The organism is Sporofaciens sp. JLR.KK001, from assembly GCF_036941055.1.
In the GTDB taxonomy this organism is placed as follows: Bacteria; Bacillota; Clostridia; order Lachnospirales; family Lachnospiraceae; genus Sporofaciens.
Map to the genome: position 1 here is coordinate 1 of NZ_JAYMNO010000003.1, position 56,389 is coordinate 56,389.

Sequence of the window (56,389 nt, forward strand, 5' to 3'; positions counted from 1 at the left end):
GAGATTTATATTGGAGGGTATGGAATGAATGATATGAATGAAAAAATTATAGACATTATTATAAAAAAAGCGGATGGATGATGTTGATATAGGGTATGACCTTTACTGTACCAGTTGGGATATGCTTGAAGAAGATGCGCAGTGCAGCCACGCACATTTGTCTAAGTTGTTCGATTCGAGGATCGTTTATTGCAAAGATAAAAGTGCATTGGAAAGGTTGGATGAGATCAGAAGAAAGGCAGCAGAGCTGCTTGCGTCGGACAGGCGGTATGAGAAAGCTGACAAGGTATATAGTGATGCAAAAAAGATGCTTGCGGAGGTTTGCCTTGCACAGTCTTTATCAAAAGCCAGAAGCTGTGCAGGAGCGGCTATTGAGTTTATAGAAAATGCTCTAATGTTGTATAATGGCCAGTATTTCAGAAAAGGAACGAAAAGGGCTTTGGATGAGCTTAAACAGCTTACGCTTCCTTTTGACCTTGAAACCAGGATTCTTGCCGTCATTCAGGCAGAAACGGTGGAAAAGATACGGGAAAGACTGATGGATGTTTTCATTTTGACAGATGGGTATCTGCAGGTTCCGAAGAAAAAGGAACTTCCTTCTGCAGAAAATCTGCGAGGAACATATGAGGAAATGTATTCTAACTGGAAAAACAAAATGACCGAGGCAGCAGGCAGAGACGATGTGTATTCTTCCTTTATGAATTTACTGTCTTTACAGTGGATGTTCTATGAGATTGCAGAATGTATCGCAGTAGATGATTTTGAAATTATGGATAAATTTAGCCCCAAAAATCTGGAGGAGAATAAGGATGTCTTCGATCAGGCTCTGAATAAGTATCTTGCAGAATATGAAAAAGTGGGAATTTGCCCAAGGCATTTTGAGAGTATGACAGAATTTGTGGAGGATTACGAAAAACGGTATTTTAAGGAGGACAAGAATGATTAGACTGGTCAGACCAACAGAAGCATTGAAAGAACAGGCGCTGGAGTTTAAGCAGGAATTTTTTGATAACAGGGAATTCGTCATTAACGGAAGTGAATTGCTTGATAAAATGGATGATTACAGAGAATGGTGCAGATCCATAGACGCAAATACGAAAGAGGAAACGGTTCATCCAGACTGGGTGATAACAGACACATTCTTTGCCGTTGATGGTAATGACAGAATTGTGGGAATCATTGATTTAAGGCATACGCTCAACGACTTTCTGAAGGATCTGGGCAATTGCGGCTACAGCGTTCGTCCGTCAGAAAGACGAAAGGGCTATGCTACGGAAATGCTGCGGCAATTATTAGATATTGCGAAAAGGGCAGGGATGAACGAACTGCATCTTTCCGTGGAAAAGACGAATGAACCCTCAGTGAAGACGATCATTCGGAACGGCGGAGTCTTTGAGCGCAGCTTTGAACTGGATGGGGAACAGGCGGATATTTATAGAATTGCCCTGTAAACGTATGAAGGGAATTAATGTGCCAGGGAGAAAAGAGAGATTTTGGTATGATAGGAATATATGATTGTTTTGGATATGGTTTGGGATATGACGTATCTTGACATCTAAGGGAGAGTGTTTCGATGATAACTATAGAAACCAGTAGATTACTTTTGAGAAATTATAGAGTGACAGATTTTGAGGATATTATAAAATATTTTTCTGATGAAGAAGTCAGCAAATTTGAAGATTTTTATCCAATGTCAGAAGAACAGGTGAGAAACATGATTACTGAGTGGCAGGATATGGATAACCGTCTTGTTGCCGAATTAAAATCAAAACAGAATGTTATAGGAAGCATTGGCTATTGGATAGATGATGAAGGACATTATTGTATGGATTATGATTTTAATCCGGAATATTGTGGACAGGGTTATGCAACAGAGGCAGGCAATGCGCTTATTCGTTATCTATTTGAATCAGTCGGTATCAGTACAATTTATGGAGATTGTGATGTGCGGAATATATCATCATGGAAACTATTAGAAAGACTGGGATTTAACCGTATAAGAAGACTTGATAATCAATCATATAAAAATGATAAAAATGGTAATCCAATTTTAATCAGCACGTTTTTATATGAATTGGATAAAGCACAATTCAATCTATCTAATAATATCAAACGTTATTTAAAAACAAGCATCTATACCTATGCAGGTGCATACAGAGAGCTGCTGATATCTTTGCCGGGTGATATAGCGGCGATTGGAAAGCTGGTCTGTGACCAGATCACGCATCCGTCCATGTATTTTACAGAGCCGTTTGCGTATTTGGAGGATACCTATTATGGGAAATTCGCATCCTATCCCAGTCATCGTTTTAAAAATGAAGACGAACTATATATAACGGCTACATCCATGATTGCGGGTATTTTTTATCTGGACGAGGCAGGCTTTGGCGAAAATAAGGATGTAACAAAAAGGCTCACTGTATCATGCCGGCAGGCCTCCATCTTATTCAGTGCAATACTGAAAGCAAAGGGGATACCCTGCCGTTCAAGAGCCGGTTTTATGGATTTTGGCAATGACGGGGACAGTTATGTGGAACATTGGGTGAATGAGTATTGGGATTTTGGTGAAAACAGGTGGGTTTTGGTGGATGTAGACGGCTATTATGAATATGAGGAACGTTTTGGTTATAGTCAGTTTGATTTGCCGCGGTACAAGTTTATTACTGCGTCGGAAGCATGGCTGGGACTGAGAAGGCATACCCTGCATAAAAACTTAGACGTATATCCAACGAATCTATTGGAGGGTGTCTGTGAATATCTTCTGATGGATTTTCATGCGCTGATGAACAATGAGATTTTTTATTCTTATCAACCAATGCATCTCCGCAGCGGTATTCAGGCGCTTAGCGAGAATGAGCTATGTGAACTTGATTATTTGGCAGAATTGCTGGAAGATCCGGATGGAAATATAGAGCGGATAGAGCATATATGGAATACGAAGGAAGAATGGTTTGTGTTGACGAACAATACACAGAATATTTATCAGGATACATTCGGAGAATCTTGCAGTTCAAAAGGGAAATGATTTGGAATGGGAAGAAATACAAAATATAAATTAGATAGTTTGTGCATTGCAATATTTACGCTTTGTCTAGCTGCAAGGTTTATAGAATATTTTCTGATTGAGACAGATAGGACGGCTATTGGAGAAAATGTGTTTCATAAAGCAGCCGGAATTATCATATTAGCATTGACATTGAAAAGGGTAAATCTTACGTGGAGTGATATTGGATTTCAAAGAAACGGTTTTGTAACCAGTATGTTGAAAGGTTTGTCATTGGGAAGCGTCTGCTTTGCTATTTCGTATTGGTTGGAATTAACAATTTTAGCTTTGCAAGGCAACCCTGCACATTTAGAAATATATATCAGCAGTTTTTCTTTAACGGGTTCTCAAATAAAAAATACGGATTTTGTTTTCTTTCTGTTATGTGTAGTATTCAATGTGGTCAATGTATGGATGGAGGAAGGCATTTTTCGAGGACTGTTCATTAAAATATTTTCTGAATCGAAATCATTTATGCAGGCGAATTTTATTGCCGCATTTTTATTCGGAATCTGGCATATTGTAATGCCGGCCAGAAGCTACATGGATGGTGAAATGTCATTTGCGGCAATGGTTCTGATGGGTATCGGGTATATAATCCTTGCCGGAATTATGGGAATTAAATGGGGACTTCTTTACCATATGACAGGAAATATATGGACGGGGCTTGGCGACCATTTATTCAATAATACCGTTGCTACAAATATGCTGCATGTCATTTCTCTAAATGGTGCAGACGAATTACAAATTGTCCGGATTATGGCTGCACAGCTTATTTCCTTCACTTTTGTACTGGTAATTTATGTTTACAGGAGCAGGAAAAAGAGGGTGAATAGAAATGTATTTAACTGAAAATTACAAAGATAGCATACGATTTAACAGACAGTACGAAGAAATCAGTAAATTTCTTCAAATAGTTGCAGACAACGGCTATAATGAGCATTTCCATTAGGGGCGTTTGGATTGGAGTATGGCGCATTCATATTTGGATGTGGAAATGCTATCAAGAAATGTTCTGTTTAGGAAAGAAAACGGAGAACTTGTTGGTGCGGTAGTGTATGATACAGATTATAATGACAGGTGGTATATCATTCACTCGATTTCTGATGAAAACCTTTTAGGACAGATGATTGAATATGTGACGGAAGCGGACATCAATACAGCAATCATAAAGGCAAATCTCAACGACACAATGTTGTGCAGATTACTTGCAAATGCAGGATTTGAAAACCAGCATTTGCAGAGTGTTCTGGAAATAGACTTACCGCGTAATCTTTCTTTCCAATTACCGCAAGGATATTATCTGAATGCCCCAGATTCAAAAATTGATATCTGGCAATGGCGATTGGTAATATATCGTGGCTTTAACCATGAGGGGATTTTGCAAGAACCGAGCGAGGAGGTAGCAAAAGCCGAGAAACATCTCGAAATCCCAGAATACATCAAGGTTTTTGCAATTAAGGATGGAGAATATGCTGCTCATTGCGGAGTGTGGTACAACGGCGGAAATACAGCATATATAGAGCCTGTCGCGACAGTTCCCGAACATAGGGGAAAAGGTCTTGGCAGGGCAGTTGTCTATGAAGCTGCAAACCGCGCAAAAGAACAAGGTGCAAAAAGGGCAATCGTGCTTTCGGATCAGGATTTCTACAAACGTCTTGGCATGATAAAATCATCGGAAGTCGGCACATGGGTTAGAAATAGCAAATAAAACGCATTCGTGGAGAAATCGAAATTTCTGTAAGATTTTCGCACTGCAAGGAGAAATTGTGATGGCGAGATATACAAATAAGTTGAAACTTACGTTATGGGTTTCTGTGGTATATGTTTTATCGTTTATATGCTATGCACCTACATTGTTAGGACAGAACGGGATTACTATTCCTGATATATTATTGTACTTAAAATACTTATATGTGTGTATTCCCGCTATAGCTGCTATTTTTTTGCTGATTTGCGAGCAGAACATCAAGGTGTACTTTATGCGGATGTTTTCAGGGAAAATAACAATCAAATATATTTTAATAGGGGTTATATGTATGGCTGCAGGTATATTTGGTTCTTATTGCTATTCGTTCATTATGAAAACTGAGGTATTTAAAAATACATATTCGACAGTAATATCCCTGTTAACAAGCTGTATATACCTGCTGATAACTGCGTTTGTTGAAGAAATAGCATGGAGAGGATTTTTGTTGGAACGACTTCCTTTTAAGAAAATCAAAAGTGTTCTTTTTGTTGGCACCGTTTGGGCAGTGTGGCATATACCAATGTGGATCATCAGAAATGCATTGGGCATGGAACAAATTGTTTGTTTTTGCATATGGACATTACTTGTTTCCGTTGTTTTGGGAATAACCTATTATCAATGCAGAAATATATTGCTGATTGCCATTATGCACGCAGCTTTTAATATCTGTTATTTAGCGCCAATACAATATAACATTGTTGTATTAGCGACCATAATTTTTGTTGGTACTCTATTGTATAAAAAATCAGGCAAAAAATTATTCACTTGGTAACTTCCTGCTTGTCAGGGAGCTGCATATGAAAATGAAAATGGTGCTGATTGGAGGGCTGTATAAGGTGCAAAAAGGGCAATCGTGCTTTTGGATCAGGATTTCTACAAACATCTTGGCATGATAAAATCATCGGAAGTCGGCACATGGGTTAAAAATAGCAAATAAAACGCACTCGTGGAGAAATCGAAAGTTGACGCCGATGAAAATGAATGAAAGGAGAGAACACCTATGCTCAATGCAGGAAGCAGGATAGTAAATAATTGGATATATCCTATTGACAAAGGCTATGTACTGATTGATACAGGGTATGAAAGCGGATTTGCACATTTTAAAAAGCAATTGGCAAAGATGCAAATAGCCCCTCAACAGATACGATATATTTTTTTGACACACGCTCACGATGACCACGCAGGTTATCTGAATGAAGTACTTTCGGAATGCCCTGACCTCCAAATCGTTATGAGCGACAAAGCATTAGAAAGATTATATAGAGGGCAAAACTCTTTTCATGGCGGTTGCACAACTAAGATTGCCTTGTTCTTTTGTTATTTAATGAAGTTCGTTGGCAAAGGTAAGCATTTGTTTCCCTCAATAAAACAAGAATATCAATGTAGATGTATTCAAGTGACCGAACAAAACCGTAAGCAAGTGGAACTTTTACTGCAAGGAAAAATTATTGATACTCCCGGTCATACCTCCGATTCCATATCGCTTTTACTAAATGACGGTTCTCTATTCTGCGGTGACGCTGCTATGAACGGCTTGCCAAGTTTACATAGAATAACCATTTGGGTAGAGGACAAAACGGCTTTTCTGAAATCTTGGGAAACAATCATTGCACTTAGACCAAATCTAATATATCCGGGACATGGCAAGCCGTTTGAATATGAAGACCTTAAAATAAATCTAAAACGAGCAAAAAATATAGAATTGTTACCGATTCAATAACTTCCAGTTTGAACCAAAAGATTGGTCGTGCTGTAATCACCCTGATTAAAAAAATTTGGAGGAATACAAATGTGCAGGAAAAATTATATGAAATAAAGTCTATATCGTATCAAATCAGGATAGTGAAAGAATGTGATTTAGATAGTTTGTTATTGGTGAAAAGTGATGCTTCCATACATGCCAATAGATTTCAGCAACAGAATAACGGAAAAGCAGTTTATTTTGGCGCGTTTATCAATAACTGCGCAATTGGATATGTGTTGTTATCGCTGGATAATAAAGAAGATGTCATGCCATATACAAACCAAGAAAAATGTGCAGATATGATTGATTTGCTGGTAATAGAGTCCTTAAGAAATTATGGCATTGGAACCCGACTGTCGTTGGTATGTGAAGAATATTGCAAAGAGGCCGCAATTCCCTATTTAGGACTTGATGTAAATCCAACGGACAATTCTGCGGCAAAGAGATTGTATGAAAGATTAGGATATCATGCGGTCGGTGAACTACACTTAGACGGTGTATACGAATATACCGATGAACAGGGCAATCAAGGAAAGTATGAAGATTGGTGCATAGATATGATAAAACGATAACGTCAAAATCGGGATTTGTGGGAAAGATTGTAGTATGGAAATAATGGTATATGAAATGAAATATGTAAAAGACGGTATCGGGGAAAATAGTATTTCGTGTATTCCCTTTGAGCAAAAGTCCTTTCAACAATACATGAAAATATATAATGCATGCTTTTATGAAATGCGAAAATCACTTGATATTAGGCCATACAATTTTTTGAGTGATTATGAACAAATCCGTGAAAAAAGTAAAGATATTTTTTTACTTGTAAGCGGGGAAGAAATTATTGGTTCTGTCGCATGTTATGGAAGTGAGATAGACGATTTGATAGTTAATAAGAAATTTCAAAATAAAGGATATGGAAAGCAGCTTTTATTATGGGGAATGAACCATATTCGCCAAATTAGCAATGGGCCTATTTTGTTACATGTTGCTAAATGGAATGAAAAAGCTTTAAAACTATACGAAAAAGTCGGATTTAATATTACAAATACTGAGAGAGTGCGTTAAATTCCTGTTTGTCAGGAAGTCACATATTATATTGCAGAAACAGGAAACAGATAGAAATTTGGAGGAAGTGCTTTGAAAAAGCGGGAGTTTATTTATATAGCAGTTTTGACTTTGCTCATTGCGTTTATGGATATAACAGGTATTCCAGGCGCGTTTTTCGTCCATATTCAAGTTGCGGACATAGAGCCTGTTTACTTTACGCTTATGGTAAATTTCCTGTTCATAGGAGTGGCAGCTTATTTGTTTTTAAGAACCTTATGTCCTGCATGGGACTTGGGATTTAGGAAAAAGGGCCTGGTCGATGGGCTTAAAAAATACGGAATCATTGGAGCGCTGGTTGCGGCAGTGGGTTTTCTTGCTTTTTATGTGGGATTATCACCTTTTGATCGTCAGCCATCTATTGGGAAGGTGCTTATCGAAGGTGTTGTGTATTATATTGGCGTGGCAATCATTGAAGAACTCTATGTGCGGGGCTTATTGCTGAATCTTATTGAAAAGATGTTGATAAAAAGTAAAAACAGCACTTTGATTGCGGTTGTGTTATCGTCCGTGATTTTTGGGGCTGGACATATATTTGGTGTGCTAAACCAGACGCTGCTTGTAATCGTAAGCAAGGTTGTGTGGACGATAGGCATGGGTATGTTCTTTGGAATGGTATATAAGAAAACAAATAATTTATGGTTACCAATTATGTTCCACTTTATGATCAATGTCTGCGCTTTGCCTTATTGCTTTTCGAGTATAAACGGATATGCTGATTTGACATTATATATTGTTGTGCCCGTATATATAATTTTAGGAATATATAGTTTTATAGAACTAAAAAAAAAGCGTGAAATTTCCGGTGTAGGATAAAGGAGAGGTAGTTCCATGAAAGATTTAAAAGAATTAGGTAAACTGATGAAAGAGCACCCTGTCATGATTGTTGTAACATTGGTGGCGATGGTTGTGGGTGCAATTTTTGGGGCAGTCGCGTTTTATCAGGGATGGTTGGGTTAAAATTTTCATTTTATACCGAAATGCAGATTGAAGGATAAGGAGGCAATAGGATATGGAACTTGTAAAACTGACACACGAAAATATTGAAAAGGAGCACATCTGCTGTGCAATCTCCAATAACAAGGATATCCAGGTTATGTCCAAAAAGAACTGGCTGAAAGACAGGCTGGACGAGGGGCTTGTATTCCTAAAAGGCAACGTCCGGGGAAAATGCTTCATTGAGTATATCCCCACGGAATATGCATGGGCGCCCATTGAGGCGCAAGGGTATATGTACATTGACTGCCTGTGGGTATCCGGGCAGTTCAAGGGGCATGGATACTCGAACCTGCTGTTGGATGCATGTGTCAAGGACAGTAAAGAGAAAGGGAAAAAGGGGCTTGTGATTCTGTCCTCCAAAAAGAAAATGGGATTCCTCTCTGACCCGAAATATATGTGCTATAAGGGCTTTCAGACAGCGGATACGGCAGAGCCTTATTTTGAGTTGATGTACCTGCCCTTTGAAGGGGGCGCACCCCGTCCCCGCTTCCGGGATAGCGTGGGCAGGCATGAAGATATGCCGGAGGGATTTGTGCTGTATTACACAAACCAATGCCCTTTTACGGCAAAGTATGTACCGATACTGGAGAAGTTGGCAAAGGCCAGGAACGCTGTGTTCCAGTCCGTACATATCCAGACCAGAGAGGATGCGCAGAATGCCCCTTCGCCCTTTACCACCTTTTCCCTTTTCTATGACAGACAGCTCGTGACCCATGAAATCTTGTCGGAAAAGAAATTTGATAAAATTTTAACGGATAAAAGAGTGTAAAAAATGATTCCATTAGTCAGACCAACAAAAGCGATGAAAGAACAGGCCATAGAGTTCAGACAGGAATTTTTTGAACATGGGGAATTCGTCATAAACGGAAGCGAATTATTTGATAAAACGGATGATTACACAGAATGGTGCTGAATCATAGACGCAAACACGAAAGAAGAGACCGTTAATCCGAATTGGGTCATAACGGACGCATTCTGTGCTGTCGATGATGATAGAATTGTGGGAATCATTGAGCTTCAGACGAATAATGGGAGGAATATAGGTGTCAAAACAAAAATTGATTATTATAGCAGGCTCTCCGTGTGTGGGGAAAACAACAGTGACACAGAAACTTTTTACTTCTTATGAAAACAGTGCTCATTTTGATGGTGATTGGGCATGGTGTGTCAATCCATTTTCGACTGATGATCCGAGACTGAGAAATGGTGATAAAACAATGTCATTTGCATTATCAACATATTTAAACTCTGGTTTTGATTATGTCTTTTTTTCATCGGTGGTTGTTGTGGATAAAACAATTCGAGAAGCGATATTAAAAGATATAACAGCAAAAGATTATTCTGTTATTGGCATTACTTTGACCTGTTCAGAAGAAACTTTGCGTGAACATCATAAAAAGCGTGGAGATCAAAATGAATGCTCCTTTTTCTGGCTGCATTTAAAGCCATACAAAGACGATTATGTTATCAATACAGATAATAAAAGTGTTCAGCAAATAATTGATGAAATAAAAGCTATTGTAGATAGTGAGGTAAATGAATAGTGGAAATCAACACTTTCTGAAACGGGAGGCGAACTGGAAATGAATATATACTATATCGGCGGCTCCCCCTGCGCGGGAAAAAGCAGTGTTGCCGAGATTCTTTCAAAAAAACATGATTTATACTACTTTAAAACAGATGATTTTCTGGACAGATATATGCAGGCAGGAGCACGAAAAGGGTATCCCGTCTGCAGGAAAACAGCCGGGATGAGTGCGGAGCAGGTCTGGATGCGGGAACCGCTGCTCCAATGCAGAGAGGAATTTGATATTTACAGGGACATTTTTGAATTTGTGGCAGCAGACCTGGATCGGATTGAATGGAAAGGCGGCATTACTACAGAAGGGGCAGCATATTTCCCGGAACTGATGAAACAGTCTGGCGTTCCTGGCAGCCGTTATATCGCCATTACGCCTACGAAAGGATTTCAGGTCACCCACTATAGAAAAAGAGACTTTGTTCCTTTGGTATTGGAGGGATGCAGTGATAAGGACGCGGCTTTCTTAAACTGGATGGACAGAGATGCTCTGTTTGCGCAGGAAGTGAGGAGGCAGTGCCATAAAGAGAATTATGCTTCAGTCATCAATGACGGAAACATGGATTTGGATGAACTGGCCGGTCTGACTGCCGTACATTTTGGATTCAAATGAAATAAATAGAAGGAGCTGCCGGGGATAGATATGATAGGATTAAAAAGAGGAAGCGTGAAGCTGATATCCCACCAGGAGGAATGGAATAAAAACGCTGAAAAGGTAATTTTGAAATTGAAACAACTTTTAGGAGATGCCGCTGTTGATATTCAGCATGTCGGAAGCACTGCGATTGCTTCCATTTATGCAAAACCAATTATTGATATTGTGATTGGCGTCCGTGATTTGAACGATGTTGTATCCTATGTGGAACTGTTAAAGCAGCATGATTTTGTTTTCCGTGGCGAAGATGTTGAAGGACAACTATTATTTGTAATGGGTGATTTTGAAAAAGATACGCGTACACATCATATCCATGTAGTCAAATGGAATGGGGAAGAATGGAATAATTATATCAATTTTCGGGATTATTTGAACTGTTGTCCTGATAAAGCAATGTTATATGATGCCTGTAAGAAAAAGTTGGCATCACAATTTCCGGATGACCGAAGGAGCTATACAGCAGGCAAGCAAGAATTAATAGAATGCTTGCTGAAAGAAGCGGAAACTTTTGCTTTATATTCTTCCATGCAGGATCTGAATCGTTCGGCCATAAAATATGCGGCGGATACGATTGAAATCGGAATGAGTCTGTCGGATATCAAGGAATTGTTGGAAAATTATTTGTTGGAAAATGGTGCAGATTCCTTTTGGTATTGGGATGTGGGCGCGTTTATTTTTGCTGGAGAGGAGACCGCTCTTTCTGTTTCAGGAAAGGATTACAAAGTAGCAGACAGAGTGATACAGAGTAATGACATTATCACCATTGATCTGAGTCCCCAAAGAAATGGTATTTGGGGAGATTATGCAAGAACGCTTGTGTTTGAAGATGGTGTATTATGTGATGAAACCTCAAAAATAAAGAAAGAAGAGTGGAGAAAAGGATTGCAGATGGAAGAATATCTGCATCAGACCCTGATTGATGTGGGGACGCCGGATATGACATTTGAAGAATTATACGGCTACATGAATGAACTGATTGTAAATAAAGGATTTGTAAACCTGGATTTTCTCGGAAACCTGGGACATTCCATTGAAAAAAATAAAAATGACAGAATCTATACAGAAAAAGGGAATCGGAAAAGATTATCAGATGTTACAATATTTACCTTTGAACCGCATATCAGTATTCCGAATTCCCGGTATGGATATAAAAAAGAAGATATCTATTATTTTGCCAATGGGAAATTAGTAAGATTATAGAACGCATATGGATTTTTTATAAGTACAAAAAATCAGAATAAGATGAAGGAGGGAAAGAAAATGCGTCATATCTATATTCGTGGAATGATCGGCCTGATCTGGCTGATTGCAGCTATTGCATGCGGGGTATCGGGAAATTTCCCGATGACGGGACTTTACATCATCTTAGCAGGTGTATTCCTGTATTCTGCATACACAGCATGGAAAAATGAAAAAGATGGCAAAGGGGGAAGGTAGTATGGGACAGGCACTCCTGACTGTGGGGAACTTAAGCGCGTGGTACGGTGAAGAGAAGATGATACTTTCGGGTTTTTCTTTTTCGCTGGAAGAGCATGAAGTGGCAGGACTGATCGGGCTGAACGGAGCCGGGAAAACCACATTCTTGAAGGTTCTCTCCGGCCTGCTTCCTACTTTTCATTCAGATGGTATCTGCTTTTGCGATTCCCCTGTGGATTTCAGGGGAGAGGATTTTAAGCTCTGCCGCTATACGGTGTTTGCCGAGGACAATTCTTTTTCGTATTTTACTTTCCGGGAATACCTGGCCTATGTATGCGCCGCCTATGCCCGTAAGTTGCCGGATGTGTCGGAACTGATACGGGGGTTCCATTTTGAAGAGTATACGGATGTCCTCTTAAGAGAACTGTCAACCGGAAACCGAAAAAAGGCATTTCTGATCACGGCGTTTGCCCTGAAGCCCAGACTGCTTCTTCTGGATGAGCCGGTCAATGGTTTGGATTTCCAGAGCACGGAATACCTGTATCAGCAGATTTTGGGATATAAGAAGTATGGAACTGTCCTGTTTTCCTCTCATATCTTAGAGAGTATCACGCTGACCTCTGACCGGGTATTTGTCCTGGAGGAGGGGAAGATCCGGCAGACTTTTGAACACGGGCAGATAAGTGCCGAAGAAATCAGGGAGGCTCTGCATGATGAAAATGACAGGTAAAGCCTTTGCTAAAAAGTTGTTTGGGGCAAGATATGAGCGGCTGCCCAGGACACTTTTGATTGATGTGATTGTATTCTGGGGGCTGTATATTGCCGGTTTTCAGGTGCAGATTGCACCGTCTGTCCGGATTCTGATGATAAGCGCCTTTACTGCAGGTGTGATGTGGCAGGCCCTTTCCTCTGGAGATAATATTACTGAACTCGGGCATATGCTGATGCTGCCGCATAAGAGCCGGGAATTTGTCTTCTTCTATGTAGCCGCGCTGGGAATTTATGCGGTTCTTACAAAGACAGGGCTGCTTTTTGCGGTTGTTCTTGCTGTGTCTGTCTGGAAGCCGATAGAGATGGTGGGAATGCTGCTCTGTATGATTCATGCAGTTCTTATGGCTGCATCCGTTTATTCTCTGAGAAAATACTGGTATGCGGGCGGCATCTGGACTGTCGCCATAGTGGCTGTTATTCTATTTTTAGGAAGCAGAGCATGGTTTAGCCCCTTACTATTTGTGAATGGGATGTTCACCGTCCTGATTTTGTGGCGGGCTGACGGATATGCTTTTTATCAGTGGGAGAGTAAGAAAAGCTATGCCATTCGGAAGAGGAAGAAGGCAGCCCTTTGGCGGTATTTTTTCCGGTATCTGAACTGTCATAAGAATTATCTGCTTAATACTGCTGTGATGTGGTGCGTAGCTCTCGTATTGCCGTATTTCTTAAGAGAAATGGCGGGTATGTCCGTTGTCCCGGTGGGCTTTGCGATTCTGTCCTTAAATACGCCCATCGGCATCCTGCTGTCCTGTGACCGAGATCTGGAGCAGGCAATCCGTTTCCTGCCCGGGCAGAAACGACGCTTTTGCATCCCGTATAGCCTGTTCATTTTCTTTTGTAATATGGCCGTAGATGTGATATTTCTCTTAAGCTGGCAGATACAAAACGGCGGTGTCACTGTTCTTATGATTTCCGGAGCTGTTTTCTTTGCCCTGCAGAGTGCGGTGCTGTCTGTGCTGTTGGAATGGTTTTATCCCATCCGGGACTGGAAGATCGAAAGCGACCTGTGGCACCATCCGCGGAAATATGTGGTTCCGATGGTCATGCTTCTGCTTGCGGGAGCTGTCTCGGCGTGGCCGGTGTTATTGCCTGTCCTATTGGTTTTGCTGGCTTTAGAAACCGTAGTTTTACTTTTTATTGCCGGAGGTAAATGAAATTGGAAGTATTGAGAGCTGAGAACATTTCAAAAATATATTGTCAAAATGCGGTGTCATTGCAGGCGCTGCGCGGTGTATCGGTGACAATCCAAAAAGGGGAATTTGTCGCTGTACTTGGGAGAAGCGGTTCAGGGAAATCAACCCTTTTAAATATTCTTGCCGGTCTGGACAAACCCTCAAAGGGAAAGGTCTGCATTGACGGTACGGATATTTTTCATCTGAGTGAAGAAAAAAGGACGCTTCTTCGGCGGGAAAAAATAGGATTTGTATTCCAGGCATATGAATTACTGCACTCACTGACTGTTATTGAAAATATCCGGCTGCCGGAGCTTACGAAAGATGCCCAGTACGTAGAGGAGCTTCTTGACGCGCTTAAAATCAGGCAATATGAAAAATCATATCCGGATCAATTATCAGGAGGGGAACAGCAGAGGACGGCCATTGCAAGGGCGCTGGTCAATCATCCACCCATTCTTTTTGCAGATGAACCCACCGGAAATCTTGATTCCAGGACGGAGAGGGTTGTTATAGATTTGTTGAAAAGTCTGGCGGCAAAGTATGGTACAAGTATTCTGCTTGTCACGCATAATGAAGAGCTTGTAAGAGATGCGGATCGAGTGATCCGCTTAGAGGACGGTGAAATTGTCAATGGATAGAAGGAAAGTCTTATCTGTAGTGAGAGGGTATCTTTTCAGGGAGAAAACCAATACCGTCCTGACTGGCCTGTTTCTCTCCTTTGTTACGGTATTTCTTCTGATTGGGAATCAGCTTTTTGCAAATGTCCGGACGGCAGACAGATTGAATGCAGAAGCCCTGGAGGGACAGCAGCATGCGACATATTCTGATATTTCAGAGCCAGAGTTTCAGAAGATAAAAGACTGTGATTTCGTTGCGGATGCAGGAATGAGTTTCCATCTGGGACAGACGGAGGATGGGACGGCATTTGAATACATAGATGAAAGCTACCGGGATTTGGGGGCGGCCGTAGCAGAGGCGAATATAAAGCAGGTCATAGACGGGCGCTGGGCACAAAAAGAAGAGGAAGCCGTATTTACGAAGAATTATATGGAAAAATATGGGCTGGAATTAGGGGATACGGTTACGGTAAATCTGACAGCTACAGATGCGGATTCAGGAGATGTGACATTTCGCATACCGGATCTTACCCTTACGGTTGCCGGAGTCATTGACAATGTGACCGGGTTTACGGACCGGAAGAATGGATATGTTTCAGAGGCGCTTGCAAGAAAAATTCTCAGAGAGAAAAACGGGCGGGTAAACGCTGTGATCCGGTTTGCCGATGAGGCGAAAATCCCGGACAATATTGATAAGCTGAATTTTTATCTGGGCTATGGAGAGGAAGAGTCAGAAACCTTACATGTGCGGATGAATTATATGCTTGCAGAAGCTGTCTCGGATGGAGGAACCCTGAAAAAGCAGAATACCGTCATGAATGTTACCGTATGGCTGGTGTGTGCCCTGGTTGTGTATAACATTTTTTATAACCGTCTTTTTGAAAAGAAACGGGATTTTATTGCCCTAAGAAAAGTAGGATTTCAGACAAAGGATCTGATGAAAATTGCCGGGATGGAATTCCTGATTCTTGTCCTGATCGGATTTGTGACAGGAATCCTGGCAGGGTATTTCCTGAATCAGGCGGTATGTGGCGAGATTATGAAAGCATTCGCTCATGCTTATGACGCGGAGGGACTGGTTTCACCGAAACTGTCATGGAGCAGCGTGCGGAATACGGGAATGATGTTCCTGCTCATTATCATACCGGGTTTGGCTGGCCTTATGCTGCGGCTTCAAAATACCATGCCGACGGAGGTTATGTGCGGTAACAGAAAAAATGCAAGGAAGCAGGTACTGGCGCTTCTGATTGTATCGCTTTCCGCAATCCTGATCAGCTTATTGGGAATCCAGGATAATCACAGTGACGAAGGTATCCTTTTTGTCAAGGAATATGTTCCTGGAGATCTGCAGGTGACGGCAGGCAGCATTTATGAAAATATACAGGGTGGGGATATCCCATCCATATCTGATCCGGTTTTTCAGGAAATGAAAGCGACTCCGGGCGTGAGAGAGGTGCAGGATTATGAGATCAATTACGACAGGGGAATCTTTCTGTGCGAGGACAGGGAAAGATTAAACCCAGACAGCGCGAATTATGAGTCGATGCTCGCTATGGAGCAGGAGATTGACGGAAAGAAGCAGTGCTTATACAATCTGGTTTTGGCGACGACAGAGCAGATGAAGGTGCTGGCCCCGGGTTATGACGAAAAAAGAGACGGCCCTGTTGCAATCATGGAACCAGAGCTTGCAAAGACTTTGAATCTGGAGATTGGGGATATGTTTACCATCTATGATGAGCAGTTGATCATAGACGGATCGAAAGACGGATGTAAGTCTGTCCGTGTAAAGCTTGTGGATACCCGGAATATTATATTGTCGGAAAATCATATAGGGGGAAATCTGCTGGTTGTAGACAGGGAAACCGCTGAGGGTTTTCCGGGCGGGCTGTACCGGCAGGTTGTCAACGTGTGGACCGGGGAAGGCGGGGAGGCAATCGCCGCGTCTGATTTGGAGCGTATTTCAGACACAAACGGATATTCCTTCCGCAATGCCGGCAGGCAGATACAGAAGTATATTGATTCGGATCACTGCCAGAAGGTGATGCATTGTTTTTTTATCGTCATTCTTGCGGTAATCGGTCTTTTGGTCTATTTCAATACCGTATTTGCCAATCTTCTGAACAGGAGGAATGATTTTAAGATCATGCATAAGATCGGTATCCGAAAAAAAGAGATGTATTGGATGGTGATGAAAGAGGGGCTGTGCCAGGGCTGCATGGCAGCAGGAGTGGCAGTGGCCTCGCAGATTGCTTTGAGTGTGAACAGGCAGGAGCCGTTTCCCAGGAGGTTTGCGGTGACAGATGCAGGGGTGATGACAGTCTGCATGTTGTTCCCGGTTTTTATCCTTTGGTATATGTTTCATAAGAAGATGGCAGCTTTTTAATATGTTGGAGAAAAGTATCATGAAAGACAAAAAGATATTATATGTAGAAGATGATTTAAGCCTGATTGAAGGGCTGAGGTACGCACTGGAGAAAAATGGTTTTCTGGTAGATAATGCTCGTACTGTAAAGGAGGCGCATCAACTCTATAAGGCCGGTCAGTACGACCTCTTGCTGCTTGATGTTACATTGCCGGATGGGACTGGCTTTGATATTTGTAAGGAGGTACGGGAAATCTCTGCAGTTCCGATCATATTCCTGACTGCCTCGGATGAAGAGACCAGTATTGTAAAAGGGTTGGACATGGGCGGAGATGATTACATTACCAAACCTTTTAAATTAGGGGAAGTCCTTTCAAGAATCCATGCACTGCTACGCCGCTTTGGAGAGTTCCATAAGAATGATACAATTTTGGAATCCAACGGGATTAAGATTAACCAGACGGAGCGGACGTGCTGGAAGGGGGAAACAGAATTGCCCCTGACACTGGTGGAATATAAGCTGCTCTGCCTGTTCCTTAAGAATCCCAACCGCATATTGACAAGGGAGCTGATTTTAGACCGCCTCTGGGATGGGAACGGCAGCTATGTGGACGACAATACTCTTTCTGTTTATATACGCAGGCTGCGGAGAAAAATTGAAGATGACCCCAATTCCCCCACAAAGCTTCTGACAGAAATAGGGTTTGGCTATAGATGGGTTGGCAGACCGTCTGCCGGGGAGTAATGCAGTATGAAAAGAATGGGGAAAGAAACAAGAGGGATGCTGCGTGGGCTTCTGGCCATCTGCCTGTTTTCGGCTTGCGGCCTAGCCGTCCTTTTATCGTATATGGTAAAAGATTTCAGAGAAACAATGGTGGAGCATGATTATGGAACGGCGGGATATTTCGCCGCTCATCCAGACATAAGTGTGGCATCCGCATTTACGAAAGACAAAACAGATTCTGACCAGGAGACCGGAAGAAGAATTTTGCAGGAAGCGGGCTATCATAAAAACACAGCTTCTGACCTGATTCCTGCTGCCCACGCATATCGGAAGCGTACCGCTGTTTGGCTTGGCGGTATGCTTTTTAGCATTTTTCTGGCTGTTTTTCTGACAGTCGGGATTTATATCTGGAAACAAAACAAGGCGATAGCAAAGGCAGATACCGTGATCACCCGGTTCCTTTCAGGGGATACAGGTCAGAGGATTGACAGTGAGGAAGACGGGGACTGGTACAGCCTGTTCCACAGGATCAATGAGCTCGCCGCCATTCTCCTGGCTCAGGCAGAACATGAAAAACAGACACGTGAATTTTTGCAGGATATGATCTCCGATGTTTCCCACCAGTTAAAGACGCCTCTGGCAGCCCTTAAAATGTATGATGAGATTATGGGGCAGGACGGTACGGACAGGGAAACAATCCAGGAATTTAGCCGGAAATCCCTACGGGAAATACGCCGTGTGGAGGATGTGGTCTATACGCTCTTAAAAATTGCCAGGCTGGATGCTGGTTCGGTAAGGATGGAGAAGGCGGATGAGAATATTGAAATGCTCCTTCAGGACGTGACAGAACGCTTTGAGACTATGGCTGCCCGGCAGTCGAAGGAAATCCTGTTATCCGGAAGCAGCGATACCTGTCTTTACTGCGATGCCCTATGGATGTCGGAAGCTCTGGGGAATGTGATAAAAAATGCGCTGGAGCATACCCAGAGGGGCGGGAAGGTAGTGGTCAGCTGGGAGAGGACGCCGCTTCTTACCAACATTGTAGTGGAGGACAATGGGAAAGGGATTCATCAAGAGGATATCCATAATATCTTCAAACGGTTTTACCGGAGCCGTTTTTCCCAGGATACCCATGGAATCGGCTTGGGGCTGCCGCTGGCAAAATCCATTGTGGAAGCCCATCAGGGGACAATTTCTGTAACCAGCAGGGTCGACCAGGGCAGCAGATTTGTCTTAAGCTTTTTCCATCTTACAAAAGAGTAAGATGAAATTCATATGAAAGTAAGACGCATCGGGTATGATGTTTCCCGAAAGGCAGGTAATGGATATGAAAATTCTTGAAGTACAGGATTTATGTAAAGCCTATGGGAAAGGGGAAGCGGGGGTTCAGGCTCTTGACCATGTTTCTTTTTCTGTGGAAAAAGGGGAATTTATCGCGATTGTAGGAGAATCCGGCTCCGGTAAAAGCACGCTTTTGAATGTAGTGGGAGCCTTGGATAACCCGACTTCTGGAAAAGTACTGATTGGCGGGAAGGATCTTTTTTCTATGCCTGAAAAAAGGCTTACGGTATTCCGCCGTCGGAACATTGGGTTTATTTTTCAGTCTTTTAACCTGATCCCGGAACTGAACGTAGAGCAGAACATCACATTCCCTCTGCTGCTGGATTACCAGAGGCCGGATCAGGAGCATGTGGAGGAGCTTTTGGAAATCCTGGGTTTAAAGGAGCGCAGGAAGCATCTTCCCGGTGAACTAAGCGGAGGCCAACAGCAGAGGGTGGCAATCGGGAGGGCGCTGGCTGCCCGTCCTGCAATCATCATGGCAGACGAGCCGACCGGAAATCTGGATTCCAGAAACAGCCAAGAGGTTATCACTCTTTTAAAATCTATGTCGGCCAAGTACAGGCAGACAATCCTGATGATCACCCACAATGAGAACCATGCGGATGCAACGGATCGGGTACTGCGCATGACGGACGGCAGGCTGAAGGATTTGGGGGTGGCGGCGAGATGAAAAGCTATCTTGGACTGATACTCCAGTATGAAAGAGTTCACCGCAAAAACAACAGGATCTCCGTGCTGTGTATTACGCTTTCGGTTTGCCTTGTGACGGCGATTTTCAGTATGGCGGATATGGCGGTGCGCTCCCAGAAGAATTATTTTATTAAAACCAATGGCGAGTACCATGCGGCGCTCCATGATGTGGAAGAGGAGACGGCGGAACTGGTATCGGCAAGGGTTGACGTGGCTTTATCAGGATGGGTCTACCAGGGCAGTACGGGGATGCTGTCCGGCAAAGCCGTCAGCTTTGTGGGGGCAAAGGAAGAAACCATGGAATCCCTGACCGAAATGGATATGACAGACGGCGTATACCCCGCCCTGCCGGACGAGGCGCTGCTGAATGAAAGCGCTATGGGGCAGATGGGTCTGTCCATTGGCGACAAGGTGACGGTGACGGTTCCGGACGGCTCACAAAAACAATACCGCATTACCGGAACCCTTGCGGATATGGGCTCCATGCTGAAAGCAGATATCTGTGGGATGGCGCTCTGCGAAGAGGGGTTTCTTGCTATTGCGGATGAAAACGCAGCAGACGGAACCACCTACCGTATTCAGTTTAAGGATAGCGCCCACATCCAGGAAGCCATAAAGCAGATCAAAAACCAATATGGCCTTTCAGACGGTCAGATCTCAGAGAATACTGCCTTGTTAGGATTGATGGGACAAAGCGAAAGCAATATCATGCAGGCTCTCTATCTGATTGCTGCAATCCTTGTATTCCTTGTGTTGATTGCGGGGACGGTGATGATCTCCGCAAGTTTTAACACAAATGTATTGGAGAGAATACAATTTTATGGGCTGCTACGCTGCCTTGGGGCATCCGGGAAACAGGTAAAGTATTTTGTGGTTCTTCAGGGGCTTCGTCAGAGCGCCAGGGGTGTGCCTGTCGGCCTGCTGGCAGGACAAATCGTGACCTGGGCTGCCTGTCTGCTGTTGAAATCCATCAGCGGCGACCGGTTTTCAGAAGTTCCACTATTTGAATTCAGTATAATCGGTATACTAACGGGAATTGTGGTGGGTTTCCTGATTGTATTCCTTGCCTCTCTTTCCCCGGCAAAAAAGGCTTCCAAGGTTTCGCCTGTCACAGCGATCAGCGGCAATTCACAGCTTACACAAAATAAGCATGCGGCAAATACAAAGCTGTTCCATGTGGAAACAGGTATGGGTATTTTCCATGCACTGTCGGGGAAAAAGAATTTATTCCTGATGACCTGTTCCTTTGCCATCAGCATCATGCTGTTTCTGGCTTTCCAGGTGATGGTTGTATTCCTTGATCAGGGCATGCCCGCGTTAGCGCCCTGGGCGGGAGACGTAGCTGTGATGTCTGACTCGGAGCTTAAGCATTCTGTGATAGAAAAGATTGAAGCAGTCGAGGGTGTGAAGCGCGCCTTTGGGAGGATGGAATACGGCGGATTATCCGTTTCTTCTGGCACTGAGACCGGCACGGTTACACTGGTTTCCTATGAAGAAAACCAGTTCAGATGGGCGAAAGAGGAATTGAATAAGGGGAGTATCGATGCTGTTTCGGGAGGAACCGGGGATATCTTAGTGTCCTACCGGGGTGGCTGTCGCTGGCAGGCTGGGGACACCATGACGCTCCATACGCCTCTGGGAGAAAAACAGGTGAGGATTGCGGGAATCTTGTCTTCCACAAATGCGTCAAGTGAAGCCGGAAGCCTTGGCTATATCATATGTTCAGAACAGTTATTTACGGAGTGTATTGGCAGGTCAGGTTATACAGCTGTGGATATACAGTTTTCAGAAAGCGGGAATGACAGAACAGTGTCAGTGATACAAAGCCTGCTCCCGCCGGACTGCACCATTGCAGATAAACGGCTGTCAAATTCGGAATCTCAAAGTTCCTATTATACAGGCGCCGTGTTTATTTATGGGTTCCTGCTCATCATTGCGCTGATCACTGTGTTCAATATTTTTAATAGTATGAATGCCAGCGTGGCGGCGAGAACCAGACAGTATGGCGTGATGCGCTCCATTGGAATGGGAGCCGGGCAGCTCTATAAGATGATTGCCGCCGAAGCAGTTACTTATGCAGTACTGGGATGTGTGGCCGGGTGTGTCATGGGCCTGCCGTTAAATAAAATGATGTTCCAGTTCCTGATTGCCGGTAAATGGGGAATTGGCTGGCAGTTTCCGGCCGTATCATTGCTGCTGATCGTCATTTTGTGTTTCGGTTCTGCGGCGCTGGCTATCAGGCGGCCAATCAAAAAAATCGGGGAACTGTCAATAGTGGATACCATAAAGCTTCAGCAGTAACAAGGAGGCTGACAAAAATTTATGAAAAGACTAAGCTTTATAACAATTTGAGCCATGCATGAATCATCAAAAAACTCCGGCGCCCGGTAACATACTGAGTATCGGAGTTTTTTATACATTCCTTTATCTTGCCGGCATTTTAAAATCGACAAGCGCCTTGTTTAGATAGTCATTAAAAGGTTTCATGATTCGGAAAAGCTCCACTGCTTTTGCAAGAAATACCCCTGCATCTATTACATCTTCATCTCTTAACGGATATTCCAGATACCAGCTCTTGAATTTTAGATGGTCTGCCTGAGGGTGTTCTTTCTCATATCCTGCAGGAACCTTCTTTAATGCCGTTCCCTGCACAGTGAAATGCTTTTCAAAATCCGGTTCGTGGATGATCTTTTCCCATTCTTCACCACTTTTGGCGATATAGTCCCGTACCATTGTTGTCGCATCCTTGAACATATCCGCGAACAGGCCGCCGCCTAAAAAGGATTGATTGCCCGGCTTTATCATAAGATATCAAGTTCCGTTTCGATGGACACGAAATATAAAAATTTATTTCATCTTAGGGGAAACAGGTATATAATTGGCATTGAGAGGAAACGTATCATTCTCTGGAAATCCAGCCGGAAATCGGTGGCCGGATGAGAGATGCTTTCCGAGGATCGAAAGAAACTAGGAAACTGCATTATGGGAGCGGAACTTTACATTACGGAAACTGGGCGGTCTGGCTGTGACAGGGCAGTTCATGGGGGATAAAAAGCAGGATGGAGACAGAAGATATTATTCTTGGAAAAGCAAAATATGAGGATTGGAGATCCATATACCGTAATGTCTGGTCAAGGCCGGAGACTGCGGAATATATGATATGGAAAGTGACGGCTGATGAGGATGAGGCAAGGAAGAGGATACAACGGACAATCGCATGGCAGGAAACACATGATGCGTGGCTGGTATATGAGAGGGGGAGCGGACAGGCCATCGGATTTGCCGGAGTGGAGGAAACAGAGCCGCATATTTATCATGAGACTGGGATTGCCTTGGGACCGGAGTATGTCGGAAAGGGATATGGGAAACAGATACTGCGTTTATTGATGGAGTACTGTATTTCATTGGACGGGCAGGAATTTTATTATTCTACACGGGCAGGGAATCTTGCTTCAAAGGCGCTGGCATTATCCTGTGGATTGGCGTATCAGTATTCGGAACAGAGGACAGACCAGTGCAGCGGAAAAACTTATGAATTGGAAATTTATAAAAAGAATCTGAAATGTACTAAAAAGGGTAGTAGGCTTGCCACATTTGGAAATGAGTATCTGCAATATTAAGAAAAAAGTCTGCTGCTATATTGGTAGAAAATGTTCAATTCGAGTTTACGGGTACGAATACCGGAAAGAGATATAGACTGGTAAAATAAAAGAGTGTGGTGTGTGATATTCATCAACAATGTGGATATGAAGAAATTCCGATAGAATGAATCTGTCGAAGTTTGTTCAGATGATGTGATAATTAAGAACCATCTTGGAGTCGGAGGAACGTATGGATCTGATTGAAGAATTAAAAAATTATTGTGAAATAAACAATCCGGTTGGTGCCTTAATGCTATCTGGAGAGTGGGGATGTGGTAAAACATATCTTATTAATACCAAATTTATTCCGTTAGTAAAAGATGCATATGTTTTTGTATGTGTTAGTTTATTTGGTATAGACTCTTTAGATGCATTAAGAGTTGAGGTAAAGAAAAAATGGTTGGAGAAAATGTGCAGGATAAGAGAAATCGGGATTTCATTAGGTGAGGAAAATGGTTAGAGAAGTAAAATGGACAAAATATCTATGGCTGAGCCTGCTCTTGTTTGGAGCATTTATGCTGGAATATTTTTCAATATTTGTAATTGAATTCATGATTCTGCATGTAGATATATGGAACTATACAGTAAACCAAAGAAGTGTTCATTGTATGATAATGGTTTTAATATGGGCGGTTGTTATTGTAATGGCACTATTTTTTTCGCAGAGGTATTATCACTTTCCTTCAAGAGAAAATAAAGAGGATCATCCTTCTTTGAAAAATTGGGTCATAACATTTTCCTGCTTAATCTGCTGCAAAATCTTGACTTTTATAGATTGGCATACTCTAAAAGTATTTGGTGAAGTTCAAGGTAAAAATGCATACCAATTCTGTGCACAATATTTATACTATCTTTTTGAGGTAATGCTTGTTACTCTAATCATAATGTATGGGCAAAAAGCGATTGAAACCTTGTTGAAAAAAGAAAGTCCGATTCCTTTCGGTGGTATCATATTGGCTGTGACATGGGGAGCGTTTCATTTTGTGTCGAGAGGAGCAGGACTTGAAATATGGAATGGAATTTCTACTATGATATTTTCTGTTCTTAGCGGTGTAATGTATTTACGACTAAACAGAAAATGTTTGTATAGCTATCTTTTTATCGCTGTAGGCTATTTACTATAGATTGCAATGAATTGATTGCTGTATTGAAGTTATAAGGAAGAATAGGTGACCAATATGAAAATGAAATCCAAGAGAAAAATTCTCATTATTGTATTATCTGTAGTTATTGTGCTGTTCATTGCCGGAGATTGGGCATTATCCGTGATAATATACAACGAAAATTTTAACCAGCGTTTTGAAAGTGATGAGGCGTTTATACGGCATGTTGATGATTTTGACGGATTGCAGCGCACGAAATATGAGTTTGTTTCCAATAAGGGACAGAAATTGACGGGATATCTGTACACCACGGAGGAAAAACCGCATGGAATCGTTGTAATGTCTCACGGATTTGGCGGTGGCGGGCACAACTCTTATATGGACTGCGCAAATTATTTCGCGCATCATGGATACTGTGTTTTTTCTTATGATGCTACGGGAAATGATGAAAGCGAAGGTGAAGGAGTTGGAGGACTTCCACAGGGAGTCATAGATCTTGACTATGCAATCACATTTGTGGAAGAAAGTGGGAATTTCCCAGATCTGCCAATCGTTTTATTCGGGCATAGCTGGGGCGGTTACAGTGTTTGCAGTGTACTTACCTATCATCCTGAAGTAAAAGCAGTTATCGCGTGTTCCGGTTTTAACTCTTCATCGGATATGTTTGAAGCAGAGGGGAAAAAACAGGCAGGGAACGGTATCTATCTTATATTGCCGTTTGTGAAGCTCCACGAGAGGATGAAATACGGCGGCTATGCCTCAAATACTGCGATGGACGGATTTTCAGAGAGCGATGCCGCCATTATGATCCTGCATAGTTTGGATGATGAAGTTGTTCCAGCCAAATACGGCTACGACATTTATTATGAAAAATATAAAGATGATTCCCGGTTTCGTTTCATTCATTTCCAGGATAAGGGACATAATTATTTCAATGATGAAACCTATAGGGATGAATTTAATGCGGAATTTGACAAATGGCTTGAAACACTGGATTACGATTATAATGTCTCCGAAAACAAAGAACGGTTTTCGAAGGATAGAGCTGACTATATACATAAAAACCTTGACAGGGAAAAAAGGTTCAATTCATTAGATTTGGAGCTGTTTGGGGATTTTGTTGGTTTTTATGATGAAAAGATACACGGGGTTATCAAAAGTGAAGAGGCTTTCGAGAAATGATTAGTCCAAAATAGCGAGAGCTGTAACCAATGTGGTTACAGCTCTCGCTAAATTTTTCCCTAAATTTGCAAATATGGCACTTTATTTTGCAAAAGTGGACTGTCTCGTTGAAAGTAATGGATAAAGTAGATACAATAAAATTATCTTTGTAGCAATGAAAGAATTTTTTTATTACCGGAAAGCTATGGAGTAATAATGTATACGGAGGAAAACATAATGAAATCTATTTGTGGAATTGATTGTACGAACTGTGAATTAAGCAGCACTTGTAACGGGTGTGCGGCAACAGGAGGCCAGCCTTTTGGGGCGGAATGCCTTGTTGCACAATGCTGTAAAAAAGGCAAGACAGCGTTAAGTGAATTGAAAGAAAAGCTGATTGCGGCCTTCAATGCGCTTCACATTCCGGATATGGAAGAAGTAACAGAGCTGAATGCGCTGAAAGGTTCCTTTGCCAACATTGAATATGCCCTTCCCAACAGCCAGATTGTAAAGTTTTGGGATGACAACAGGATCTATCTGGGGAACCAGCTGCAAAAAAAGGACAGCGACAGGTGCTACGGGATCATCGCTGACGAGAAATACCTCATGGTGTCTGAGTACAGCGGCTTTGGAACTGATGCAGAGATTATTGTGTTCAAACGATGGAACTAAAATGGATCTTCTGGAAAAAACAATAAAAGAGTGGAGGGACGTCCAGTGAAGATCTCAAGAGTGACAGCACAATTTCCCTGTGATTGTAAAACGGTCTGGGATATTGTTACAGATAATGAGAATTTTGAATGGCGAAGTGATTTATCTAAAATCGAAATAATTGATGAAAATCGTTTTGACGAGTATACAAGGGATAAATTTGTAACACATTTTCGGATCACTGCAAAGGAGCCATACCGAGAATACCGCTTTGATATGGAAAATCAGAACATGAGAGGTCACTGGAGCGGCATATTTGAGAGCTGCGATGATGGTACACAGATTACTTTTACAGAACAAGTCCAGGTGAAGAACCCGATTATGAATTTGTTTGTAAAGGGGTATCTGAAAAAGCAGCAGGTCGGGTATATTGCAGATCTCAGAAAAGCGATAGCAAAATTGTAAGTTGGAGGATTAAGCAAGTAAAGAAGTGCAGCTTCCTAGGAAAAAGCGGATGAAAGTTAATGCCTTTCTAAGAGGAAATATACTGGAGACGGGAACGCTGCTGAAAAGAGTGGAGGAGACGACAAAATGAGAAATCCAGAACAAACAATAGGAAACTTAATAGATAAGCAGAAAGTTTCATTCATTGCCTCGATTTCCGCGGAAGGTTTCCCAAATATGAAAGCTATGCTGCCGCCCAGAAAACGAGTGGGAATCAAGGAATTTTGGTTTACAACTAATACATCTTCTATGCGGGTAGCTCAATACAGGGAAAATCCAAATGCCAGCATTTATTTTTATGACAAACGTTTTTTCCGTGGAGTTATGCTGATTGGCACCATGGAGGTTTTAGAGGATGCTGAAGCTAAGCAGATGATCTGGCTTGAGGGTGATACTATGTATTATCCCCAGGGCGTGACAGATCCTGATTATTGTGTTTTAAAATTTACTGCTGAAAAAGGGAGATACTATTCTAACTTTAAATCAGAAGATTTTGATGTGCTGCCCATGAGCATATGAAAGAAAATATCTGTGTGGCAGGAGATGGCTAAAGATAAGTAAAATATTATTATTAGAGGACGATGTGAGTCTGGTAGATGGACTCAAGTATTCTCTAGGGAAGAACGGATTTGATGTTACGGTTGTACGGACAGTGGAAAAAGCCCTTGAGTCCCTGTCAATTATCAGTGAGTACGATCTATTACTGCTTGATGTTACTTTACCGGATGGAACAGGATTTGATGTATGTGAAAAGGTAAGACGGCAGAATAGGCAGATACGTGGATACAATCAGTGCGCCATAGATTTTGGAAAGATAATTTGAGGTTAATCAATGATTAAAATATTATTTGTAGATGATAATTTCGATTGCTTAAAGATTCTGGAGCGTGTGTTTAGGAAAGAGTTTATCGTATATACAACGTCGGGAGTGAATGCGGCAATGGAGATTCTGAAAAATAAAAAGGTCAATTTGGTCTGTTCTGATTTGCATATGCGCGGTGAGACAGGTGTTATTCTGCTACAGGAGATGATACGGAGCGACATGAATATACCGTTTATTTTGATGTCCGGTGATATTGACAGTATGGAAATAAAGAGGGCAGAATCTTATGGGGCAGTCTTTCTGGAGAAAAACGGGGAGTTAGCCTCTCGGATTAAGAGAATTGCGGTTTCAGTAGAGAAAAAAGGAAGCCAGGCAATTGGGGAGATGCCAGCATGCGTAAAAAAATATTAATAGCGGATGATGAAGCAGATATTGTGTCAATGCTTCGTGCCTTTTTTGAAAGCAAAGGATATTTTGTCCTGTCAGCCGTAAATGGAACAGAAGCATTAAAGCAAGTGGAACAGGAACCGGATATTATCTTGCTTGATATTAATATGCCCGGACTGGATGGCCTGAAGGTTTGCGAACGTATTCGGGATTATGTGTCCTGCCCTATTCTTTTCTTGACTGCGCGAATAGAAGATACAGACAAAGTAAAAGGGTTTGCCGTCGGCGGTGATGATTATATTGTCAAGCCCTTTTCCCTTATGGAGCTTGAAGCAAGGGTGACTGCGCATTTGCGCCGGGAAGCAAGGCGTACCTTTGATGCACAGATCAAGTTCTCCGGTGACCTGACGGTTGATTATTCAGAGCGCTGCCTTTTCTTTGAGGGGCAGCGTCTTGGTCTTGCTAAAAAAGAATTTGATATTGTGGAACTGTTATCTCAAAATCCGGGACAGGTTTTTACGAAAGAACGGATTTATGAGCGCATTTGGGGTTATGACAGCATGGGGGACAGCAGTGTTGTGGCGGAGCATATCCGAAGGATACGGTCAAAGATTGCAGCATATACGGACAGGGCATATATTGAAACAGTTTGGGGGTGCGGATACAAATGGAGAAAATAAAGCACTATAGACTGAATTTATCTCTTAGGAAAAGTCTGGTGCTCTACGTGGCAGTTTTTGCGGTACTTGCTCTTATTCTCTCTATCATGACAATTTCCATATGCGATAACACAGTGGATACAATAAGGAAGTCTTACCCGTCGGCCGGTGAAAAATATTACCTGACAAATGAGCAGGGCAAACGACTGGGCGACGGCACCTATATCGGGAATGTACCTGTTATGCCTTCCGGGCAGGATGAACGTATTATCACTTTATTAGAACTGTTTTCTACGATTGCTGCACCTGTCTATTCCGCATTATGTATTATAGCGGCGGCATTTCTGTTTTACAGGGACAAGCTGAAAAAGCCGCTTGCAAACTTGCGCATTGCGGCTGAAAAAATATCAAATAATGACTTGGATTTTGCGGTAGGATACGACAGTAAGGATGAGTTGGGGGAGCTTGTGGATTCCTTTGAAATCATGCGCACGGCTCTTGTAAATAATTTTTCTGAAATGTGGAAGCAGGTCGAAGAACGGAAAGCACTTAATGCGGCATTTGCTCATGATTTGCGTACCCCGCTTACAGTATTAAAAGGCTACAATGAAATGCTGCAGGTAGATGCAGATGAACGGACAAGAAAAATCGCTGCTACTATGGGAAAACACATATCCCGTATGGAGGCTTATGTAAGCAGTATGAGCAGTCTCAGGCGTTTGGAGGACACACAGCCGAAGTACGAGGCGGTTTCTCTGCAGCCGTTTTTGTCTTCTCTACAGGAAAACGCACAAATGGTATGTACACAAAATAGAAAAGCATTGCACCTGCAAAATGAGGTGCCTGCCTGTGAACTTTTTATAGATAGAGCGTTCATTTTACAAGTATGCAATAATCTGTTAGCAAATGCCGTCCGCTATGCCCGGACGTCCATTACATTGTCTTTTTCTTTACAGAATAAAGGATTGCTGATCATGGTATTGGATGACGGAAAAGGCTTTGATAAGAATATTGTACGTAAGGTAACGAATCCATATTTCACAGAAGAAGACCGTGCGGAACACTTTGGCCTTGGATTATATATCTGCAGGCTGCTCTGCGAACATCATGGCGGATATCTGAACATTGATAATACGCCGAATGGAGCTATGGTATCTGCATTTTTCAAAAATCTTTCTTTGTAGATAAAAAGTTGAAATTTACGCGTTATACTCGTCATAAAAACATAGGAAAGGAAGTTTGACATGGTTTTAAAAACAGTCGGGCTGACCAAACAATTTGGCGGGAAGACAGCCGTAAATGATTTGAACATTACTTTATCAAATGGTGTTTATGGACTATTGGGGGCAAATGGCGCGGGGAAAACTACATTTATGAGACTGCTGTGCAATCTTCAAAAACCTACTTCTGGAAGAATATTTCTGAATGGGAAAAACATTGCAGGGCTTGGAGAAAAGTATAGGAATCTTTTGGGATATCTGCCGCAGCATTTTGCGTATTACCCCGATTTTACCGCACTTGATTTTCTGCTGTATGTTGCAGCTCTAAAGGGAGTGGGTGAAAAAGCGGCGCAGAAAAAATCAAACGAATTACTTGAAGAGGTAGGATTATCTGCAGAAAGCAGACATAAAATTAAAACCTTTTCCGGCGGTATGAAACAGCGATTGGGAATTGCACAGGCAATGTTGAATAACCCGCGTATATTAATCTTAGACGAGCCGACAGCAGGGCTTGACCCTAAAGAGCGTGTCCGTTTTCGTAATCTGATCAGTGCATTTGCAAAAGATCGTATCGTAATCTTATCTACCCACATTGTTTCTGATGTAGAGTTTATTGCAGAGGAAATTATTATGATGAAATCCGGTTCAATTATTCACTTCGGGAAACCACAGGAGATCACGTCTGAAATCAATGGGCAGGTGTGGGAGTGCATTGTCCCATCGGCAAAGGCGGAGAAATATGCAGCAGCATTTAACACCAGCAATTTGCGCAACATGAATAATAACAAAACGGTTTTACGGATCATTGCAGATCATCCGCCTATGGCAGATGCTTCGCAGGTGCAGCCTAATTTGGAAGATTTGTATCTATTTTATTTCAAAGGAGGCACAGAAGAATGAAAAAACTAATTCAATTTGAATTACGAAAAATATTTTCAAAACGCCTGACACAGATTGCTTTGCTTTTTGTACTGTTTTTTTCTGCCATTTTGGGGTTTTCCAGCTATCAAAATAAATACGCATTTGATGGAGTGAGCAAGGAAGGGACAGGAAAAACAGCCGTAGAGATTGATAAGGAGATTGCGGCGAAATATGAGGGAGTATTGACAGATGAAAAAGTTCAGCAAATGATGAATGACTTTGCTGCCCAAACGAACTTACATGGAATGAATGCTGCGTATCTCTATCATAACGCTCTGCAGTCTGCAGTTTTTACGCGGTTTTCTGATATGAATGGAAACTGGAACGGTGTTCGTGTTTCGGATGCATTTGGCGGTGAGGAAGTCAGGATTGGTTATGTTGACGGCTGGCTTACAACGAGCCAGAACATGGTTAAGATTTTTTTCATTCTTTCGCTGGTTATTGTTATTATGACCGCACCTGTTTTCTGTGGTGAATATGGCGGAGTGGATAATATTATCCTTACAAGTAGATATGGAAGGACGAAATGTGGGGCGGCGAAAGTGGGCGCTGGTTTGATTGCTGCATTTATAGTGACACTGGCAGTAGCTGCCGTCAATATTTTGTTTGCATTTGTTCTATATGGAAGAGATGGATTGAATTGCAGCGTTCTTTTTGCGCCTATGCCATTTGATAATGGGTATATTCCTTTTAATATTACCTGTGGAACTTTGCTGAAATATCAAGTTTTGCTGGCTTTTACGGGAACATTGAGTGTTGCGGGAATTACGCTGCTAATCTCAGCTATCAGCAGGAATCAGATGGTGGCTCTGGTTGCTTCAGCGGCAGTGTACTTTTTCCCTGCTGTATTACCCATTTCGGAAAGTAATCCATTGTTTCGGTTTATAGGGCTTTTACCTATGTATCATGCTCAATTTGTTTCTCTCATGTCAATAGAACAAATGGATAACGGCATATTATATGCAATATGGGTTATTCCGACAGCATTTATTTTTATAGAAACAGGTGCTTTTGCTTCCCGTAGATTTTTTGCGAATCATCAAGTCACATAAAGAACGGGAGAAATAAATGAAATCACAAATACTATAATATTTCCTGTTAGGCAAAGGAATGCCAAGCTGGTGATAATTTTTATAAATCCAAGGTTACTTTCTATTATATTTCAGGTATCTGAAATATAATAGATGCAGGAGGGATGGAAATGGATTATCTCACTGCTGCAGAGATTGCAAATAAATGGAAAGTGTCCAGCCGGATGGCTGCTTATTATTGTGAGGCCGGAAGGATAGAGGGCGCTGTAAAAAAAGGAAAGACCTGGTTTATTCCGGCCGACGCTCCAAAACCCTTGGATAAGCGTTATTCCAGAGATACTATCAAAGCAAAAGAGAGTCAGGCAGTTGGCGACATACTTGTAGATATTGCGGAATCGGCGGTTTATCATATGAAAGATATTTTTGAACATCTGGGGTTTACCCGTGAAACCCTGCGGTATTATGAGGAAATCGGACTTATCAAGCCGAAAAGAGGGCAGTATAGCAGATATCGTGAATTTGACTTGTTTGACATCTCCCGTCTGATGGCGATTGATTTCTATAAGAAACGGGGATTTTCACCAGTTGCCATCAAAGGAATACTAGAGGCAAAGCCAGAGGAATATGCCGAAAAGCTTCAGCAACAGTCAGACAGCCTGCAGGCTCAGATAGACCGGCTTTCTCAGATGCAGAAGCGTCTGAAGGAGACACAGCGTTTTTATCAGGAGTTTTCCGAGAATACCGGTAAGCTTGAGATCCGGGAACTACCGCTTTATTATGTGGCAGAGCGGTTTCCTTCCGTAGCTTCCTTTGGAGAGTACAGGAATAAAGTGCTGCGGTTTCTCAACGTGGAGAATGAGGATATTCTTTCAAGCATGGTTCGGACGCTTACTTTTGATGAAACAGGTTACAAAGGCTCAGAAATGTATGTAGTAAAACCTGCCGGAAAAATAGAACATGAGAAGCAAAATGTTTATCTGGAGCATGGAAAATGCCTGTATACCACATTGCTTGCAGATAATAATGACACTTCGGTTCCGGAAAAGATGTTTTCTCTGTGCCATGCATGGGCAAAAGAAAATCAGGCAGCGTTTCGCGGTATGGTGTATATTTTTGTCCGTATGGCGATGCCAAATGAGGATATAGACAAACACATTTACGAAGTATGGGTTCCTCTAAAATGAATTACACTTTCCTCTTGACTTGGGGGATTCCACCGGCTTTACAGTATTATTTGCAGGGCCGGTTTTTTTTGGCCCTATTGAATAGAAGGGAGAAAAAAGAATGAGGCTGTTAATTATCAATACATTGCCTAAAGAGCATCTGCTGGCAGAAAAAGCAATATGCCGCCTGGAGGAAAAGACGGCGGAGTGTAAGACATTTTATATAAAAGATATGAAGATAACACCTTGTATTGGCTGCAATGCCTGTTGGTTAAAAACACCTGGTATTTGCGCTGTCAAAGATGATTACGAACAGATCCTAAGGGCTTATTTGCAATATGATGTTACTGTTTTTATCTCTGATACGACACTAGGATTTGTTGGCTATAAAATGAAAAATATAATAGACCGGATGCTGCCCATGGCGACTATGTATACCAGAATTGAAAACGGACAGACACGCCATGTTCCTCGTTATAAAAAAGAATTCCAATTCGGGCTTCTATATGCAGGTGAAGGAAATAAGGATTATTTATCACACTGGATGAGTCGGTTTTGTTTGAATTTTCATGGAATCAGTCTGGGGGCATATCCAATTGAAGCGTGGAAGGAGATGGCTGTATGCATTTCGTAATGATCAGCGGTGCTGCCCGTACACAGTCTAAGAGCAACACTGCGAAGATCCTTGCTGCATTTGGCGCGGGTTTGAATAGCAGCGGGAATACATCGGAGACTTGGTATCTCTCAGACCGAAAACAGTGGAAGAGAGCAAAGGCTGCGTTTGAAGAGAATGAGAATGTCCTGTTTGCCCTGCCGCTTTATGTAGAGAATGTGCCAGGGATTATGCTGGAGTTTTTAGCAGGTGTATCTGCAAAGGAACAGCCGGGAACCCAAATATCCTTTCTCCTGCAGGGAGGATTCCCGGAAGTATCTCAAGGACGATGCTGCGAAGAATTCTTAAAAATGCTTCCGGCACAGCTTGGATGTGCGTATGGCGGAACGATCATCAAAGGAGATATGTTCGGTCTCAGCCTGATGGGAGGAAGACTAGGAGCAAAACTGTTGCAGCCATTTGTGGAAGCCGGACAGCAGTTTGGAAAGGATGGTTATTTCCGGCCTGAAATCATGGAGTCTTTCTCGATACCGGAATATCTTTCGGCAAAGCAGATCCGCATTGCGAATGGCCCGCTCCGATATGTTCAAAGATTCGTGATGTGCTGTATTGCAAAAAAACTTGGGTGTAAGACAAGATTGGATGCAAGGCCATTAAGCGGAATTAATTCATGTGGTATGTAGGAGGAAACGAAGATGGTACAAGTTCGTGAAGTAGTCAAGGTCTTTGATGGAAAGGAAGTGCTGCGGCATCTCAATATGAGTGTGGAACGCGGCACTATCTATGGGCTACTCGGTGCAAACGGCGCCGGAAAGTCCACTACGTTCAAATTAATCTCCGGTTTACTGCAGCCAAATGCAGGAGCCATTCAATTTGATGGAGAAGAAATTCAGGTTCAGGACAGAAAATTTCTGAAAGAGATGGGAATCTTGATTGAAACGCAGGTATTTTATGAGCATTTGTCAGCGAGAGAAAATTTGGAGATTCATTTGGCTTATATGGGATGTAAGTCAACAGCCATTGATAATAGTTTGCAGATGGTGGGGCTTGCTGATACCGGAAAGAAGCCGGTTTCTAAATTTTCTCTCGGCATGAAGCAGCGGCTGGCCATTGCCAGGGCAATCAGCCATTCACCGAAGCTTCTGGTATTGGACGAACCAGTCAACGGCCTCGACCCTATGGGTATCCGGCAAATGCGGTCAGCTATGGGAGGGGCTGTCGGACTTATGTCATTTTCAGCTTTAGCATCTGCCATGGGATACCGGTATGTGATAAGGGAGTACAGCGGTGCAAATGTAATTCTTTTGTTCACATACCCCGTTGATAGGAAAAGTATAGTATGGGCCAAAATTAAACTGTTGTTGCTGTTTGTTTCTGCTTCAATACTTGTATGTACATTTGGCAGCTTTATCGTATTTGCACTTACAGGTTATATGTTTTCACTGTTGGACGATAATCTGCAGTTTATAGATATTGCTATAGCATATCGAAATGCCTTGGTACTGGCATGTCTTGCGGATGGAATCACCCTTTGTTCTTTACGCATTGGATTTATAAAAAAATCTAATTCAATGACAATTATCAGTGCGATTCTACTCAGTATGCTGTTGGTGAATATGGCAGCGGATATCAATCAAAGCTTTGCGATTATGTTCAGCTTGTCATCTGTAATATTTGTGACGGGGCTCCTGTTGACATTTAATATGGTACGGAAAGTCGAAAGAATGGAAATATGATATAAAAAACAGAAAGAACAGTCTAAGCTATTCAGAGAAACATTGACAAACGAAAGCCTTTTCCATATAATTAAACTAATAGTTTAATTATTGGAGGGATTATGGGAAGAAGAAAAAAAGAACCGAGAGGCGTGCATCGGGAGAACATTGCCTCTGCTGCAGCCGTGCTTTTTATGGAAAAGGGAATTTCCCAGACATCTATGGATGATATTGCAAAAGCAGCAGGTTACAGTAAGGCAACGCTTTATGTGTATTTTGAAAGCAAGGAAGAAATTGTCAGCGTATTGGTATTGGGCAGCATGAAAAAGCTCTGCGCCTACATCTCATCTGCCATACAGCATCAGGAATCCACACGTTCAAAGTATGACCTTATCTGCAAGGAACTGGTACGGTACCAGGAAGAATATCCGTTCTATTTCAAAATGACGCTGGAAAAAATAAAGTTTCATTTTGAGAGCCAGGACTTCTATCCGGAGGAAAGGGAAACTTTTCAGGTGGGAGAAGAGATTAATGAAATGATAAAGACTGTTTTGATGTCCGGTATGGTAAAGGGCGACTTGCGGGCAGATTTAGACATTGCGCCTGTTTCGTTTTCCTGTTGGGGAATGTTGTCAGGGCTGATTCAGTTTACGGCAAGTAAAGCGGATTACATCAAACAGTCCATGGGATTATCCAAAGAACAATTTCTTCAATGTGGATTTGATATGATCTACCAGTCTATTGCAGGTATGGAGGTAAAACAATGATCCAGAAGCAAGCGCTTGCGATTTTAGGGAGCCCTCATTCGAGTGGAATTACAGCAACTATGTTGAAACATTCTGTTAATGTGGCAGAAAAAGCGGGATATGCCGTTACCAAAATCAATTTATATGAAAAAAATCTTGCCTATTGTACAGGATGCAGGGCATGTTTAAAGACAGAGCAATGTGTGCTGAAGGATGATATCCATGAAATTACTTCTCAGCTTGGGGCATGTCAGGTCGTGATCCTTGCTGCTCCCGTATATTGGGCAAATGTTCCGGCTCCTGTGAAAAATCTTTTTGACCGGTTGCTTGGAATTGCTATGGAAGAGACGAGAGCTTTCCCCAAACCAAGATTGTGCGGAAAGAAATATATGTTGCTGACCGCCTGTAATACCCCGGCTCCGTTTTCCTGGATATTCGGGCAAAGCAGAGGCGCAATCCGTAATATGGATGAATTTTTTAAAACTGCCGGTATGAAACCAATTGGGAAAATCGTCTGTGCCAATACAGGAAAGAGGAAGGCCGTACCAGACCACATCTTGAGAAAGATTGAGAGGCGATTCAAATGAGACAACATAATAAAAAGTTGCTTGTAGGCGTTGCTGCAGCCACGGTTTTTTTAGGACTGATTGTTCTGACAGTTTATTTGAAAAGTGTATGGGATTATAAGCAGGCAGTACAGGAAATTTCCATTGGAGATGTCCGTATCAGTGATGTTGCCGACGGAGTTTATATTGGAGAATGCAATGTCAATTTCATTTATGCGAAGGTTGAAGTTACAGTACAAAATAAAGAGATTGAGAAAATCAGGATATTAGAGCATAAAAATGAACGCGGACAGGTGGCAGAGACGATTGTGGATCAGATTGTTTCGGAACAGAAGATTGATGTGGATGCCATATCGGGTGCGACCAACTCAAGCAAGGTCATAAAGAAAGCTGTTGAAAATGCTCTGGAAAACGGTTTGCAATAAATTTTTCTGCTATCGTGAGGGAAAGCGCTGTCTAATGAGACAGGAGAACCGGATTAAAAATGCCAAAAAAAGTCGAGACTATATTCTGGAACAATGCTATAATGCGAACAGAAAATTTAAGAAAGGGGAACAGATATGCCGCATCAAGACAGCATTATCATAAAGGGATTGTGCCAGAATAACCTGAAAAATATTTCTCTTGAAATTCCAAAAGAAAAAATTATTGTATTTACCGGAGTTTCCGGTTCCGGAAAGTCCAGTATTGTATTCGATACGATTGCCGCAGAGAGCCAGCGGCAGATGAATGAAACGTATACGGCATATATTCGGAGCAGGCTCCCCAAGTTTGAGAAGCCGAAAGCAGAGAAGATTGAAAATCTGTCTGCATCGGTCATCATTGACCAGACAAGGCTTGGAGGGAATGCCCGGTCTACCGTAGGGACGATCAGCGATATGTATTCTGCCTTGCGTCTTCTCTATTCACGTATCGGGGAACCGTATGTGGGTACAGCTTCCTATTTTTCTTTCAATAATCCAAACGGGATGTGTCCGGAATGCTTTGGAATCGGTAAGGTGATGGAGCTTGATATTTTGCCGTTGATTGCAGAGGACAAGAGCTGGAATGAGGGGATGGTGGATCTCCCTACATTTCATGTGAATAACTGGTATTGGAAACAGTATATAGGAAGCGGTTTATTTGACCTTGAAAAAAAATGGCGTGATTATACGGAAGAGGAACGCAACCTCCTGCTATATGGCTCCAGGGAACAGGGCGGAGAGCGTGTGTCGAAGCAAGTAGAGGGAATCCATAATATGATGAGCCGCCTGCTTCTGAAACGTGACTATTCCGATATGAGCGAGACATCCATGAAACGTCTGGCAAATTATGTGCATCCTCTGGAATGTCCGCTCTGTCATGGGAAACGCTTAAATTCTGCAGCGCTTTCCTGCAAAGTTGCAGGTTACAGCATTAACGAGATGTGCGGGATGGAGCTTACAGAGCTTCGGAAAGTGTTGGAAACCATTACAGATCCAAGGGGCAAGTCGATTGCAGAAGGGCTGGTTACAACTCTGACCCGGATGATCGACATTGGGCTTCCTTATCTTTCCCTGAACCGGGAGTCTGCCACTTTATCAGGCGGTGAGGCGCAGCGTCTTAAGCTTGTGCGGTATATGGGAAGTGCGCTTACCGGAATGACTTATATATTTGATGAGCCGAGTACCGGAATGCATCCGCGGGATGTCCACCGTATGACAAAATTGCTCTTGTCCTTGCGGGACAAGGGGAACAGTGTTTTGGTGGTGGAGCATGACAAGGATGTGATTTCCATTGCAGATGAAGTGATTGATATCGGACCGTTGGCGGGGAGAAAAGGCGGGGAAATCCTATATCAGGGAAGCTATACCGGGCTTTTGGATTCTGGCACTCTAACAGGTAATGCCATGAAAGCGTTGATACCATTGAAAGAAACGACCAGAAAACCGGAAGGGTTTCTTCCGGTCCGAAACGCAAATATCCATAACCTGAAGAATGTTTCCGCTGATATTCCACTAAATGTATTGACCGCTGTGACCGGTGTGGCGGGTTCGGGGAAGAGTTCTCTGATTCGTGATATTTTTGCAAAGCAGTATGAGGAACGGGTGATTTTAGTGGATCAATCTCCGGTGACGGCCACAGGACGCTCTACGCCTGCAACTTTTTTAGGATTTTTCGATGATATACGTAAACTGCTGGCGAAAGAGAACGGTGTAGGTGCAGGCTTGTTTTCCTTTAACAGTAAAGGGGCATGCCCGGACTGTAAAGGACGGGGAGTGATTGTGACAGAGCTGGTTTTCATGGATCCGGTGACGACCACCTGTGAGGCCTGCGGCGGCAGCCGGTACAGTGAAGAAGCCCTTTCGTATTCCTATCATGGAAAAAATATTGTGGATATTCTGGACATGAATGCGGAAGAAGCAGAAGAGTTTTTTTCAGGCTGTCCAAAGATTCGCAAAGCTGTACATGCTATGGTGGAGGTTGGGTTATCCTATCTATCATTGGGGCAGCCTCTGTCTACGTTATCCGGCGGAGAGCGCCAGAGGGTGAAACTGGCAAAATATCTGGATAAGAGAGGCAATATCTACGTGCTGGATGAACCGACAACGGGGCTTCATGCTTCGGATGTACAGGCAGTCATGGAGCTTTTGGACAGTTTTGTAAAGCGGGGCAATACGGTAATTGTGATAGAACACAATATGGATGTGGTAAAGCTGGCAGATTATGTGATTGACATCGGTCCGGATGGCGGAACATCCGGAGGGGAAATTGTCTTTACCGGAACTCCGTCAGAGATGGCATGGCATGGGAAAACGATTACGGCTGAATATTTACGGAGGTCTTTGCAATAAATCGAGTGTTTTATCTGGCCGGAATCTAGTACAGCATTGCATAATTAACAGTGAATTCTGCGAGGTTGTACTAGATTCATTAACTGTATGGTTTTTGAATCTGGATTCTGACAGGGTGGAGCATTAGCAGTATATCAGGAGGATGGTATGAACGAACAAATGGAGGCTGTTCAGAGGATGCAGGAATATATTGAGGGACATTTGGAAGAAGAACTTACATTAACTCAACTTTCGGAAGTTTCGCTCTATTCCCCATGGCATTCCTACCGGCTGTTTAAGAATTATCTGGGGGCAACTCCGGCGGAATATATTCGGAAGTTGCGTCTTACACGTTCCGCTATGCGGCTGAAACAGGAGCAGTGTCTTGTTTCAGATGTAGCTTATGAGTGCGGCTTTGGCAGTGTGGACGGATATACACGAGCCTTTTACAAAGAATTTGGCTGTAATCCAGGAGACTATGTAAAGGACCCGGTTCCTATTGCGCTTTTTATCCCTTATGGCGTGAAATTCAAAGAATTAAGGAAGGATGTTGTTGATATGGAAAATTTGCAGAGTGTTTTTGTACAGGTAATCCGAAAGCCAGAGCGCAAGGCAATCATCAAGCGGGGTATTTGCGCAGAGGATTATTTTGATTACTGCAGCGAGGTAAACTGTGACATATGGGGAATTCTCACGAGTATGGATTCTCTCTGCGGGGAGCCCGTCTGCCTTTGGCTGCCTGAAAGATTTAAGACGCCGGGTACGTCTACTTATGTACAGGGGGTAGAAGTGGAGTCAGACTATGCAGGTGGGATCCCGGAAGGATTTGATATCATTTCCCTGCCTGCTTCGGAGTATCTGGTTTTTCAGGGTGAGCCGTTCAGGGAGGAAGATTATTCCCAGGCAATCCTTTCCGTACAGTATTCTATGAACCAATATGATCCGGCAGTGATTGGTTACGAATGGGATGACGATAGCCCACGTATCCAGCTGGAACCGCGGGGGGAACGGGGATATATAGAATTGCGTGCAATTAAGGCGCTTAATGTGCATTGTCAGAGCGATAGAATAAAGTAAATATCTAAGATTCTAATTATCATATAGGGCAACTATATTATGTACTTTATATTTTATTTTTTCACGGATATGTAAAGGTTCCAGACATTCGCACTTATCGCCAAAACTTAGAAGTATATCATAGTAGTAGTCTCTATCAATAAAGGGGAAGTCTACAATGTAATATTCATCGTCATCTGGCGTAAAGTGTTCATAAGCGCAGAAGTCAAGTACTCTGTCCATTATAGATTTATGGATACGGATTTTGATTTCTATTTGCAGTGTTTCCACAATTTCTGCGATGTCTAAAATAGGTTTTTGATAAGCCCGTGGAACAAAAGTATCTTTTTTCATTTGCAAATCTGTCATGCGAGACAATCGAAATAAGCGGTAATCATTTCTGCTATAACAGTATCCTTGAAAATACCAATGATTGCTTTTTAGTACAAGCTGATATGGTTCGACTGTTCGTGTTGTTTTATTTCCATGACGATCTATATAACTAGTGCCTGCTGATTAAACTTAAAATGCTTGATTTTACTGACTTTTCTGGCTGTTTGGTATATAATACTTGCAAGATAATAGAAATTAATCGTTCATTTTTCGTGCAGATAACCTTAAAAATATACAAGCAGGGAGTCCAATATATGTATAAATATCTTGATAAGTTACAACATTCATTCCTCGATTTTAACCAGCCATTAGGAATGCATATGAATCCTGAAAACAGATGGGTGCGTTTGGCAGAACAAATTCCATGGGATGTTTTTGAATCAAAATATGCTGATCTGTTTCCAAATGATACAGGAAACGTTGCAAAGCCTTTGCGTACGGCTCTTGGTTCATTAATTATCCAAAAGAAACTCTGTTTCTCAGACCGCGAACTTGTGGAACAGATTACAGAGAATCCATATCTGCAATACTTCATAGGGCTTCCAGGTTATCAGGAAGAACCACCGTTTGATGCAAGTACCCTTGTCCTTTTCCGGAAACGTTTGTCTTCTGAGATCATCATGGAAGCAAATGACTATATTTTGAATCATGATGATAAGAAGGATCCTCCGTCAAAAGACTCTTCTGAAAAGAGGGATTGTGAAAAGGGTCAGGAAGATGCAGTGAATCAAGGGACATTGATTATAGATGCCACCTGTGCACCGGCTAACATCCGATATCCCCAGGACGTATCCCTTTTAAATGAAGCAAGAGAAAAACTGGAGACGATCATTTATCGGTTTTGTAAATCCTATGGACTGCCGTTACCGAGACGTTACCGTAAAAAAGCCCGGAAAGAATATCTGTCTTTTGCGAAAGGGAAGAAACATTCCAAAAAGCAGGTGCGAAAGGCGGTAAAGAAACAGCTGTCCTATGTCCGGAGGGATCTTGGATATCTGGAGAAATACATGGAAGAGGGCTATGCGCCAGTAAAAAAGGAGATTCCGTTTTTGGTGACGATTATGAAACTGTATGAGCAACAGTTGTACATGTATGAGAACAAAACGCATACGGTCGAACACCGCATTGTAAGTATTAGTCAGCCGTGGCTGCGTCCGATCGTAAGGGGGAAAGCGAAAGCACCGGTAGAGTTTGGGGCGAAACTGGACTTAAGCATAGATGAAAAAGGTTATAGTCGGATTGAACAGATCTCATTTGAAGCATACAATGAAAGTGTTTACCTTCAGGAAGCGGTCATGAGATACTATAACCGGACAGGGCATTATCCAGAACGGATACTGGTAGATCAGATCTACCGGACCAGAGAAAACCGAAAGTTTTGTAAAAGCAAAGGGATTCGGATGTCTGGTCCTAAACTGGGACGGCCAGGGAAGAAAAAACAGACAAAGATAGAGAAGAAACAGGAATATCAAGATAATACGGACCGAATTGAAGTGGAACGGGAATTCAGTGTTGAAAAACATAGTTATGGATTAGGATTAATCGTAACCAAACTGGAGGAAACACAACTCACATCAATAGCGTTATCGGTACTTACAGCGAATCTCTTCAAAATGCAGAGAAGGATTCTCTGCGCCCTGTTGAGTCGCTTAAGAGGCTTCTCCGAAGAGATTTCGGGGAAGTTAATAATAGTGGCTTAATCAGCAGGCACTAACTAAAGGAAATTGCCCTGTTTTCCTGCAAAGCAGTTTTTATAATTTCCAAATACGATTGAGTATTTCTGTTGCTTACCCACGGGCTCAGATCTATACATATTTGGTTCACTTTTAGCTCTATATCTTTCGCTCTGTCGGCAGGAATAAAACTTTTGACTTTTGCCAAAGCGTGTATCAATTCATCCCCCCGAACTATATTGTAAAGGTTGGAAAGGCCCATCAAAAGTGCTGAGAGGTCATCCGCCGAAAAAACTTTTTTATCAACCTTATAATCTGGCATAATTTCAAATCCTCCGCCTACTCCTGATGTAGAACGGATAGGAATACCTGCCATGCTAATTGTGTCTATATCGCGGTATATTGTGCGGGGCGAGACTTCAAACGTATCTGCTAACTTCTGTGCGCTTACCCTCTTTTTTTCAAGGAGTATCATAATAATACTAACAAGTCTATCTACTTTCATTCGAGAGCCGCCTTTCAAATTCTTTTATTATCACATAAATGCTGACATAATGATGTCAACAATTACATGATACAATAAGGGAGCAGACTAATCAACTATGAAGATGGAGGAGATTTATGTTTACGATCTATGTCTATACTCTTGACACTATGGCAGACTGGGAAATAGGGTACGTTACCGCGGAATTAAATTCTGGTCGATTCTTCAAAAAGGATGCACCAGACGTATCGGTCAAAACGGTCGGTATTTCAAAAGAGCCCATAAAAACAATGGGCGGTCTTAACATTATTCCAGATTGTGTAATTGATAATATTGTGATGAATGATAAGAGTGTTCTACTGTTGCCAGGGGGAAACACCTGGGATGATCCGAAACATGGTGCTATTATCAAGAAAGCGACTGAGCTACTTTCTGTGGGTGCTACTGTGTGCGCTATCTGTGGCGCTACTGTTGCTCTGGCCCGCGCAGGACTGCTAGATCAGCGCCCGCACACAAGCAACGGAGCAGGGTTTCTTGAAATGTTTTGCCCCAACTATAAAGGGACAGATTGCTTTGTGGACAAGCTTTCTGTTGTGGGTGACAATCTCATTACCGCAAGTGCATCTGGAGCCTTGCTGTGGGCAAAGCAGATTATTGAGCACTTAGGCGTTTTTAGACCCGACACGCTGGAAGAATGGTATGCGTATTTTAATACTGGCGAGACACAACATTTCTTTGCGCTTATGCAAACACTACCAAAGGCTAATAAGTAACATCAATCTGCCCAGCGGCAGAAAAGAAATTTCCACCATAACTTATCTCATACAAGCTCCATCAGCTGAAAAGCGCGGCACCTCAAATATGCCAAAAAAAGTCGAGAAGATATTTCCGGGTAATGCTATACTGCAATCTGAAAACAGGAGTAAGAGAGGAGATAAAAATGAGAAAAGCGAAAGAAGCCATCAGAGTAAGCGGCCTTACAAAAATTTATAACGGGAAAAAGGTATTGGACGGCTTGAATCTTTCCGTTAAGAATGGCACAGTCTTTGGGCTGCTGGGAGCAAATGGAGCAGGGAAAAGTACAACGATTGAATGTATCTTAGGAACCAGGCGGGCCGAACAAGGGACAGCGCTTGTATTGGGACGTGACCCAGGAAAAGAACGCCGGGCACTGTTCCAAAAGGTAGGCGTCCAGTTTCAAGAAGGAGATTATCAGCCAGAGATTAAAGTTTCCGAAATATGCGAGGAAATAGCATGTTTATATGACAGCCCGTCAGACTGGAGGGAACTCTGTGAGCGGTTTGGAATTGGCGATAAGCTGAAAAATGCGGTAAAAAGTCTGTCAGGGGGTGAACGTCAGAGGTTGTTTATTGCCTTGGCGCTTATCCCGGCGCCGGAGCTGGTTTTCTTAGACGAGCTTACAACGGGGCTTGATGCGAAGGCAAGGAGGACAGTGTGGAAGATTCTGGAGGATTTAAAAGCGCAGGGGCTGACTATTTTTCTTACATCGCATTTTATGGATGAGGTGGAAGCGCTCTGTGATGAGGTCTGTATCCTGAAAAAAGGTAAGACGGTGTTTTATGGAACAATAGAGCAGGCAAAAGAGCAAAGCGGATGTGAAAAATTTGAGGATGCTTATTTAAAATTTTCAGATGAGGAGGCAGATGCATGAGGACTTTTACAAATCTTTTGAAAACAGAACTAAAATTGAATATCCGAAATATGAATATGGTTATTTTTGCGGTGATTATGCCGGTAGTAGTACTGGTTGTCCTTGGGATTATTTATCAGTCCAGGCCGGCATATCCCGGAGCAGAGTATACGTTTCTGGAGCAGTCTATGAGTGCGGTGTGTACCATATCTATTTGTGCCGGAGGCCTTATGGGTCTGCCGATTGTGGTATCGGAATATCGGGAACGTAAAATCCTGAAACGTTTTCAGGTGACTCCTGTGAGCCCGGTCATGCTTCTCGTTGTAGAATTTACGATTTATGTATTGTATGCCCTTGTTTCTATGGTTCTTCTCTTTTTGGCCGCTGCATGCTTCTGGGGAGTGGCGTTTCGTGGGAGTTGGCCTGCCTTTATTGGGAGTTGGTTTCTTACATTGATTTCTACCTTAAGTATCGGCATGATGGTAGGCGGGATTGCAAAAGATACGAAAATAGCCAGCGTTATAGCCAGTATCCTGTATTTCCCTATGTTGATATTTTCAGGAGCAACTGTACCGTTTGAGGTAATGCCAAAGATGCTGCAGAAGATTGTCGGATTGTTTCCTTTGACACAGGGGATACAGCTTATGAAAGCGGCATCACTGGGGCTGGCTGTTGATAACCTGTGGCTGCCGGTAGTGGTCATGGGGGCTGTTGCTATTGTTTGCACGGGAATTGCGGTGAAGTGCTTTCAGTGGGAATAAACATTAGCAAAATATAATCAGTGATTCTGACTATAGGGACTGCGGTGTATAAATGACAGCTATTTGAGGAAAAATAAAATATCTCTCAATGGAGGACAGAATTTATGCGTAATTTTTTTTATGGATGGTATTTTAAATGTCAGTCTGCGACTCAGACGCTGGCAGTTATACCGGCAGTCCACAAGTCAGAACAAAAGAAATTTTGTTCCATTCAGATCATTACAGAACATCATTCATGGAAAGTTGATTTCCCTGTTGCTGCATTTCATCGGACAGGAGAGGATATTCGGATAGGACAAAATCGCTTTGGAAAGAGAGGAATCCTTTTGGCAATACATACGCCAGAGTTAAATATAAATGGAAAATTGCATTTTGGACCGATTTTTCCTTTAAAATATGATATTATGGGGCCATTTTCCGTACTACCTTTTCTAGAATGCCGGCATAGTGTGCAAAGCATGCGGCATTTTGTTCAAGGCAGGGTGTACGTTAATGGCCAGGAATATTTGTTTCAGGATGCATTCGGATATTGGGAGGGTGACCAGGGATGTTCATTTCCTAAAGAATATGTGTGGACACAGTGCGGTTTCCCGGACGGGTCGCTGATGTTATCTGTGGCCGATGTTCCCGTTGCAGGGTTTCATTTTCGCGGCGTCATAGGTGTTGTGTTATGGAAGGGCAGAGAATATCGGCTGGCAACTTATTTGGGGGCAAGAGCAGTACAGGCTCAGAATGGGAAACTTCGAATTGTTCAGGGAGATTTGGAGTTAGAAGCAAGATTGCTGGAGGGAGTTAAGCGCCCTCTTAAAGCTCCTGCTAATGGAGACATGACGAGGACGATTCACGAAAGCGCGGCTTGCCAGGCATTTTACAGATTTCGGAAGGGAGAACGTATTTTCTTTTACTTTAAGACAGACAGGGCTTCTTTTGAATATGAATTATCGAAGTAAATGTTGGTTGCCAGCGGATTTTCCGTTGGCAATTTTGCTTTGGCTTTCAGATTAAGCATTCACCTTACATTTTTGTAAGAAAATATCCCATGAGAATAAAATTGCTCTTAGTATTTGTTGCCGTTTCCCATCGTCAATACGTTATATCAAAGCATTATATATCGTCTATGCTCGTATATTATTGACTGATTTACAAAAAAACGGTGTCAAAATTGGTGTAAATGGTGTCAGAAATTTAGCGGAAGAACTGCAAAAGAAGAGTCTGCAGATTAAAGAAAGGGTACTAGGAGAGGCCCATCCAAATGCACAAATTATTTTGGAAAATATGAAAATAGCGTTTTATAAGTGGAATCCAGAGGGAAATTTTGAGCAGTGGTTAGAAGAAAATAAGAAAGAACAGTAGAGAATGACAGAAAATTACATAGACGGAATGAAAGGCATATGCAGCGGAGCACATGCCTTTTCTTTTGGCTAAATATTCAGCAAACCGGCAATATCAGAGAAATTGATGTACAAATCATCATAGATATTAACCTTAATTGTAGAATCAAAGGAATATTGAACATTGAGCATATTTCCCTCAAAATAGTTAACTGTCACAGTCTTACGGCGTGGATCTACAATCCAATATTCACGGACTCCAGCATTTTTGTAGTAATAGAGTTTGCGGATATAATCATCTGACGGATTCCCTGGGGAAACAATCTCAATGATGAAGTCTGGGGCACCATTGCAGCGCTTACCATCTAGCTTGTCCTTATCACACACAATCATGATGTCAGGCTGGACAATGGTAAGCAGCTCCGTAGAAAGCTTCACATCGAATGGAGCCGGGAATACTTGGCATCCTCCGCCCTTCTTCCGTATATGATTGCGGATAGAGACAAGCAGTTCTGTGAGAATAGTCTGGTGATCTTGTGATGGACTGGCCATGTAATAAATCTGTCCGTCAAAGACTTCTGCTCTTGTATCCTCCGGGAGTGCTTCATATTCTTCCAGAGTGGTAATGATAGGTTGTGGTTGTAATGCTGACATGGCAACACTTCCTTTCCGAATTACTTTTTGCTTAATTCATCAGCGAGTACTCCACCGATATGCATAGCTTCAATCTTAGAGCCTGGATATGCATTGCTTGATTGAAGTGCATGAAGATAATTCAAGGCGGTATTAATTTCTTTTTTTGAGACGGATTGCCTGTTATCAATTTTTACTGTTACGGTTTTAATAAAATCATATTCTGTCATTTGAAATATTTCTCCCCTTTCTGAACTAGTACATCATTGCTTAAATATCAGTGATTAAATTGCTAATGGTATCCCAGCATATGTCCACTTAAATGGGTGTGCTGTAAGATTGTACTGTTCAATAAAGCGCAAGATGCTTGCTTCCAGTTCTTCTATTGACAGATAGCTTTTCCGCTTCAGCAGCTTTCGGTTAATGATGCCAAACCATATCTCAATCTGGTTCATCCAGGAACTGTGTTTCGGAGTATACACAAAGCGGATCCGGTGGGAAGGGTCATGCAGGAAATCTGCCCGGCTTTTCATACTTTTGAGGATCCCTGTCTTTCCTTTTTTGCCCAGTTCCACACCAGGGACACAGGCCTCTGCCACAAAGCGGACAAGGGCTTCCGACTTATGGGTGTTCAGGCCATCACATATAAATGTCCATGGAGCCTGCGGGTCTGTTTCTGTCAATGCTTTTACAGCTTCCACAAAATCCTCTTCTGTGCGTGTGGAGTTTAGATATGGCATTTCCATACGGCCCGTTGCAACATCAAAGAACCCGATGAGACTGGTCGTGCCATGGCGGATATACTCAAACTCCATTTTGGCGCACTGGCCGGGTAATGGGAGCTTATTAGGCCACTTATAAATATTTTTTGACGCAAAATGGCAAAATTTCTGCATAAGAAAAACACTTATGCCAATGCTGGTATAAGCACAAGGTTTCTAACGGTTAATCCTGCCGCAATGACCTCTTTGCCGTAAGCTGTTGTAAAATACTTATAAGTTCCTTGAACCCGTTCAATAATCCCATGGAGACGGAGCCGCTTAAAAATTCTCGACATGGCAGACGGACTGATATCCTCCAGATGGCGGCGGATATCCTTTCCCTGCATTCCAAAAGTCATGTATTCGCCCCGGCTGATCACTTCCAGTACCAACAGATCTTTTGGGGAAAAGAAGTTCAGCCCACGGTAGGAACGGCCTTTCTCCTTAACAGCCTCTGTTGCTTTTGTAAGATTCTTCTTTCCGCCGCTGTGGTCATCAAAGGATGATACGAATTCCAGATACCGGTAGTTGGCGGCTTTCATGATTGTGAATAACTGATACAGGCTATAAATACTTTTTTTCAAAGGCGCTTTTTGTTCTGTGGAACTGCCGTCCCTGTGTTCCACTTTCCGTTTTACACGAAAAGTCCCGATGTCATTGCAAGTACTTTCTATCCGTAAGACACAGCCAAATTTATCATACATTTTAATTGATACATCACCCATATGGTGTTTGATTCTCGTACCGAGAATACGCTGGTTATAGTTTGTACCGACTTCTTTCTTACAGTTATAGGTAATGCGCTGTCCCAGGAATGCAGCGATGTTATCCGGCTTTACCGTAAAGATTGCCGTCCGGATGATCTCATCATAAAGGGGCTCCAGGTCACAGGCCTGTTTGAACATGATATCGGTTGCGCACTCAATCTGTTGGACTGTCCAAGTGTAGCCGAGACCGAGCGATTCCGCAATGGGACAGTAGCGTTTTGCAAATACATCCAGGATTTTATGGAGACCTTCCGGGTTGATTCTGTCAGATAGTTTCTGGGCAGTTTCGACATCTGAGATTTCAAGGAAGGCGTTATCATGCATACGGTAAGTGATCCCTTTCTTTTGCAGCTTATGGGCCAGAAGATTATGACCGTTCATGTAGAACTGTAGTCGGAAGGGAGCCCAGGTGGGGACCCGGAGATAACACAAGCCGAGTTCTTTATCTATAAAATAAAAATAATAATGGAGACATTTGCTTTGGTCAAACTTAAGGAATGTTTTTCCGGTTGTTTTATCATGCCATGGCTTATAAGTATTGCATTGTTCCATGGCAGAAAAGATATGAATCAGCCCCTCAGACTTACCGGTTTTCTGAATGATCTCCTGGATGCGGTCATCTTTTCGGAACGCCCGGAGTTTCCGGATGAACTCAATCTGGATGCCGTTTTCATCTGCAATACGCTGGGCATTGGCACGAACCTGTTCCGTAAGAGGCTGGGAGAAACTAGAAAAATCAAAAATACGGATGTTGTTGGCTTTTAAATAGCTGGTCATACCTTCCGCATAACTCCATCCGGGGATATAGCCCTGGATGATCATACGGTCATAGCAAGTGATGATACCATTCATTTTGTCAGCATATTTATCCGTAAGTAACATGAACACATCCTCCAATAGTTTTCTTTATTGTACTTGAAATTTGGAGGAAATGCAAAAAACTTTTCCGGTTTATCCGGGTTAGGATATTTATGTTCCAACGCCTGTACCCCCGTCATTTCATCCGTGGAAACAACGTGTGCACCTTCCCGGTTTTGTTCCGGGGCGCTCTGGTACAGGCCGCAGATTTCGTTTACTTTACACGCAAAAGATTCCGGGGATTCCGTCTTTTCAGAAGAATGGAGCCAATAACGGATTTTGTGGGGATGTAAATCTACCTCATTTTTAAAAAACGGCTGACAGATTTCTCAGAAATCTGTTCAGCGATCCCCTGCTTTTTAATTTCTGCCACTAACAGCGGAAGGCTCCACTGGCTTACTTCGTACCCAAAATCATTTGGGTTACTGCATGCAAGGTCGATGATCCGCATAATCTGATCCGGCGTAAAAACAGACGGGGCACCGGGACGCTTTTTATCGGACAGGACTGCCCGTATCTCATCTTCGAGCTTTTCCGGATCGTCCATTTCAATCTTCCGCAAGGCGGGGAGCGCCGCGAGGAATCGGCTGCGCCAGGTGGCAACATTATTATAATGAAGTCCGACCTGTGATGCAATATTCTGGTTGAGTTCCCCCTGTGACGCAAGCAGGACAATGCCGGCTCTTTTGACCAGTCCAGACGGAAGGGAGCGGCTTTTTGAAAAAGCAGATAAGATGCTTTTCATGGCATCAGATAAAACTGGGATAGTATCAATTGTTTTCCTTCGCATAGTAATCCATCCATTCTTTAGTGATAGAATTATTATGCACCGACTACAATAAAAAAGCAATATTTATTCATTGTTATTTCAGCAATGCTGTACTAGTGTTAGGTACATGCTCCATGATATCACCAGGTTGGCAATTAAAAGCTGTACATATACGGTCTAAGACTTTAGGGGAAATACCTTCCCCTTTACCCATTGCTGCTATTGTTGTAGGAGATGCTTTGATTAATATACGGAAATTTTCTTTAGTCATTTTTTTATCTATTAGTAATTTCCATAGTTTGTCATAAGAAAAAGCCATTTACTCACTTCCTTTCGGTAATTGTATTATAGCGGATGTTTCTATATAATGCAATAATAAACCTACAAAAAAATATAGATAATCTATAAAAAGCATACATATTATATATAATGATGTAGAATAAAAGCATAAAGATAAAGAAAAACGTTGCATGAAAGGAGAACACACCATGACGGAGAGAATGATTGAGAACAGAGTTAAAAAGCTGCAGACTATTGAAGCGCAAATGAAAGAGCTGGAAGCCCAGGCGGAGAAAGTGAAAGCCGAGATTAAGGCAGATTTAGAGGGAAAAGGAGTCGATGAATTAAAAACTAAGAATTTCATCATCTACTGGAAAGAAATCATCAGCAACCGCGCATTGACAGCAAAACTCTGAAAGCGGTGCTCCCGGATGTGTACAGCCAGTTCGTGAAGCTGGCAAGAAGCCGGAGATTTACAATAGTATAAATGAAATGCCCTTACCGGAATAGCAGTCCGGCAGGGGCAGGTAACCTGCCAAATAAGCAAATTGGGGGGATGCAGGCATTATAATATGCCTGTGGCCATCCGTCAGAGAAAATAAGCATGGAGATACATAAAATTTGCACAGCGAAGTAACCGTTTCACATATATAACCGAACGGGGCGGTAGTAGCCATATACTTGCCCTGCATTCTCCTTGCGTGGAGTGCGCGTTTGATTTTCCTTGACGTGTCCTTTGCGTACATTTCATTGATGATGTTGCGGAACGGCATGATATCCATTTGTGCGTTATCTATGGAGTCCACTCCGTCATTGATTGCAATGTACCGTACATTATGGTTTGGGAAAAATACCTCGATATAAGTACCCGTTTCAAGATAATTCCTTCCCAATCATGACAAGTCTTTTGTGATGAGCGTTGACACTTCACCGTCCTGTATGTCCTCGATAAGCTGGCGGAAAGCGGGGCGGTCATAATTCGTACCGCAACTCCTATTATACTATATATTCCCTTTTCCGTTTCCAGTGCTAATTTCCGCTGTTTTCCGCTATCTCCTTAATCTTTTTTGTTATCTGTTCCCCGGCTATCCGTTTGAATACCGTTTCCATTTTTCAGTGCCTACATAGTGACTTTCCACGATAATTTTTGCGGGTGGGTGCTGTCGGGTGACTCTTTGTTGTGTGTTTCTGTCTTTGCCAATAAAATTTTGCTCCTTTACATAAAAATAGAGCGCATAGACTTTTTTATTATACAATAAATATTATCTTCCATATCCTAACCCGGATAAACCGGAAAAGTTTTTTGCATTTCCTCCAAATTTCAAGTACAATAAAGAAAACTATTGGAGGATGTGTTCATGTTACTTACGGATAAATATGCTGACAAAATGAATGGTATCATCACTTGCTATGACCGTATGATCATCCAGGGCTATATCCCCGGATGGAGTTATGCGGAAGGTATGACCAGCTATTTAAAAGCCAACAACATCCGTATTTTTGATTTTTCTAGTTTCTCCCAGCCTCTTACGGAACAGGTTCGTGCCAATGCCCAGCGTATTGCAGATGAAAACGGCATCCAGATTGAGTTCATCCGGAAACTCCGGGCGTTCCGAAAAGATGACCGCATCCAGGAGATCATTCAGAAAACCGGTAAGTCTGAGGGGCTGATTCATATCTTTTCTGCCATGGAACAATGCAATACTTATAAGCCATGGCATGATAAAACAACCGGAAAAACATTCCTTAAGTTTGACCAAAGCAAATGTCTCCATTATTATTTTTATTTTATAGATAAAGAACTCGGCTTGTGTTATCTCCGGGTCCCCACCTGGGCTCCCTTCCGACTACAGTTCTACATGAACGGTCATAATCTTCTGGCCCATAAGCTGCAAAAGAAAGGGATCACTTACCGTATGCATGATAACGCCTTCCTTGAAATCTCAGATGTCGAAACTGCCCAGAAACTATCTGACAGAATCAACCCGGAAGGTCTCCATAAAATCCTGGATGTATTTGCAAAACGCTACTGTCCCATTGCGGAATCGCTCGGTCTCGGCTACACTTGGACAGTCCAACAGATTGAGTGCGCAACCGATATCATGTTCAAACAGGCCTGTGACCTGGAGCCCCTTTATGATGAGATCATCCGGACGGCAATCTTTACGGTAAAGCCGGATAACATCGCTGCATTCCTGGGACAGCGCATTACCTATAACTGTAAGAAAGAAGTCGGTACAAACTATAACCAGCGTATTCTCGGTACGAGAATCAAACACCATATGGGTGATGTATCAATTAAAATGTATGATAAATTTGGCTGTGTCTTACGGATAGAAAGTACTTGCAATGACATCGGGACTTTTCGTGTAAAACGGAAAGTGGAACACAGGGACGGCAGTTCCACAGAACAAAAAGCGCCTTTGAAAAAAAGTATTTATAGCCTGTATCAGTTATTCACAATCATGAAAGCCGCCAACTACCGGTATCTGGAATTCGTATCATCCTTTGATGACCACAGCGGCGGAAAGAAGAATCTTACAAAAGCAACAGAGGCTGTTAAGGAGAAAGGCCGTTCCTACCGTGGGCTGAACTTCTTTTCCCCAAAAGATCTGTTGGTACTGGAAGTGATCAGCCGGGGCGAATACATGACTTTTGGAATGCAGGGAAAGGATATCCGCCGCCATCTGGAGGATATCAGTCCGTCTGCCATGTCGAGAATTTTTAAGCGGCTCCGTCTCCATGGGATTATTGAACGGGTTCAAGGAACTTATAAGTATTTTACAACAGCTTACGGCAAAGAGGTCATTGCGGCAGGATTAACCGTTAGAAACCTTGTGCTTATACCAGCATTGGCATAAGTGTTTTTCTTATGCAGAAATTTTGCCATTTTGCGTCAAAAAATATTTATAAGTGGCCTAATCACCTCATAAATACCGATAGGTCGATTTGTTAATTAGCTCTGTGTTTTCACATCAAGCCTTTCAATAACCGTTACCTGTAAATTTTTTGCTTCAATCAATGTTTCCTGTCGGCATTTCGGGCAATAGAAAGGATAGTTTTTCAAAATCGTTTTTTCTCTAATTTTGTTATGAGTCTTATTTCCGCAAGCAGGACAGCGTATCCATTCCGTCACAATTAATTACACCTTTCTTTTACTGCAATATACAACAATAGCCTGTTTAACAAAAACAGCAGTTCCATCACCGCCTGCGTTATCAATATTGTTCCTAAAGCGTTCATCACCTACATACATTTCACCCAATCCACTAAGCACTTTATTGGTGCATTCATAATAATTATCAGTTATAAATTTCTGTATTGCAGCGATTCCGTTTTGTACTTCATCAGCATTAGGTGCTAAATGCTTCAATTTTCCTAATTTAAAAAATATTGTCAACAGTTCGTTTGCAATCTTACTATAACTACCTCCGTTTCGGGCAATATCCTTTTTCTTGTACTCTTGATACTCTTTGGTATTGCCCCACTTTGCTTTGATTTCCGCTTTATACTTTTCAATCTCGCTTTTGCCGAAAACTTCAAAATTCATTGCCGTTATTCCCTTGTTTTGAATTTCGCGGGCAAAGGTAATCAGTTCCTCTATATGTTTACATTTTAATTCTAACAGCTCAATTTGTTGAGAAATAGCTTCTGATGCGTCAAAGTCAGGACTGTCAAGAATTGCTTTAATTTCCTTTAAAGGAAATTCTAACTCACGGAACAATAAAATACTTTGCAACCGGCTAAGTGCTGTATCGTCATACATTCGATAGCCCGCTTCGGTTAAGCCCGTAGGTTTCAAAATCCCAATTTCATCATAATAATGAAGTGTGCGGGCGGTGATACCAGTCAATTTAGCAACTTCATGGACAGACATAGTCTTTTTAATCATTCCAAAAATCCTCCGCAGCGTCTAAAATTTCTTTTGCGGGCAAGAGTGTCGCTTCAATTATACTTTTACCAGTTTTTTTCAAGAAATGCTTCACTAAATAATAGCCGCAGGCATATCCGGCACAATAGGGCAGCTCAACGGGGGGATAGTTTTGTAAAGCCGCCATTTCATCGCCATATAAATAAGCATTGAGATTTTCAAGCCCCTGTACATTTAGTCCGTCATAAATAATTGGTTTGATATATTCATTCAGCATTTTCATATCTGTTTTTTTAACCCACGGTCCTGCCTTATCTTCTCCATACAAATATGTGGCAAAGTTTTCTGCAAGCCCCTCACTGACCATCATTTCTCCGAGTGTAATATCATTTTTCCATTTAATAAACTGGAAACGCACATTATGATTAGTTTCATGTGCAAATGCAACTGGAAGATGCTCTATTGTGTAATCGTTAGGGATTAGCCAAGCCATAATATATCCTGGGATGCCCCCGTCCCCGCAATAACCCTCATTCATTATGGTATAAGGGCTTTCAGCATTAGCCAACAGAATGGTAAACAAATACTCTTGAACAGGCAGTTCAACTCCTGCTTTAGAAAAACAGTTCAACGACCTTTGGATTGACTGTTTACAATCAATCCAAAGACTATCAGAAGATATACGTTCAATATTATCCCGTTGAGTTTCATCCACTTTTGTTGGCACAATATGACCAAGCATGCCGCTTGCCATTATCACGTCATATCCATTTGGTGTAGTTGCTTTTAGCGGTATACTGTAGCAAGCCAATTTTTTTTCAAAAGGCATCATCATCTCATAACGATAAATATCGTCTTTCTTATCAAACGGAGCTTTCATAATTTTTGCGTAAATACCGTCTGAACGAATTGCATTTACATTCATAATTATATCATCCTTCCTCCCCAATTTTTTTATAATTATAAACTATTACGTTGCGTTAAAGTCAAGTGTATTCCCGAAAAAAGCGACTTTCATATTTTTATTTCCTAAATACAAATATGGAATCTCTTGTTTTAAGCGGTTTCATATCGCTTAATCATAACTCCCCGAAAAGAAGAGCAGCAGAGCTTTTATCCTCTGCCGCCAGTCTGTTATACGTAAATAATTTCTTTGTTCACAATCTCCATCGCACAAGCCCGTATGTTATTCATTCGTCCTGAAATCCAAACTTAGGAGAAATCCAAACTTTCTTTTGTAACTCCTTTATTCAAGGCATTTTCTGATAGAAAAGTTTGGGTTTTGTTTTGCCCTTCTCTTGTCAGAAATGAGAATAAATTGATTGAAACAGAGCTAAATAGCAATATTTTACTCATTTTGTCATAATTAGAGTATTGCGCTTTGTGAAATGAAATCCAAACTTTTTCCGGCAAGAATCCCCTGTTATCAAGCCGTT

The 56,389-nt window shown here is 42.2% G+C and carries 64 protein-coding genes and 5 pseudogenes; 55 read left to right on the top strand and 14 right to left on the bottom strand.

Annotated elements, in window-relative coordinates; all coding sequences use genetic code 11:
- The first annotated feature begins 73 nt into the window (after positions 1-73).
- From VSQ62_RS30025 to VSQ62_RS30145, 25 genes are all read left to right on the top strand, one after another.
- Positions 74-946, top strand: coding sequence for a hypothetical protein (locus VSQ62_RS30025; protein WP_334638546.1), 873 nt, complete (start codon positions 74-76; stop codon positions 944-946).
- A complete protein-coding gene (locus VSQ62_RS30030; protein ID WP_334638547.1) occupies positions 939-1,451 on the top strand; it encodes a GNAT family N-acetyltransferase in 513 nt (170 codons plus the stop codon). The genes VSQ62_RS30025 and VSQ62_RS30030 overlap by 8 nt, the downstream gene beginning before the upstream one ends.
- Before the next feature lie 122 nt (positions 1,452-1,573).
- Positions 1,574-3,025 carry a GNAT family N-acetyltransferase gene (locus VSQ62_RS30035; protein WP_334638548.1) on the top strand — a complete coding sequence of 484 codons (1,452 nt, stop codon included), beginning with the start codon at positions 1,574-1,576 and terminating at the stop codon, positions 3,023-3,025.
- A gap of 6 nt (positions 3,026-3,031) precedes the next feature.
- Positions 3,032-3,895 (top strand): CPBP family intramembrane glutamic endopeptidase, encoded by an 864-nt coding sequence (locus tag VSQ62_RS30040; RefSeq protein ID WP_334638549.1) that lies wholly within the window; start codon positions 3,032-3,034, stop codon positions 3,893-3,895.
- A 139-nt stretch (positions 3,896-4,034) separates the two neighbouring features.
- Positions 4,035-4,754 (top strand): GNAT family N-acetyltransferase, encoded by a 720-nt coding sequence (locus VSQ62_RS30045; RefSeq protein WP_334638731.1) that lies wholly within the window; start codon positions 4,035-4,037, stop codon positions 4,752-4,754.
- Between the two features lie 61 nt (positions 4,755-4,815).
- Positions 4,816-5,565, top strand: coding sequence for a CPBP family intramembrane glutamic endopeptidase (locus VSQ62_RS30050; protein ID WP_334638550.1), 750 nt, complete (start codon positions 4,816-4,818; stop codon positions 5,563-5,565).
- 228 nt (positions 5,566-5,793) lie between these two features.
- Entirely contained in the window at positions 5,794-6,513 is a 720-nt protein-coding gene (locus VSQ62_RS30055; RefSeq protein WP_334638551.1) for an MBL fold metallo-hydrolase, read from the top strand.
- A gap of 71 nt (positions 6,514-6,584) precedes the next feature.
- Positions 6,585-7,109, top strand: coding sequence for a GNAT family N-acetyltransferase (locus VSQ62_RS30060; protein ID WP_334638552.1), 525 nt, complete (start codon positions 6,585-6,587; stop codon positions 7,107-7,109).
- Between the two features lie 34 nt (positions 7,110-7,143).
- Positions 7,144-7,602 (top strand): GNAT family N-acetyltransferase, encoded by a 459-nt coding sequence (locus tag VSQ62_RS30065; protein ID WP_334638553.1) that lies wholly within the window; start codon positions 7,144-7,146, stop codon positions 7,600-7,602.
- A gap of 72 nt (positions 7,603-7,674) precedes the next feature.
- Positions 7,675-8,457, top strand: coding sequence for a CPBP family intramembrane glutamic endopeptidase (locus tag VSQ62_RS30070; protein WP_334638554.1), 783 nt, complete (start codon positions 7,675-7,677; stop codon positions 8,455-8,457).
- Positions 8,458-8,472: 15 nt separating this feature from the next.
- Positions 8,473-8,601, top strand: a complete 129-nt coding sequence (locus VSQ62_RS30075; RefSeq protein ID WP_334638555.1) for a hypothetical protein — start codon at positions 8,473-8,475, stop codon at positions 8,599-8,601.
- Between the two features lie 52 nt (positions 8,602-8,653).
- Positions 8,654-9,409 (top strand): YoaP domain-containing protein, encoded by a 756-nt coding sequence (locus VSQ62_RS30080; RefSeq protein WP_334638556.1) that lies wholly within the window; start codon positions 8,654-8,656, stop codon positions 9,407-9,409.
- Positions 9,410-9,412: 3 nt separating this feature from the next.
- A complete protein-coding gene (locus VSQ62_RS30085; RefSeq protein ID WP_334638557.1) occupies positions 9,413-9,553 on the top strand; it encodes a hypothetical protein in 141 nt (46 codons plus the stop codon).
- Positions 9,554-9,683: 130 nt separating this feature from the next.
- The gene (locus VSQ62_RS30090; RefSeq protein WP_334638558.1) at positions 9,684-10,184 is read left to right on the top strand and encodes an AAA family ATPase; all 501 of its coding nucleotides are present in this window, start codon (positions 9,684-9,686) and stop codon (positions 10,182-10,184) included.
- A 39-nt stretch (positions 10,185-10,223) separates the two neighbouring features.
- Entirely contained in the window at positions 10,224-10,832 is a 609-nt protein-coding gene (locus VSQ62_RS30095) for a DEAD/DEAH box helicase family protein (RefSeq protein WP_016220863.1), read from the top strand.
- 30 nt (positions 10,833-10,862) lie between these two features.
- Entirely contained in the window at positions 10,863-12,074 is a 1,212-nt protein-coding gene (locus VSQ62_RS30100) for a GrpB family protein (protein ID WP_334638559.1), read from the top strand.
- A 60-nt stretch (positions 12,075-12,134) separates the two neighbouring features.
- Entirely contained in the window at positions 12,135-12,311 is a 177-nt protein-coding gene (locus VSQ62_RS30105; RefSeq protein ID WP_334638560.1) for a hypothetical protein, read from the top strand.
- Position 12,312: 1 nt separating this feature from the next.
- Entirely contained in the window at positions 12,313-13,020 is a 708-nt protein-coding gene (locus VSQ62_RS30110) for an ATP-binding cassette domain-containing protein (protein ID WP_334638561.1), read from the top strand.
- The gene (locus tag VSQ62_RS30115) at positions 13,001-14,215 is read left to right on the top strand and encodes a hypothetical protein (protein ID WP_334638562.1); all 1,215 of its coding nucleotides are present in this window, start codon (positions 13,001-13,003) and stop codon (positions 14,213-14,215) included. Before VSQ62_RS30110 ends, VSQ62_RS30115 begins: the two co-directional genes overlap by 20 nt.
- A gap of 2 nt (positions 14,216-14,217) precedes the next feature.
- Entirely contained in the window at positions 14,218-14,874 is a 657-nt protein-coding gene (locus VSQ62_RS30120) for an ABC transporter ATP-binding protein (RefSeq protein WP_334638563.1), read from the top strand.
- The gene (locus VSQ62_RS30125; protein WP_334638564.1) at positions 14,867-17,236 is read left to right on the top strand and encodes an ABC transporter permease; all 2,370 of its coding nucleotides are present in this window, start codon (positions 14,867-14,869) and stop codon (positions 17,234-17,236) included. Before VSQ62_RS30120 ends, VSQ62_RS30125 begins: the two co-directional genes overlap by 8 nt.
- Before the next feature lie 19 nt (positions 17,237-17,255).
- Positions 17,256-17,960: a response regulator transcription factor gene (locus VSQ62_RS30130; RefSeq protein ID WP_334638565.1), complete on the top strand. Its 705-nt coding sequence runs from the start codon at positions 17,256-17,258 to the stop codon at positions 17,958-17,960.
- Between the two features lie 6 nt (positions 17,961-17,966).
- The gene (locus tag VSQ62_RS30135) at positions 17,967-19,202 is read left to right on the top strand and encodes a sensor histidine kinase (RefSeq protein WP_334638566.1); all 1,236 of its coding nucleotides are present in this window, start codon (positions 17,967-17,969) and stop codon (positions 19,200-19,202) included.
- A gap of 64 nt (positions 19,203-19,266) precedes the next feature.
- Complete coding sequence (locus tag VSQ62_RS30140; RefSeq protein ID WP_334638567.1) at positions 19,267-19,950, top strand: ABC transporter ATP-binding protein; 684 nt, start codon at positions 19,267-19,269, stop codon at positions 19,948-19,950.
- Positions 19,947-22,271, top strand: coding sequence for an FtsX-like permease family protein (locus VSQ62_RS30145; protein ID WP_334638568.1), 2,325 nt, complete (start codon positions 19,947-19,949; stop codon positions 22,269-22,271). Before VSQ62_RS30140 ends, VSQ62_RS30145 begins: the two co-directional genes overlap by 4 nt.
- Positions 22,272-22,394: 123 nt before the next feature.
- On the opposite strand, the pseudogene VSQ62_RS30150 reads toward VSQ62_RS30145, so the two are convergent.
- Positions 22,395-22,781: pseudogene (locus VSQ62_RS30150) on the bottom strand (DUF2461 family protein); the annotation flags it as partial.
- Positions 22,782-23,029: 248 nt separating this feature from the next.
- Between VSQ62_RS30150 and VSQ62_RS30160 the strand changes: the two are divergent.
- The 22 genes and pseudogenes from VSQ62_RS30160 to VSQ62_RS30265 all read left to right on the top strand — a co-directional run bounded on the left by VSQ62_RS30160 (position 23,030) and on the right by VSQ62_RS30265 (position 40,743).
- A complete protein-coding gene (locus VSQ62_RS30160; RefSeq protein WP_334638569.1) occupies positions 23,030-23,590 on the top strand; it encodes a GNAT family N-acetyltransferase in 561 nt (186 codons plus the stop codon).
- A gap of 211 nt (positions 23,591-23,801) precedes the next feature.
- Positions 23,802-24,071: a P-loop NTPase fold protein gene (locus tag VSQ62_RS30165; RefSeq protein WP_016220844.1), complete on the top strand. Its 270-nt coding sequence runs from the start codon at positions 23,802-23,804 to the stop codon at positions 24,069-24,071.
- Positions 24,064-24,735, top strand: a complete 672-nt coding sequence (locus VSQ62_RS30170) for a hypothetical protein (RefSeq protein ID WP_334638570.1) — start codon at positions 24,064-24,066, stop codon at positions 24,733-24,735. The genes VSQ62_RS30165 and VSQ62_RS30170 overlap by 8 nt, the downstream gene beginning before the upstream one ends.
- A 54-nt stretch (positions 24,736-24,789) precedes the next feature.
- Complete coding sequence (locus VSQ62_RS30175) at positions 24,790-25,896, top strand: alpha/beta hydrolase (RefSeq protein ID WP_160282127.1); 1,107 nt, start codon at positions 24,790-24,792, stop codon at positions 25,894-25,896.
- Positions 25,897-26,112: 216 nt separating this feature from the next.
- A complete protein-coding gene (locus VSQ62_RS30180; protein ID WP_160282100.1) occupies positions 26,113-26,547 on the top strand; it encodes a DUF3795 domain-containing protein in 435 nt (144 codons plus the stop codon).
- 45 nt (positions 26,548-26,592) lie between these two features.
- Complete coding sequence (locus VSQ62_RS30185; RefSeq protein ID WP_160282101.1) at positions 26,593-26,991, top strand: SRPBCC family protein; 399 nt, start codon at positions 26,593-26,595, stop codon at positions 26,989-26,991.
- Between the two features lie 126 nt (positions 26,992-27,117).
- Positions 27,118-27,549 carry a pyridoxamine 5'-phosphate oxidase family protein gene (locus tag VSQ62_RS30190; protein ID WP_159757440.1) on the top strand — a complete coding sequence of 144 codons (432 nt, stop codon included), beginning with the start codon at positions 27,118-27,120 and terminating at the stop codon, positions 27,547-27,549.
- Positions 27,550-27,583: 34 nt separating this feature from the next.
- A pseudogene (locus VSQ62_RS30195) lies at positions 27,584-27,808 on the top strand (response regulator transcription factor); the annotation flags it as partial.
- Positions 27,809-27,862: 54 nt separating this feature from the next.
- Complete coding sequence (locus VSQ62_RS30200; protein ID WP_334638571.1) at positions 27,863-28,264, top strand: response regulator; 402 nt, start codon at positions 27,863-27,865, stop codon at positions 28,262-28,264.
- Positions 28,246-28,920 carry a response regulator transcription factor gene (locus VSQ62_RS30205; protein WP_160282103.1) on the top strand — a complete coding sequence of 225 codons (675 nt, stop codon included), beginning with the start codon at positions 28,246-28,248 and terminating at the stop codon, positions 28,918-28,920. Before VSQ62_RS30200 ends, VSQ62_RS30205 begins: the two co-directional genes overlap by 19 nt.
- Positions 28,908-30,083 carry a HAMP domain-containing sensor histidine kinase gene (locus VSQ62_RS30210; RefSeq protein WP_334638572.1) on the top strand — a complete coding sequence of 392 codons (1,176 nt, stop codon included), beginning with the start codon at positions 28,908-28,910 and terminating at the stop codon, positions 30,081-30,083. The genes VSQ62_RS30205 and VSQ62_RS30210 overlap by 13 nt, the downstream gene beginning before the upstream one ends.
- 60 nt (positions 30,084-30,143) lie before the next feature.
- Positions 30,144-31,019 (top strand): ABC transporter ATP-binding protein, encoded by an 876-nt coding sequence (locus VSQ62_RS30215; protein ID WP_160282105.1) that lies wholly within the window; start codon positions 30,144-30,146, stop codon positions 31,017-31,019.
- Complete coding sequence (locus VSQ62_RS30220) at positions 31,016-32,092, top strand: ABC transporter permease (protein WP_160282106.1); 1,077 nt, start codon at positions 31,016-31,018, stop codon at positions 32,090-32,092. The genes VSQ62_RS30215 and VSQ62_RS30220 overlap by 4 nt, the downstream gene beginning before the upstream one ends.
- 149 nt (positions 32,093-32,241) lie before the next feature.
- Positions 32,242-33,255, top strand: coding sequence for a MerR family transcriptional regulator (locus VSQ62_RS30225; RefSeq protein WP_159757452.1), 1,014 nt, complete (start codon positions 32,242-32,244; stop codon positions 33,253-33,255).
- Positions 33,256-33,355: 100 nt separating this feature from the next.
- The gene (locus tag VSQ62_RS30230; protein WP_016220836.1) at positions 33,356-33,868 is read left to right on the top strand and encodes a flavodoxin family protein; all 513 of its coding nucleotides are present in this window, start codon (positions 33,356-33,358) and stop codon (positions 33,866-33,868) included.
- Positions 33,856-34,530 (top strand): hypothetical protein, encoded by a 675-nt coding sequence (locus tag VSQ62_RS30235; protein WP_016220835.1) that lies wholly within the window; start codon positions 33,856-33,858, stop codon positions 34,528-34,530. The genes VSQ62_RS30230 and VSQ62_RS30235 overlap by 13 nt, the downstream gene beginning before the upstream one ends.
- Positions 34,531-34,542: 12 nt before the next feature.
- Complete coding sequence (locus VSQ62_RS30240) at positions 34,543-35,583, top strand: ATP-binding cassette domain-containing protein (protein ID WP_334638573.1); 1,041 nt, start codon at positions 34,543-34,545, stop codon at positions 35,581-35,583.
- Positions 35,584-35,684: 101 nt separating this feature from the next.
- A complete protein-coding gene (locus tag VSQ62_RS30245) occupies positions 35,685-36,329 on the top strand; it encodes a TetR/AcrR family transcriptional regulator (RefSeq protein WP_160282108.1) in 645 nt (214 codons plus the stop codon).
- On the top strand, positions 36,326-36,895 hold the full coding sequence (locus VSQ62_RS30250) for a flavodoxin family protein (protein WP_016220832.1): 570 nt from the start codon (positions 36,326-36,328) through the stop codon (positions 36,893-36,895). The genes VSQ62_RS30245 and VSQ62_RS30250 overlap by 4 nt, the downstream gene beginning before the upstream one ends.
- Positions 36,892-37,299 carry an FMN-binding protein gene (locus tag VSQ62_RS30255; protein ID WP_016220831.1) on the top strand — a complete coding sequence of 136 codons (408 nt, stop codon included), beginning with the start codon at positions 36,892-36,894 and terminating at the stop codon, positions 37,297-37,299. Before VSQ62_RS30250 ends, VSQ62_RS30255 begins: the two co-directional genes overlap by 4 nt.
- Positions 37,300-37,434: 135 nt before the next feature.
- Entirely contained in the window at positions 37,435-39,687 is a 2,253-nt protein-coding gene (locus tag VSQ62_RS30260) for an ATP-binding cassette domain-containing protein (RefSeq protein WP_334638574.1), read from the top strand.
- A gap of 147 nt (positions 39,688-39,834) precedes the next feature.
- On the top strand, positions 39,835-40,743 hold the full coding sequence (locus VSQ62_RS30265) for a helix-turn-helix transcriptional regulator (protein ID WP_159757470.1): 909 nt from the start codon (positions 39,835-39,837) through the stop codon (positions 40,741-40,743).
- A gap of 12 nt (positions 40,744-40,755) precedes the next feature.
- On the opposite strand, the gene VSQ62_RS30270 is transcribed toward VSQ62_RS30265, so the two are convergent.
- Entirely contained in the window at positions 40,756-41,076 is a 321-nt protein-coding gene (locus VSQ62_RS30270) for a WCX domain-containing protein (protein WP_502957883.1), read from the bottom strand.
- 9 nt (positions 41,077-41,085) lie between these two features.
- Positions 41,086-41,220 (bottom strand): annotated as a pseudogene (locus VSQ62_RS32750) (helix-turn-helix transcriptional regulator); the annotation flags it as partial.
- A gap of 149 nt (positions 41,221-41,369) precedes the next feature.
- Here VSQ62_RS32750 and VSQ62_RS30275 point away from each other — a divergent pair.
- Positions 41,370-42,815 (top strand): IS5 family transposase, encoded by a 1,446-nt coding sequence (locus VSQ62_RS30275; protein ID WP_334635220.1) that lies wholly within the window; start codon positions 41,370-41,372, stop codon positions 42,813-42,815.
- Positions 42,816-42,831: 16 nt separating this feature from the next.
- Here the strand turns inward: VSQ62_RS30275 and VSQ62_RS30280 are convergent.
- Positions 42,832-43,293 (bottom strand): annotated as a pseudogene (locus VSQ62_RS30280) (helix-turn-helix transcriptional regulator); the annotation flags it as partial.
- A 116-nt stretch (positions 43,294-43,409) separates the two neighbouring features.
- Between VSQ62_RS30280 and VSQ62_RS30285 the strand changes: the two are divergent.
- From VSQ62_RS30285 to VSQ62_RS30305, 5 genes are all read left to right on the top strand, one after another.
- Positions 43,410-44,045 (top strand): type 1 glutamine amidotransferase family protein, encoded by a 636-nt coding sequence (locus tag VSQ62_RS30285; RefSeq protein ID WP_016220827.1) that lies wholly within the window; start codon positions 43,410-43,412, stop codon positions 44,043-44,045.
- 167 nt (positions 44,046-44,212) lie between these two features.
- Positions 44,213-44,944, top strand: coding sequence for an ABC transporter ATP-binding protein (locus VSQ62_RS30290; protein ID WP_016220826.1), 732 nt, complete (start codon positions 44,213-44,215; stop codon positions 44,942-44,944).
- Entirely contained in the window at positions 44,941-45,684 is a 744-nt protein-coding gene (locus VSQ62_RS30295) for an ABC transporter permease (RefSeq protein WP_334638575.1), read from the top strand. The genes VSQ62_RS30290 and VSQ62_RS30295 overlap by 4 nt, the downstream gene beginning before the upstream one ends.
- A gap of 482 nt (positions 45,685-46,166) precedes the next feature.
- Positions 46,167-46,634 carry a hypothetical protein gene (locus VSQ62_RS32755; RefSeq protein ID WP_502957884.1) on the top strand — a complete coding sequence of 156 codons (468 nt, stop codon included), beginning with the start codon at positions 46,167-46,169 and terminating at the stop codon, positions 46,632-46,634.
- Positions 46,635-46,815: 181 nt separating this feature from the next.
- Complete coding sequence (locus VSQ62_RS30305; protein WP_334638577.1) at positions 46,816-47,037, top strand: tetratricopeptide repeat protein; 222 nt, start codon at positions 46,816-46,818, stop codon at positions 47,035-47,037.
- 68 nt (positions 47,038-47,105) lie between these two features.
- On the opposite strand, the gene VSQ62_RS30310 is transcribed toward VSQ62_RS30305, so the two are convergent.
- From VSQ62_RS30310 to VSQ62_RS30335, 6 genes are all read right to left on the bottom strand, one after another.
- On the bottom strand, positions 47,106-47,669 hold the full coding sequence (locus VSQ62_RS30310) for a Uma2 family endonuclease (protein WP_159757482.1): 564 nt from the start codon (positions 47,667-47,669) through the stop codon (positions 47,106-47,108).
- 20 nt (positions 47,670-47,689) lie between these two features.
- Complete coding sequence (locus tag VSQ62_RS30315; RefSeq protein WP_334638578.1) at positions 47,690-47,878, bottom strand: hypothetical protein; 189 nt, start codon at positions 47,876-47,878, stop codon at positions 47,690-47,692.
- A 54-nt stretch (positions 47,879-47,932) separates the two neighbouring features.
- Positions 47,933-48,544 (bottom strand): transposase, encoded by a 612-nt coding sequence (locus tag VSQ62_RS30320; protein WP_334638579.1) that lies wholly within the window; start codon positions 48,542-48,544, stop codon positions 47,933-47,935.
- Between the two features lie 11 nt (positions 48,545-48,555).
- On the bottom strand, positions 48,556-50,058 hold the full coding sequence (locus VSQ62_RS30325; protein ID WP_334636781.1) for a MarR family transcriptional regulator: 1,503 nt from the start codon (positions 50,056-50,058) through the stop codon (positions 48,556-48,558).
- A 271-nt stretch (positions 50,059-50,329) separates the two neighbouring features.
- Entirely contained in the window at positions 50,330-50,824 is a 495-nt protein-coding gene (locus VSQ62_RS30330) for a helix-turn-helix domain-containing protein (protein WP_120397171.1), read from the bottom strand.
- 73 nt (positions 50,825-50,897) lie between these two features.
- Positions 50,898-51,122, bottom strand: coding sequence for a helix-turn-helix domain-containing protein (locus VSQ62_RS30335; protein ID WP_334638580.1), 225 nt, complete (start codon positions 51,120-51,122; stop codon positions 50,898-50,900).
- Between the two features lie 169 nt (positions 51,123-51,291).
- On the opposite strand from VSQ62_RS30335, the gene VSQ62_RS30340 reads away from it, so the two are divergent.
- On the top strand, positions 51,292-51,498 hold the full coding sequence (locus VSQ62_RS30340) for a hypothetical protein (RefSeq protein WP_334638581.1): 207 nt from the start codon (positions 51,292-51,294) through the stop codon (positions 51,496-51,498).
- A 231-nt stretch (positions 51,499-51,729) separates the two neighbouring features.
- On the opposite strand, the pseudogene VSQ62_RS30345 reads toward VSQ62_RS30340, so the two are convergent.
- Positions 51,730-51,975: pseudogene (locus VSQ62_RS30345) on the bottom strand (recombinase family protein); the annotation flags it as partial.
- A 465-nt stretch (positions 51,976-52,440) separates the two neighbouring features.
- On the opposite strand from VSQ62_RS30345, the gene VSQ62_RS30350 reads away from it, so the two are divergent.
- Positions 52,441-53,943: a MarR family transcriptional regulator gene (locus VSQ62_RS30350; RefSeq protein WP_334636781.1), complete on the top strand. Its 1,503-nt coding sequence runs from the start codon at positions 52,441-52,443 to the stop codon at positions 53,941-53,943.
- Positions 53,944-54,038: 95 nt separating this feature from the next.
- On the opposite strand, the gene VSQ62_RS30355 is transcribed toward VSQ62_RS30350, so the two are convergent.
- From VSQ62_RS30355 to VSQ62_RS30365, 3 genes are read right to left on the bottom strand one after another with little or no spacing between them, the layout of a single operon-like run.
- The gene (locus VSQ62_RS30355; protein WP_334638733.1) at positions 54,039-54,221 is read right to left on the bottom strand and encodes a cysteine-rich KTR domain-containing protein; all 183 of its coding nucleotides are present in this window, start codon (positions 54,219-54,221) and stop codon (positions 54,039-54,041) included.
- A gap of 3 nt (positions 54,222-54,224) precedes the next feature.
- Complete coding sequence (locus tag VSQ62_RS30360) at positions 54,225-54,974, bottom strand: MerR family transcriptional regulator (RefSeq protein ID WP_334638582.1); 750 nt, start codon at positions 54,972-54,974, stop codon at positions 54,225-54,227.
- On the bottom strand, positions 54,967-55,878 hold the full coding sequence (locus VSQ62_RS30365; RefSeq protein WP_334638583.1) for a DUF2268 domain-containing putative Zn-dependent protease: 912 nt from the start codon (positions 55,876-55,878) through the stop codon (positions 54,967-54,969). The genes VSQ62_RS30360 and VSQ62_RS30365 overlap by 8 nt, the downstream gene beginning before the upstream one ends.
- Positions 55,879-56,389: the final 511 nt, after the last annotated feature.

What these genes read in the sequence shown, in the direction of transcription:
- VSQ62_RS30025 (WP_334638546.1), top strand. Translation starts at nt 74, where the DNA reads ATGGATGATGTTGATATAGGGTATGACCTTTACTGTACCAGTTGGGAT.
- VSQ62_RS30030 (WP_334638547.1), top strand. Translation starts at nt 939, where the DNA reads ATGATTAGACTGGTCAGACCAACAGAAGCATTGAAAGAACAGGCGCTG.
- VSQ62_RS30035 (WP_334638548.1), top strand. Translation starts at nt 1,574, where the DNA reads ATGATAACTATAGAAACCAGTAGATTACTTTTGAGAAATTATAGAGTG.
- VSQ62_RS30040 (WP_334638549.1), top strand. Translation starts at nt 3,032, where the DNA reads ATGGGAAGAAATACAAAATATAAATTAGATAGTTTGTGCATTGCAATA.
- VSQ62_RS30050 (WP_334638550.1), top strand. Translation starts at nt 4,816, where the DNA reads ATGGCGAGATATACAAATAAGTTGAAACTTACGTTATGGGTTTCTGTG.
- VSQ62_RS30055 (WP_334638551.1), top strand. Translation starts at nt 5,794, where the DNA reads ATGCTCAATGCAGGAAGCAGGATAGTAAATAATTGGATATATCCTATT.
- VSQ62_RS30065 (WP_334638553.1), top strand. Translation starts at nt 7,144, where the DNA reads ATGGAAATAATGGTATATGAAATGAAATATGTAAAAGACGGTATCGGG.
- VSQ62_RS30075 (WP_334638555.1), top strand. Translation starts at nt 8,473, where the DNA reads ATGAAAGATTTAAAAGAATTAGGTAAACTGATGAAAGAGCACCCTGTC.
- VSQ62_RS30080 (WP_334638556.1), top strand. Translation starts at nt 8,654, where the DNA reads ATGGAACTTGTAAAACTGACACACGAAAATATTGAAAAGGAGCACATC.
- VSQ62_RS30085 (WP_334638557.1), top strand. Translation starts at nt 9,413, where the DNA reads ATGATTCCATTAGTCAGACCAACAAAAGCGATGAAAGAACAGGCCATA.
- VSQ62_RS30095 (WP_016220863.1), top strand. Translation starts at nt 10,224, where the DNA reads ATGAATATATACTATATCGGCGGCTCCCCCTGCGCGGGAAAAAGCAGT.
- VSQ62_RS30100 (WP_334638559.1), top strand. Translation starts at nt 10,863, where the DNA reads ATGATAGGATTAAAAAGAGGAAGCGTGAAGCTGATATCCCACCAGGAG.
- VSQ62_RS30105 (WP_334638560.1), top strand. Translation starts at nt 12,135, where the DNA reads ATGCGTCATATCTATATTCGTGGAATGATCGGCCTGATCTGGCTGATT.
- VSQ62_RS30110 (WP_334638561.1), top strand. Translation starts at nt 12,313, where the DNA reads ATGGGACAGGCACTCCTGACTGTGGGGAACTTAAGCGCGTGGTACGGT.
- VSQ62_RS30115 (WP_334638562.1), top strand. Translation starts at nt 13,001, where the DNA reads ATGATGAAAATGACAGGTAAAGCCTTTGCTAAAAAGTTGTTTGGGGCA.
- VSQ62_RS30125 (WP_334638564.1), top strand. Translation starts at nt 14,867, where the DNA reads ATGGATAGAAGGAAAGTCTTATCTGTAGTGAGAGGGTATCTTTTCAGG.
- VSQ62_RS30130 (WP_334638565.1), top strand. Translation starts at nt 17,256, where the DNA reads ATGAAAGACAAAAAGATATTATATGTAGAAGATGATTTAAGCCTGATT.
- VSQ62_RS30135 (WP_334638566.1), top strand. Translation starts at nt 17,967, where the DNA reads ATGAAAAGAATGGGGAAAGAAACAAGAGGGATGCTGCGTGGGCTTCTG.
- VSQ62_RS30140 (WP_334638567.1), top strand. Translation starts at nt 19,267, where the DNA reads ATGAAAATTCTTGAAGTACAGGATTTATGTAAAGCCTATGGGAAAGGG.
- VSQ62_RS30145 (WP_334638568.1), top strand. Translation starts at nt 19,947, where the DNA reads ATGAAAAGCTATCTTGGACTGATACTCCAGTATGAAAGAGTTCACCGC.
- VSQ62_RS30160 (WP_334638569.1), top strand. Translation starts at nt 23,030, where the DNA reads ATGGAGACAGAAGATATTATTCTTGGAAAAGCAAAATATGAGGATTGG.
- VSQ62_RS30165 (WP_016220844.1), top strand. Translation starts at nt 23,802, where the DNA reads ATGGATCTGATTGAAGAATTAAAAAATTATTGTGAAATAAACAATCCG.
- VSQ62_RS30170 (WP_334638570.1), top strand. Translation starts at nt 24,064, where the DNA reads ATGGTTAGAGAAGTAAAATGGACAAAATATCTATGGCTGAGCCTGCTC.
- VSQ62_RS30175 (WP_160282127.1), top strand. Translation starts at nt 24,790, where the DNA reads ATGAAAATGAAATCCAAGAGAAAAATTCTCATTATTGTATTATCTGTA.
- VSQ62_RS30180 (WP_160282100.1), top strand. Translation starts at nt 26,113, where the DNA reads ATGAAATCTATTTGTGGAATTGATTGTACGAACTGTGAATTAAGCAGC.
- VSQ62_RS30190 (WP_159757440.1), top strand. Translation starts at nt 27,118, where the DNA reads ATGAGAAATCCAGAACAAACAATAGGAAACTTAATAGATAAGCAGAAA.
- VSQ62_RS30200 (WP_334638571.1), top strand. Translation starts at nt 27,863, where the DNA reads ATGATTAAAATATTATTTGTAGATGATAATTTCGATTGCTTAAAGATT.
- VSQ62_RS30205 (WP_160282103.1), top strand. Translation starts at nt 28,246, where the DNA reads ATGCGTAAAAAAATATTAATAGCGGATGATGAAGCAGATATTGTGTCA.
- VSQ62_RS30210 (WP_334638572.1), top strand. Translation starts at nt 28,908, where the DNA reads ATGGAGAAAATAAAGCACTATAGACTGAATTTATCTCTTAGGAAAAGT.
- VSQ62_RS30215 (WP_160282105.1), top strand. Translation starts at nt 30,144, where the DNA reads ATGGTTTTAAAAACAGTCGGGCTGACCAAACAATTTGGCGGGAAGACA.
- VSQ62_RS30220 (WP_160282106.1), top strand. Translation starts at nt 31,016, where the DNA reads ATGAAAAAACTAATTCAATTTGAATTACGAAAAATATTTTCAAAACGC.
- VSQ62_RS30225 (WP_159757452.1), top strand. Translation starts at nt 32,242, where the DNA reads ATGGATTATCTCACTGCTGCAGAGATTGCAAATAAATGGAAAGTGTCC.
- VSQ62_RS30230 (WP_016220836.1), top strand. Translation starts at nt 33,356, where the DNA reads ATGAGGCTGTTAATTATCAATACATTGCCTAAAGAGCATCTGCTGGCA.
- VSQ62_RS30235 (WP_016220835.1), top strand. Translation starts at nt 33,856, where the DNA reads ATGCATTTCGTAATGATCAGCGGTGCTGCCCGTACACAGTCTAAGAGC.
- VSQ62_RS30240 (WP_334638573.1), top strand. Translation starts at nt 34,543, where the DNA reads ATGGTACAAGTTCGTGAAGTAGTCAAGGTCTTTGATGGAAAGGAAGTG.
- VSQ62_RS30245 (WP_160282108.1), top strand. Translation starts at nt 35,685, where the DNA reads ATGGGAAGAAGAAAAAAAGAACCGAGAGGCGTGCATCGGGAGAACATT.
- VSQ62_RS30250 (WP_016220832.1), top strand. Translation starts at nt 36,326, where the DNA reads ATGATCCAGAAGCAAGCGCTTGCGATTTTAGGGAGCCCTCATTCGAGT.
- VSQ62_RS30255 (WP_016220831.1), top strand. Translation starts at nt 36,892, where the DNA reads ATGAGACAACATAATAAAAAGTTGCTTGTAGGCGTTGCTGCAGCCACG.
- VSQ62_RS30260 (WP_334638574.1), top strand. Translation starts at nt 37,435, where the DNA reads ATGCCGCATCAAGACAGCATTATCATAAAGGGATTGTGCCAGAATAAC.
- VSQ62_RS30265 (WP_159757470.1), top strand. Translation starts at nt 39,835, where the DNA reads ATGAACGAACAAATGGAGGCTGTTCAGAGGATGCAGGAATATATTGAG.
- VSQ62_RS30270 (WP_502957883.1), bottom strand. Translation starts at nt 41,076, where the DNA reads ATGAAAAAAGATACTTTTGTTCCACGGGCTTATCAAAAACCTATTTTA.
- VSQ62_RS30275 (WP_334635220.1), top strand. Translation starts at nt 41,370, where the DNA reads ATGTATAAATATCTTGATAAGTTACAACATTCATTCCTCGATTTTAAC.
- VSQ62_RS30285 (WP_016220827.1), top strand. Translation starts at nt 43,410, where the DNA reads ATGTTTACGATCTATGTCTATACTCTTGACACTATGGCAGACTGGGAA.
- VSQ62_RS30290 (WP_016220826.1), top strand. Translation starts at nt 44,213, where the DNA reads ATGAGAAAAGCGAAAGAAGCCATCAGAGTAAGCGGCCTTACAAAAATT.
- VSQ62_RS30295 (WP_334638575.1), top strand. Translation starts at nt 44,941, where the DNA reads ATGAGGACTTTTACAAATCTTTTGAAAACAGAACTAAAATTGAATATC.
- VSQ62_RS30310 (WP_159757482.1), bottom strand. Translation starts at nt 47,669, where the DNA reads ATGTCAGCATTACAACCACAACCTATCATTACCACTCTGGAAGAATAT.
- VSQ62_RS30315 (WP_334638578.1), bottom strand. Translation starts at nt 47,878, where the DNA reads ATGACAGAATATGATTTTATTAAAACCGTAACAGTAAAAATTGATAAC.
- VSQ62_RS30320 (WP_334638579.1), bottom strand. Translation starts at nt 48,544, where the DNA reads ATGCAGAAATTTTGCCATTTTGCGTCAAAAAATATTTATAAGTGGCCT.
- VSQ62_RS30325 (WP_334636781.1), bottom strand. Translation starts at nt 50,058, where the DNA reads ATGTTACTTACGGATAAATATGCTGACAAAATGAATGGTATCATCACT.
- VSQ62_RS30330 (WP_120397171.1), bottom strand. Translation starts at nt 50,824, where the DNA reads ATGCGAAGGAAAACAATTGATACTATCCCAGTTTTATCTGATGCCATG.
- VSQ62_RS30335 (WP_334638580.1), bottom strand. Translation starts at nt 51,122, where the DNA reads ATGGCTTTTTCTTATGACAAACTATGGAAATTACTAATAGATAAAAAA.
- VSQ62_RS30340 (WP_334638581.1), top strand. Translation starts at nt 51,292, where the DNA reads ATGACGGAGAGAATGATTGAGAACAGAGTTAAAAAGCTGCAGACTATT.
- VSQ62_RS30350 (WP_334636781.1), top strand. Translation starts at nt 52,441, where the DNA reads ATGTTACTTACGGATAAATATGCTGACAAAATGAATGGTATCATCACT.
- VSQ62_RS30360 (WP_334638582.1), bottom strand. Translation starts at nt 54,974, where the DNA reads ATGATTAAAAAGACTATGTCTGTCCATGAAGTTGCTAAATTGACTGGT.
- VSQ62_RS30365 (WP_334638583.1), bottom strand. Translation starts at nt 55,878, where the DNA reads ATGAATGTAAATGCAATTCGTTCAGACGGTATTTACGCAAAAATTATG.